Origin of the sequence: Micromonospora matsumotoense (genome assembly GCF_900091525.1) — a bacterium.
GTDB lineage: Bacteria > Actinomycetota > Actinomycetes > Mycobacteriales > Micromonosporaceae > Micromonospora > Micromonospora matsumotoensis.
In genome coordinates, this window is the sequence record NZ_FMCU01000022.1 from 57672 (window position 1) to 98215 (window position 40544).

At 72.1% G+C, this 40544-nt stretch carries 38 protein-coding genes, 1 tRNA gene and 1 pseudogene (1 of these 40 only partly in view); 8 read left to right on the top strand and 32 right to left on the bottom strand.

Annotation, left to right across the window (positions count from 1 at the left end; all coding sequences use genetic code 11):
- From GA0070216_RS29085 to GA0070216_RS29135, 11 genes are all read right to left on the bottom strand, one after another.
- Positions 1–78, bottom strand: the 5' end (the start) of a protein-coding gene (locus GA0070216_RS29085; RefSeq protein WP_091252774.1) for a thymidine phosphorylase. It extends 1203 nt beyond the left edge of the window; 78 of the gene's 1281 nt are visible here — the first part of the coding sequence; the start codon lies at positions 76–78; its stop codon lies beyond the left edge, outside the window.
- Between the two features lie 76 nt (positions 79–154).
- Complete coding sequence (locus tag GA0070216_RS29090; protein ID WP_091252776.1) at positions 155–865, bottom strand: cytidine deaminase; 711 nt, start codon at positions 863–865, stop codon at positions 155–157.
- Positions 866–1028: 163 nt separating this feature from the next.
- Positions 1029–2309 (bottom strand): ABC transporter permease, encoded by a 1281-nt coding sequence (locus GA0070216_RS29095; RefSeq protein WP_091252777.1) that lies wholly within the window; start codon positions 2307–2309, stop codon positions 1029–1031.
- Positions 2310–2312: 3 nt separating this feature from the next.
- Positions 2313–3638: an ABC transporter permease gene (locus GA0070216_RS29100; RefSeq protein ID WP_091252779.1), complete on the bottom strand. Its 1326-nt coding sequence runs from the start codon at positions 3636–3638 to the stop codon at positions 2313–2315.
- Positions 3639–3714: 76 nt separating this feature from the next.
- Positions 3715–5334 carry an ABC transporter ATP-binding protein gene (locus tag GA0070216_RS29105; RefSeq protein WP_091252781.1) on the bottom strand — a complete coding sequence of 540 codons (1620 nt, stop codon included), beginning with the start codon at positions 5332–5334 and terminating at the stop codon, positions 3715–3717.
- Between the two features lie 199 nt (positions 5335–5533).
- A complete protein-coding gene (locus tag GA0070216_RS29110) occupies positions 5534–6604 on the bottom strand; it encodes a BMP family lipoprotein (protein ID WP_176739192.1) in 1071 nt (356 codons plus the stop codon).
- A 262-nt stretch (positions 6605–6866) separates the two neighbouring features.
- Positions 6867–7208, bottom strand: coding sequence for a hypothetical protein (locus tag GA0070216_RS29115; RefSeq protein ID WP_091252785.1), 342 nt, complete (start codon positions 7206–7208; stop codon positions 6867–6869).
- A gap of 76 nt (positions 7209–7284) precedes the next feature.
- A complete protein-coding gene (locus GA0070216_RS29120) occupies positions 7285–9201 on the bottom strand; it encodes a glycoside hydrolase family 13 protein (protein WP_091252788.1) in 1917 nt (638 codons plus the stop codon).
- A 355-nt stretch (positions 9202–9556) separates the two neighbouring features.
- Positions 9557–10435, bottom strand: a complete 879-nt coding sequence (locus tag GA0070216_RS29125) for a sugar ABC transporter permease (RefSeq protein WP_218108306.1) — start codon at positions 10433–10435, stop codon at positions 9557–9559.
- On the bottom strand, positions 10432–12069 hold the full coding sequence (locus GA0070216_RS29130; protein WP_091252790.1) for an ABC transporter permease subunit: 1638 nt from the start codon (positions 12067–12069) through the stop codon (positions 10432–10434). Before GA0070216_RS29130 ends, GA0070216_RS29125 begins: the two co-directional genes overlap by 4 nt.
- Positions 12069–13322, bottom strand: a complete 1254-nt coding sequence (locus tag GA0070216_RS29135) for a sugar ABC transporter substrate-binding protein (RefSeq protein ID WP_091252791.1) — start codon at positions 13320–13322, stop codon at positions 12069–12071. The genes GA0070216_RS29130 and GA0070216_RS29135 overlap by 1 nt, the downstream gene beginning before the upstream one ends.
- Positions 13323–13525: 203 nt before the next feature.
- Between GA0070216_RS29135 and GA0070216_RS29140 the strand changes: the two genes are divergently transcribed.
- The 3 genes from GA0070216_RS29140 (at position 13526) to GA0070216_RS29145 (ending at position 16551) form a co-directional block, all read left to right on the top strand.
- Positions 13526–14365, top strand: coding sequence for a LacI family DNA-binding transcriptional regulator (locus GA0070216_RS29140; protein ID WP_245722807.1), 840 nt, complete (start codon positions 13526–13528; stop codon positions 14363–14365).
- Positions 14260–14673 carry a substrate-binding domain-containing protein gene (locus GA0070216_RS36715; RefSeq protein WP_245722809.1) on the top strand — a complete coding sequence of 138 codons (414 nt, stop codon included), beginning with the start codon at positions 14260–14262 and terminating at the stop codon, positions 14671–14673. The genes GA0070216_RS29140 and GA0070216_RS36715 overlap by 106 nt, the downstream gene beginning before the upstream one ends.
- Positions 14674–14916: 243 nt before the next feature.
- Positions 14917–16551, top strand: coding sequence for a glycoside hydrolase family 13 protein (locus tag GA0070216_RS29145; protein WP_091252793.1), 1635 nt, complete (start codon positions 14917–14919; stop codon positions 16549–16551).
- Between the two features lie 215 nt (positions 16552–16766).
- Here GA0070216_RS29145 and GA0070216_RS29150 read toward each other — a convergent pair whose 3' ends face one another.
- The 6 genes from GA0070216_RS29150 to GA0070216_RS29175 all read right to left on the bottom strand — a co-directional run bounded on the left by GA0070216_RS29150 (position 16767) and on the right by GA0070216_RS29175 (position 21402).
- Positions 16767–17204 carry a hypothetical protein gene (locus GA0070216_RS29150; protein WP_091252795.1) on the bottom strand — a complete coding sequence of 146 codons (438 nt, stop codon included), beginning with the start codon at positions 17202–17204 and terminating at the stop codon, positions 16767–16769.
- 95 nt (positions 17205–17299) lie between these two features.
- Complete coding sequence (locus GA0070216_RS29155; RefSeq protein WP_091252797.1) at positions 17300–17659, bottom strand: GntR family transcriptional regulator; 360 nt, start codon at positions 17657–17659, stop codon at positions 17300–17302.
- The gene (locus GA0070216_RS29160) at positions 17659–18570 is read right to left on the bottom strand and encodes a YhjD/YihY/BrkB family envelope integrity protein (RefSeq protein WP_091252867.1); all 912 of its coding nucleotides are present in this window, start codon (positions 18568–18570) and stop codon (positions 17659–17661) included. The genes GA0070216_RS29155 and GA0070216_RS29160 overlap by 1 nt, the downstream gene beginning before the upstream one ends.
- A gap of 157 nt (positions 18571–18727) precedes the next feature.
- Entirely contained in the window at positions 18728–19297 is a 570-nt protein-coding gene (locus GA0070216_RS29165; protein ID WP_091252865.1) for a 2'-5' RNA ligase family protein, read from the bottom strand.
- 32 nt (positions 19298–19329) lie between these two features.
- On the bottom strand, positions 19330–20355 hold the full coding sequence (trpS, locus tag GA0070216_RS29170) for a tryptophan--tRNA ligase (RefSeq protein ID WP_091252800.1): 1026 nt from the start codon (positions 20353–20355) through the stop codon (positions 19330–19332).
- 33 nt (positions 20356–20388) lie between these two features.
- A complete protein-coding gene (locus tag GA0070216_RS29175) occupies positions 20389–21402 on the bottom strand; it encodes a hemolysin family protein (RefSeq protein ID WP_091252802.1) in 1014 nt (337 codons plus the stop codon).
- Between the two features lie 228 nt (positions 21403–21630).
- Here GA0070216_RS29175 and galE point away from each other — a divergent pair, with 228 nt between their 5' ends.
- The gene (galE, locus tag GA0070216_RS29180) at positions 21631–22560 is read left to right on the top strand and encodes a UDP-glucose 4-epimerase GalE (protein WP_245722810.1); all 930 of its coding nucleotides are present in this window, start codon (positions 21631–21633) and stop codon (positions 22558–22560) included.
- A complete protein-coding gene (gene galK / locus GA0070216_RS29185; RefSeq protein ID WP_091252817.1) occupies positions 22557–23738 on the top strand; it encodes a galactokinase in 1182 nt (393 codons plus the stop codon). Before galE ends, galK begins: the two co-directional genes overlap by 4 nt.
- A 279-nt stretch (positions 23739–24017) precedes the next feature.
- On the opposite strand, the gene cysN is transcribed toward galK, so the two are convergent.
- The 8 genes from cysN to GA0070216_RS29225 form a co-directional block, all read right to left on the bottom strand.
- Entirely contained in the window at positions 24018–25313 is a 1296-nt protein-coding gene (cysN, locus tag GA0070216_RS29190; RefSeq protein ID WP_091252820.1) for a sulfate adenylyltransferase subunit CysN, read from the bottom strand.
- The gene (gene cysD / locus GA0070216_RS29195) at positions 25313–26227 is read right to left on the bottom strand and encodes a sulfate adenylyltransferase subunit CysD (protein WP_091252823.1); all 915 of its coding nucleotides are present in this window, start codon (positions 26225–26227) and stop codon (positions 25313–25315) included. The genes cysN and cysD overlap by 1 nt, the downstream gene beginning before the upstream one ends.
- 78 nt (positions 26228–26305) lie before the next feature.
- Positions 26306–27109, bottom strand: a complete 804-nt coding sequence (locus GA0070216_RS29200; RefSeq protein ID WP_091252825.1) for a 3'(2'),5'-bisphosphate nucleotidase CysQ — start codon at positions 27107–27109, stop codon at positions 26306–26308.
- A gap of 118 nt (positions 27110–27227) precedes the next feature.
- Positions 27228–27818 carry an aminoacyl-tRNA hydrolase gene (gene pth / locus GA0070216_RS29205; protein ID WP_091252827.1) on the bottom strand — a complete coding sequence of 197 codons (591 nt, stop codon included), beginning with the start codon at positions 27816–27818 and terminating at the stop codon, positions 27228–27230.
- Positions 27819–27917: 99 nt separating this feature from the next.
- Complete coding sequence (locus GA0070216_RS29210; protein ID WP_091252830.1) at positions 27918–28610, bottom strand: 50S ribosomal protein L25/general stress protein Ctc; 693 nt, start codon at positions 28608–28610, stop codon at positions 27918–27920.
- A gap of 434 nt (positions 28611–29044) precedes the next feature.
- Complete coding sequence (locus GA0070216_RS29215) at positions 29045–30025, bottom strand: ribose-phosphate diphosphokinase (protein WP_091252833.1); 981 nt, start codon at positions 30023–30025, stop codon at positions 29045–29047.
- 86 nt (positions 30026–30111) lie between these two features.
- Complete coding sequence (gene glmU / locus GA0070216_RS29220; RefSeq protein WP_091252835.1) at positions 30112–31611, bottom strand: bifunctional UDP-N-acetylglucosamine diphosphorylase/glucosamine-1-phosphate N-acetyltransferase GlmU; 1500 nt, start codon at positions 31609–31611, stop codon at positions 30112–30114.
- Positions 31612–31713: 102 nt separating this feature from the next.
- Positions 31714–31785, bottom strand: a tRNA-Gln gene (locus tag GA0070216_RS29225).
- 248 nt (positions 31786–32033) lie between these two features.
- On the opposite strand from GA0070216_RS29225, the gene GA0070216_RS29230 reads away from it, so the two are divergent.
- On the top strand, positions 32034–32723 hold the full coding sequence (locus tag GA0070216_RS29230; RefSeq protein ID WP_091252837.1) for a TetR/AcrR family transcriptional regulator: 690 nt from the start codon (positions 32034–32036) through the stop codon (positions 32721–32723).
- Between the two features lie 8 nt (positions 32724–32731).
- On the opposite strand, the gene GA0070216_RS29235 is transcribed toward GA0070216_RS29230, so the two are convergent.
- The 7 genes from GA0070216_RS29235 to GA0070216_RS29260 form a co-directional block, all read right to left on the bottom strand.
- Complete coding sequence (locus tag GA0070216_RS29235) at positions 32732–33193, bottom strand: DUF4383 domain-containing protein (RefSeq protein WP_091252840.1); 462 nt, start codon at positions 33191–33193, stop codon at positions 32732–32734.
- Positions 33194–33294: 101 nt separating this feature from the next.
- A complete protein-coding gene (locus tag GA0070216_RS29240) occupies positions 33295–33750 on the bottom strand; it encodes a DUF4383 domain-containing protein (RefSeq protein WP_091252842.1) in 456 nt (151 codons plus the stop codon).
- A gap of 89 nt (positions 33751–33839) precedes the next feature.
- The gene (locus tag GA0070216_RS29245; protein ID WP_091252869.1) at positions 33840–35642 is read right to left on the bottom strand and encodes an ABC-F family ATP-binding cassette domain-containing protein; all 1803 of its coding nucleotides are present in this window, start codon (positions 35640–35642) and stop codon (positions 33840–33842) included.
- A gap of 238 nt (positions 35643–35880) precedes the next feature.
- Positions 35881–36834 (bottom strand): 4-(cytidine 5'-diphospho)-2-C-methyl-D-erythritol kinase, encoded by a 954-nt coding sequence (locus GA0070216_RS29250; RefSeq protein ID WP_091252844.1) that lies wholly within the window; start codon positions 36832–36834, stop codon positions 35881–35883.
- Positions 36831–36971 (bottom strand): hypothetical protein, encoded by a 141-nt coding sequence (locus GA0070216_RS34820; RefSeq protein ID WP_176739191.1) that lies wholly within the window; start codon positions 36969–36971, stop codon positions 36831–36833. The genes GA0070216_RS29250 and GA0070216_RS34820 overlap by 4 nt, the downstream gene beginning before the upstream one ends.
- Before the next feature lie 9 nt (positions 36972–36980).
- Positions 36981–37850 carry a 16S rRNA (adenine(1518)-N(6)/adenine(1519)-N(6))-dimethyltransferase RsmA gene (rsmA, locus tag GA0070216_RS29255; RefSeq protein ID WP_091252846.1) on the bottom strand — a complete coding sequence of 290 codons (870 nt, stop codon included), beginning with the start codon at positions 37848–37850 and terminating at the stop codon, positions 36981–36983.
- Positions 37851–37882: 32 nt separating this feature from the next.
- Positions 37883–38782 (bottom strand): TatD family hydrolase, encoded by a 900-nt coding sequence (locus tag GA0070216_RS29260; RefSeq protein ID WP_091252848.1) that lies wholly within the window; start codon positions 38780–38782, stop codon positions 37883–37885.
- Between the two features lie 206 nt (positions 38783–38988).
- Here GA0070216_RS29260 and GA0070216_RS29265 point away from each other — a divergent pair, with 206 nt between their 5' ends.
- Positions 38989–40233: a hypothetical protein gene (locus GA0070216_RS29265; RefSeq protein WP_091252851.1), complete on the top strand. Its 1245-nt coding sequence runs from the start codon at positions 38989–38991 to the stop codon at positions 40231–40233.
- A gap of 221 nt (positions 40234–40454) precedes the next feature.
- Positions 40455–40544, top strand: a pseudogene (locus GA0070216_RS34095) (IS5 family transposase); the annotation flags it as partial.

The window sequence follows — 40544 nt, forward strand, 5'->3', positions numbered from 1 at the left end:
CCAGTCGATCTGGCCGTCGCTCAGCACACCCCCGTCACGCTTGGCCCGGATGACGTCGACCGCGGTAAAAGCACTCACCGTTGAGTTCCCTCTGAAGTCGTTGCAGAAATCGGCGCGACGGTCGGTGCAGAAGTCGGCACGACCACCGGCCGGGTCAGGAGGCGGCCCAGCGGACCGGGATCTCCAGCGGTGGCTCCCCCTCGCCGGCCCAGAAGATGGTGCCCTCCGCGTCCACCACCACGACCCTGGGCGTACGCGCCAACCCCCAGGTGATCGCCTCCGACGGGTGGCCCCAGCTCGGCCCCTCCTCCAGCACCCCGGGAGCGGTCTCGTCGGTATCCCCCGCCGACCGCTCCCAGTACGCCGTCCAGACCTGCCGACCGGCGGAGAGATCCGGGTGCACGAAGACGGTCCCCCGCCCTCGCCAGGCGGCCAGCCGCTCCGGCACCACCGGCACCGGGGCCCCGCCCACGACCGCCTCGATGTCGGCCACGTCGAAGGCGTACGGCAGCAGCTCCGCCATCCGCAGCGGGCCGGTCCTCGACTCGACCAGGCACTCCGGGCCACCGTTCTCCCAGAGCAGTTGCCGGCACCGGCCGCACGGCATCAGCGGCTCACCGGTCGCGTCGACGCAGGACATCGCGACCAGCCGCCCGCCGCCGGTGGCGTGCAGCGCGGAGACCACCCCGCACTCGGCGCAGAGGGTCACCCCGTACCCGGCGTTCTCCACGTTGCAGCCGACCACCACCCGGCCGTCGTCGACCAGGGCCGCCGCGCCGACCGGGAACTTCGAGTACGGCACGTAGGCGTGCCGCATCACCTCGGTGGCGGCGGCCCGCAGGCGCTCCCAGTCGATCTCGCTCATCCCCTCATTCTGCCCAGGTCACCCCGCCCCGGTGCGGGAAGGGTGCCGGCCAGCCGCCCGCCGGTCACCACCCGCCGGCACCGGGCCGTACCCGGTGGCGTCCGCCGGGAACGGTGCGGGCCCGGCAGGGAGGTCCCCGCCGGGCCCGCACCGGGCCGGTTTCTCAGCCCTTGATGTACGGCTTGCCGTCGGCGGCGGGTGCCCGGACCCGACCGACCAGCCCGGCCACCGCCAGGATGGTCGCCAGGTAGGGCAGCATCGCCAGGAACTGGCTGGGGATGCTGCTGCCGATCGCGCCGAGGTAGGTGGCGAGCTGGTCGGCGAAGCCGAAGAAGAGCGCGGCGAGCAGCGCGCCGGTCGGGCTCCACCGGCCGAAGATCAGCGCGGCCAGGGCGATGAAGCCCTTTCCGCCGATCATGTTCTTGGTGAAGCTGTAGAGCGCCAGGGTGTACGACGCGCCGCCGATGCCGGCGACCACCCCGGCCAGCAGCACGTTGCGGTAGCGCAGGCCCAGCACCTTGACCCCGAGGGTGTCGGCGGCGGTCGGGTGCTCACCCACCGACCGGGTCCGCAGACCCCACCGGGTCCGGAACAGCGCGAGGTGGATGATCAGCACCAGCAGCAGGCCGAGGTAGAGGAAGATGTTGCCCCGGAACAGCGCCGGCCCGAGCAGCGGGATGTCCTTCAGCAGCGGGATCTCCCAGTTGCCGAAGCGCGGCGCGCTGTTGTACTTCTCCGCGTTGGTCTGCATCAGCCGCTCGTAGAGGAAGCCGGTGACGCCGACCGCCAACAGGTTGAGCACCACCCCCATGACGACCTGGTCGACCAGGTAGCGGATGGCGAAGACGGCCAGCAGCAGCGAGACGAACGCGCCGCCGATCGCCGCCGCCACCAGCCCGACCCAGACGCTGCCGCTGAGGCTGCCGAAGAGCGCGCCGCTGAACGCGCCCATCAGCAACTGTCCCTCGATGGCGACGTTGACCACGCCGGACCGTTCGCAGAGCACCCCGGCCAGCGCGCCGAAGATCAGCGGCAGGGCCAGGACGAAGGTGCCCCGGACGATGTTGACCATCGGCATGAAGTTGCGGCCCTCGGGGGCGGCGGAGACCTGCCAGCACAGGAAGCTCAGCACGAAGGCGACCAGCCCGACGCCGAGGACCACGGTGAACCAGCGCTTCGGCACCCCGGCCAGCAGCGCCCCGCCGGCCGCGGCGGCGACGATCCCGAACAGGATCGCGCCGACCGTGCCGTGGATCTCCAACGCCGCGCCACCCTCGGTCTCGCTGAGGGTGAAGCGGGCCTGCTGGCCGGTGGCCAGCGCCCCGAACAGCACGGCGGCGAGCACGCCCAGCGCCAGCAGGACCAGGCCGACCTTGCGGGGGCGGCTCCAGAAACCCTCGTCGACCGCCGCCACGGCGACGTCGGGAACAGCGGTGGTGGACATGCCTCACCAGCCCTTCGCGAGGCTCGTCTGCAACCGGGCGGCGCGGGCGGCCCGGAGCTGGAAGATCGCCTTCACCAGGGCCGGCGCGGCGATGAAGATGACGATCAGCGCCTGGAGCACGGTGACCAGTTCCAGCGAGATCCCGGAGTACGACTGCATCCGGTTGCCACCGGCCTGGAGCGCGCCGAACAGCAGCGCGGCCAGCAGCACCCCCCACGGCTTCACCCGGCCGAGCAGCGCCACCAGGATGCCGTCGAAGCCGATCTGCGCGATCACCAGCGGGGTGAGCGCGTTCGCGGTCGAGCCGAGCACCATCTGGCTGCCGCCGAGCCCGGCGAGCATCCCGGCGATCACCATCACCAGCACGTACGTCTTGGTGACGCTGATGCCGGCGGTCCGCGCCGCGTCCGGGTTGGCACCGACGGCCCGCAGCTCGAAGCCGAGCGTCGACCGGTTGAGCAGCCAGGCGATGGCCCAGGTGGCCAGCACCGCGAGCAGGATGCCGGCGTGCACCCGCAGGTTGTCGCCGAGCAGCCGGGGCAGTGCGGCGGAGGAGTCGACCGGCCGGCTGATCGCGTCCGCCCGGCCCGGGTTCTGCACGCCGTTCTGCACGATGACCCAGGACAGGAAGTAGATCGCGACGTAGTTGAGCATGATCGTGTTGATCACCTCGTGCGCGCCGGTCCGGGCCTTGAGGATGCCGGGAATGAACCCCCAGATCGCACCGCCGATGGCACCCGCGATCAGCGCGACCACCAGGTGCACCACCGGGGGCAGCGGCAACGCGAAGCCGGCCACGGCGGCCAGGATCACGCCCATCGTCGCCTGGCCCTGCGCGCCGATGTTGAACAGGCCACCCCGGAAGGCGAGCGCCACCGACAGGCCGGTGAACACCAGCGGCGCGGTGTAGGTGAGGGTCTCCGAGATCGGGCTCAACGCGGCGGTGAAGCCGGACGCCTCCGGGTCGAAGACCGCCCCCTTGAACAGGTTGGCGTACGCCTCGCTGACCACCGTCCAGCTGGCGTTGAGCGCGTCGGCCGGGCGGGCGGTGATGTAGGCGTAGGTGGCCAGCACCTCCGGGTCCGACACGATGATCAGGACCGCGCCGACCAGCATCGCCAGGACCAGCGCGAGCACGGTGACGGTCACCGTGTTGGCGGCCCAGAGGTTGTCCAGGAAGAGCCGACCCAGCGAGGGCCGGGGTTCCGGCGTGGGCTGCTTCGGTGCGGTCATCGTGGCGCCCCGGTCGGCCTTGCCGGTCGCGGCCAGCTCCGCCTCGGTCGCCGGTTCCTTGTCCGGCGAGCCGGACACCGGGTTGGGGTCGCTCATGCCGTCACCTCGCTGCGCTCGGTGCCGGCCCGGGACACCAGCGCGCCGGATCGATGATTCACTCGCTGGCGCTCGCTCATGCCTCGTCCTCGTTACCAGGGCTCTCGGGGGCCGGTGCCACGCCGCCGGTCGTACCGCCGGTCGCCTCACCCGGGGTGGCCGCGCCGCCCGCCGGGGCCGACCTGCGGGCGTCGGGGGTGATGCCGGCCATCAGCAGGCCGATCTCCTCGCGCGGGGTGTCCGGGCCGACGATACCGATGATCCGGCCCCGGTACATGACCGCGATCCGGTCGGCGAGGCCGATCACCTCGTCCAACTCGCTGGAGACCACCATGACGGCGGTGCCGACGTCGCGCTCGCGGATGACCCGGCTGTGGATGAACTCGATCGAGCCCACGTCCACCCCCCGGGTGGGCTGGGCGGCGATGAAGAGCTTCAGCGGCCGGGACAGCTCCCGGGCCACGATGACCTTCTGCTGATTGCCGCCGGAGAGGGTGCCCACCGCCGCGTCCGCCGACGGGGTACGCACGTCGAACTGGGCGATCCGCTCCCGTGCGGAGGAGGCGATCGCGTCCGGCCGCAGCGCCAGGCCCTTGCCGAACGGCGGCCGGTCGTAGATGTCGAGGACCAGGTTCTCCGCGACGCTGAACTCCTTGACCAGGCCGTCGACGCTGCGGTCCTCGGGCACGTAGCCGACCCCGGCGCGGAGCACCTTCTTGGTGGACCAGCCGTGGATCGGCTCGCCGTCGAGGGTCACCGTGCCGGCGAGCGTCGGGCGCAGCCCCATGATCGCCTCGATCAGCTCGGTCTGCCCGTTGCCCTGCACGCCGGCCACGCCGAGCACCTCACCGGCGCGTACGGTCAGGTCGATGCCGTCCACCGCGCGGATCTGCCGGTCGTCGTCGACGACCAGGCCGGCGACCTCCAGGATCGGCCGGCCCGGGGTGGCGGGCTGCTTGTCCACGGTGAGCCGGACGTTGCGGCCGACCATCAGCGCGGCCAACTCGTCCCGGCTCGCCTCGGGGGAGGCGGTGCCGACGGTCCGGCCGCGCCGGATCACGGTGATCCGGTCGGCGATGGCCTTGACCTCGCCGAGCTTGTGGGTGATGAAGACGATCGACTTGCCGGCCGCCTTGAGCGACCGCATGACCGTGAGCAACTCCTCGGTCTCCTGCGGGGTGAGCACCGCGGTCGGCTCGTCCAGGATCAGCAGGTCGACGTCGCGGGTGAGCGCCTTGACGATCTCGACCCGCTGCTGGATGCCGACCGGCAGGTCCTCGATCACCGCGTCCGGGTCGACCCGCAGGTGGTACCGGGCGGAGACCTCGGCCACCTCGCGGCGGGCCCGCCGCCGGTCCAGGAAGCCGACGATGCCGCCCCGGACCTGCTCGGCACCGAGCATGATGTTCTCGGTCACGGTGAAGACCGGCACCAGCATGAAGTGCTGGTGCACCATGCCGATCCCGGCGGCGATCGCGTCGGAGGGGCCCTTCAGCTTCAGCGGCTGGCCGTCGACCAGGATCTCGCCCTCGTCGGGCTGGTAGAGCCCGTAGAGCACGTTCATCAGGGTCGACTTGCCGGCACCGTTCTCGCCGAGCAGGGCATGGATCTCTCCAGGCTCCACCGTCAGGTCGATGTGATCGTTGGCGACCAGATCACCGAACCGCTTGGTGATGCCGCGCAGTTCGAGTCTCAGCGCAACCTCCTGGAGTGCGAGCGATGGTGCAGCCTAGCTGCCGGTCGACCGGCCACCGGGGTGCCGGCCGACCGGTGCGCGGACCGGCCGCCCCGACGCCCGTGGGTTCCCCCACGTACGCCGGGACGGCCGGTCGTCATGCCTGGTGCCCCGCCGGCCGCCGCTGCCGATGATCCCATCGCGGCGGCCGACGCGGCGGTCACTTGGTCGGCTGGGCCTTCGAGGTGACCGTGATGGTGCCGGCGGCGATGTCCGCCTTGAGCTTGTCGACCTCGGCCTTGAGGTCCGCCGGGACCTTGCTGTCGAAGTCGTGGTACGGGGCGATCGAGACACCGTTGTTGGCCAGGTTGCCGACGAAGCCCGGGGTGGCGGCGAGCTTCTCGCCACCGGCGGCCTTGAGCACGGCGTCCTTGACGGCGTCCGGGATGTTCTTGACCACGGTGGTCAGCAGCGCCGCGCAGTCCGGGGTGCTCTCGCAACCGTCGACGTCGACCCAGACGACCGAGTACTTGCCGCCCGAGGCCTTCGCCGCGGAGGTGGTGCCGAGGCCCGCGCCACCGGCGACCGGCATGACGATGTCGGCGCCCTGGGCGACCAGCGCGTCGGAGACCTTCTTGCCCTCGTCCTGCTTGGCGAAGTCGTTGGTGAAGGAACCCTTCTGGGTCGCCTTGTCCCAGCCCAGCACCTGGACGTTCTTGCTCTTGGTCTTGTTGTAGTGCGCCACGCCGTCGGCGAAACCGTCCATGAAGATGGTCACCGGCGGGATCGGCAGGCCACCGTAGGTGCCGACCTTGCCGCTCTTGGTCATCCCGGCGGCCAGGTAGCCGGCCTGGAAGGCGGCCTGGGCCGTGTCGAACTGCATCGGGTAGACGTTGGCCGTGGCCGGGTTCGCGTCCACGATGCCGAACTGCTGGTTCGGGTTCGCGGCGGCGATCTTCTTGGTGGCGTCCTGCATCAGACCACCGACGGCCAGGATGAAGTCGCACTTCTGGTTGACGTACCCGGTCAGGTTGACCTCGTAGTCCGCCTCGGCCTTGGACGCGACGTACTTGATGTCGATCTTGTCGTTGGCCTTCTTGGCCTCCTCCAGGCCCTTCCAGGCGGAGGTGTTGAACGACTTGTCGTCGATGCCGCCGACGTCGGTCACCATGCAGGCGCTGTACTTCTTGTCGCCGCTGCCACCGGCGTTGTTGTCGTCGTCCGGCGCCTCGCCACACGCGGCAGCACCCAGCACGAGCCCACCCGCCGCGATGGCAGAGGCGATCCGCATCCCACGCACAGAGCGCAAGACGTCTCCTTCCATTGCACACCGCCTCGTGCGGTGGCAGCCCTTGAACCGACAAGCGTTGTGCCGCCGGCATCCCACGTTACGGACGGGAGCGTAGCCCCACGCCCACCCACCGGCCGCCAATCGTGCACGACTGTTGAACGCTCGTTATCCCGGCGTAACCCGGGGGTGGGGCACCTCACTCAGCGTGCCAGTGCTGACCGGCCCGGTGTCGCGAACGCCGGTTTCCCGGCGGCCCCGCCGGTTACCGCCAGAACACCGCCACGGCGGCCGTGACCAGGGTCAACCCGACGATCGCCAGGAAGTGACCACGGGCCACCTGCTCCCGCTTCCGGGAGAAGAAGACCATGACGAAGATGAGCAGGGCCAGCACCAACTTGGTAACAAGCTTGGCCGGGGCCGGCTCGTCGCCGTCACGCAGCGGCGCGGACAGGCCCACACCGGTCAGCAACTGGATCACCGAACCCCAGAGCATGGCCGCGTTGATCCGCAGCCGGCCGCTGACGTACTGGGCGACCGCGCCACCGAGCAGCAGCGCGAACCCGATCAGATGGACATAGAGAAGAATCAGTCGGAGAGCTTCCACGCCCGCCATCCTCCCCCATCAACGACACTTTGTAGTAGTTGGCCCGCGGGCTGAGTTCAATCCGTGATCTCCCCGGTCAGAGCTGCCAGACCTGGAAGGTCGGGCCGTCGCCGGGGAGGGTGATCCCACCGTCGGCGGCGCGACGCAGGGCCGGCGCGCCCCCGTGGACGTTCTCCCCGTCCGGACCGGACGCGGCACCCCCGGCGGACGGCAGGCCGGTCAGCCGGACCGGTGGGCCGGCGGCCCGGCGGGCCAGCACCAGCACCGTGCCGGTCGTCGCCTCGCGCAGGAAGACCAGGGTGTCGGCGTCCACGTGCACCCAGCGCAACCCGCCGTGCCGCAACGCCGGGATGTCCCGACGCAGCGCCAGCAGCGCCCGGTACGCGGCAAACGTCCCGACATCCCAGGTCTGCGGCCGGTGCCACGGCATCGGGGTACGCGAGTCCTCGCCGTTGCCGCCGGTCAGGCCCAGTTCGTCCCCGGCGAAGACGACCGGGGTGCCGGGCATGGTGGCGAGCAGCCCGGCCGCCACCTCCTGCCGGGCGGCGTCCCCCACCACGGTGCGGACCCGGGCCGAGTCGTGCGAGCCGAGCAACTGCCACGAGTGGGTGTACGACCGCCAGGAGATCAGCGACCGGAAGCTGTTCATGGTGGCGAGCACCGCGTGGGCGTCCCGCCGCCGCACCCCGCCCGGCGTCCCGAGGAAGTTCGGCACCGGCCCGTCCCCACCCCACGCCGGCCGGGGTGCGGAGGCGTCCCCGGGTACAGCGGCGTCCCCGGGTGCGGAGTTCTCGTGCCGCAGCCAGGACCACACCGGGTCGGTGAAACCGACATAGTTCATCGTGCCGTGCCAGCCGTCGGAGTCCAGGTCACCCGTGTGGTCGTGGCCGTGCTCGGCGAGCAGCAGCCCGTCGGCCCGGGTCTGCGCGACCACCTCCCGCAGCAGCCGCGCCACCTCGTGGGTGTACGCGTCCGCGCCCCGCCGGCCGGTCATGTTGGCCACGTCGACCCGCCAGCCGTCCAACCCGTACGGCGGGCGCAGCCAGCGGCGCAGCAGCGAGTCCGGGGCGGTGGCGAAGCGGCGACGCAGCTCGGCGCTGCCCCAGTTGAGCTTCGGTAGCGACCGCACCCCGTTCCACGACTCGTACGCCGGCTCCCCGTCGCCGCCGGTGGTCACGTCGAAGTAGTACAACTCCCGCTCGGGGGCGTCGACGTCGGCCAGGGCGCGGGTGAACCACTCGTGCGCGTCGCCGGTGTGGTTGCTGGTGATGTCACCGAGCAGCCGCCAGCCCCGGGCCCGGACGGCGTCGGCCAGCCGGACCAGCGCCGCGTCCCCGCCGAGCAGCGGGTCGACCGTGTCGAAGCCGGCCGCGTCGTAGCGGTGGTTGGAGCGGGCCGGAAAGATCGGCGTCAGGTAGACGGTGTTGACGCCGAGCCGGTCCAGGTGGTCCAGCCGTTCGGTGATGCCGTCCAGGTCGCCGCCGTAGAACTGGCGCGGGGTCTCCGGCCCCCGCCCGATGACCGGGGTGTCCCAGTCGCACGGGATCGCCCAGTCCGGCGGGGTGCGGCCATCGGCGTCGGCGGAGCGGGCGAACCGGTCGGGGAAGATCTGGTAGATCAGCGCGTCCCGGGCCCAGGCGGGCGGCGGGGCGTGGCTGACCAGCTTGAAGTCGCCGTGGTCGGGCACGTCGTGGTCGATCTGGCCGGCGGCGTTCAGCCAGCGGTAGCCGGTCGTCCCGGTGAGCATGAACCGGTAGTTGCTGACCGGGTTGCGGACCTCGACGTCGGCCCGCCACCACACGTCGTGGCCGTCCCGGCGGTCGACGGTGGCCTCGACGAAGCGCGGTTCGCCGTCCCCGGTGGTCCGGACGTGCACCTGCCGGACGTCGGTCCCCTCGGGCACCCGGACGAAGACCGGCACCCGCTGCCCGAGGGCGGGTTCCTGCTCGGGCACGTACAACGCCGAGCCGTCGTGGTGCGGCAACAGGGACATCGGATGACCTTTCGCGTCGATCGGACAGAGAGACCGGGGTCGTCCGCCCCGCCGGTCTCCCGGTCACGACGGACACCCGAAAACTGCTCCGGTGTACGTCGACCCGACGCCCTTGCCGCAGCGTGCCGTACCTGTAGAACGCCGGCCCAACGCCGGCCGCCCATGATCAACTCAAGGGGAGCGATACAGCGGTATCCACCCGACCACGACACCGCTATATCGCCCCACCACCCGCCCCCGCACGAACCCCGACCACCACCCGCCCACACGAACCCCGACCACTTAGCCCGCACACCGCGGTGCAGCGGCCACCCCTCCGCTCAACCGCACCGCGAAACAGCGGCCACCCCCCGATTCACCCCTTGACCGCCCCGACGGTGAGGCCGGAGACGATGTAGCGCTGGAGGAGTTGGAAGACCAGCACGGTGGGGATCGCGGTGAGCAGGGTGCCCGCCGCGAAGATCCCGAAGTTGTTGTTCCGCTCCCCCGCCACCAGGCCGAACATGCCGACCGCGAGGGTCTTGGACCCGGTGTCGGTGAGGAACACGTTGGCGATCATGAACTCGTTGATCGTGCCGATGAACGACAGCAGCGCGGTCACCGCCAGGATCGGCGCCACCAGCGGCAGCATGATCCGGAAGAAGACCTGGGCGTGGCTGGCGCCGTCCATGGTGGCCGACTCGTCCAGCTCGCGCGGCAGGGTGTCGAAGAACCCCTTCATCAGCCAGGTGTTCATGCCCAGCGCGCCGCCCATGTAGAGCAGGAGCAGGCCCCACGGGGTGTTGAAGCCGATCGACGGCCACAGGTCGGTGACCCGGGTGAAGATCAGGAAGATCGCCACGATCGCCAGGAACTGCGGGAACATCTGGATCAACAGCAGGGTCAGCAGCCCGAACCGCCGGCCGGTGAAGCGCATCCGGGAGAACGCGTACGCCGCCAGTGAGGACAGGAAGATCGACACGAAGCTCGCCCCGCCCGCGATGAGCAGCGAGTTGAGGAACCAGTTGCCGAACTCGGTCCGCGAGAACAGGTTGCCGAAGTTCTCCAGGGAGGCCCCGGTCGGCAGGAGTTGGGTCGAGGAGAGGGTGCCGAGCGGGTTGAGCGCGGCGGAGAGCACGAACAGGATCGGGAAGAGGCTGAACGCCACCGCCAGCACGCCGACGACGTGCCGCCAACCGACCTGGGTGAACCACCGGCTCCCGCGCCGGCCGGCGGCGTTCGGGTGGGTCGTCACGAGTAGACCTCCTCCTGCTGGCGGGTGCGCCGGAAGCTGATCGCCGAGACCGTGGCCACGATCGCGAAGATGAAGATCGACACTGCGGCGGCCAGCCCGAACTCGGCGCCCTGCGCGCCGAAGGCCAGCCGGTAGGTGTACGTGATCAGCAGGTCGGTGGCCCCGTTGGTCGGGTTGTCCGGCGCGAACGGGCCGCCCTCGGTGGTGAACCAGATCGCGTTGATGTTGTTGAAGTTGAACGCGAACGACGCGATCAGCAGCGGCGAGAGCGCCACCAGCAGCAGCGGCAGGGTGACCGCCCGGAACGACTGCCACGGTGACGCGCCGTCGACCGAGGTGGCCTCGGTCAACTCCCTCGGGATGGCCTGGAGCGCACCGGTGGCCACCAGGAACATGTACGGGTAGCCCAGCCAGAGCTGCACCAGCAGCACCGCCACCCGGGCCGACCAGGCCTCGCCGAACCAGTCGACGCCGAGGCCGAACAGGTTGTTGATCAGGCCGAAGTCGGTGTTGAACATGTCCCGCCAGACCAGCAGCATCGCGAACGACGGCATGGCGTACGGCAGGATCAGGAACACCCGGTAGAGGTTGGTGCCCCGCATCCGGGGCGAGTGCAGGGCCAACGCGATCGCCATGCCGAGTCCGAAGGTGAACCCGGTGGAGCCGATCGCGAAGGCGAAGTTCCACAGCAGGGTGCCGAAGAACGGGCCGGAGATGTTCGGGTCGGTGAGCACCCGGGCGAAGTTCTTCAGCCCGACGCCGACCTGCCAGCCCTGGGCGAGCCGCTCGCCGTCGGCCGCGACGAAGGCGCCGACCGTGCCGTCGGCCGTCCAGGTCCGCCCGGTCTCGCTGTCGGTGATGCAGTCACAGCTGCGGTCGTACGCCCGGATAGCCTTGCCCTCGTAGGCCCGGGACAGGCCGTTGGAGCGCAGCGCGCCCCCCGGGGTCGGCACGACCAGGTCGGTGATCTCCTGGCTGCGGACGCTGGCCTGGCCGAAGTTGAGCACGGTGTAGCCCTGGGCGGCGGTGACCTTGCCGGCGGGCGTGACGGTCACGTCGGCGGCGTCGAGCGGGCGCAGCCCGTCGCTGTCCCCGGCGGAGACCGTGCCGGTCGACGGGTCGGTGACCAGGAAGACCAGCGGCCCGGTGGCCGGGTCACCGGTGGTGGCGATGGCGAGGGTGTACTCGGCGGAGCCGGGGACCTGCTTGACCGAGGAGCTGCCGATGGCGACGATCGCGTCGTCCTTGGCGCCCCGGTGGCCGTCGCCGAAGTTGGTGAACGCGGTGCTCGCGGTGTAGAGCACCGGGAAGACCTGGAAGGCGATCAGGAAGATCGTGCCGGGCACCAGGTACTTGGCCGGGATGTGCCGGCGGGTGAGGTAGAGGTAGCCCAGGCCGACGGTGGTGACCACCAGGACGGCCAGTCCGACCCAGAGCTTGGCGGCGATGAGCGGGAAGGCCGCCCAGATCGCGATCCCGGCCACCAGGCCGAGCAGGATCACCTTGACGATGAGGCCGGTCGCGGTGATCGGCGCGTGCTGGCGCGCGGTACGGGTCGTTTCCGGGGGCCCGGAGCGGACGGGCCCCCGGCCCGGGGCCTGCTGGGCAGACCCCGGGCCGGACGGCGTGCGCATTACTTGATCTGACCGGAGATCGTCTTGCCGGCGGCGGTGACGGTCTTCGCCGGGTCGGCGCCACCGATGACGGCGGCCTCCGCCTTGCCGAACGGGTCCCAGATCGCGGCCATCGCCGGGATCGCCGGGAGCACCTGGCCGTTCCTGCCCGCCTCGGAGAACTTGGCCAGGTCCGGGTCGGTGCCCTTCACCTGGTCGAACGCGGCGGTCAGCGCCGGCGGACGCGGCTCGGCCTGGTAGAGCGCCACCGCCAACTCCGGGGTGGTAACGTAGTTGGTGACGAACTCCTGTGCCAGCGCCTTGTTCTTGCCCTTGGCGGCCACATAGAACGCCTGGACGCCGACGAACGGCTGGGCCTGCTTGCCGCCGGCGAAGCCGGGGACCGGGGAGATGTCGTAGGAGATGTCGGCCTTCTTGGCGTCGGCGATCGCCCACGGGCCGGAGACCAGGAAGGCGCACTTCTTGCCGGTGAAGGTGGCGATCGAGTTCTCGCCGGTGATGGAGCGCTTCAGCGCGCCGTCGCCCTTCTCGCCGAGCTTGCCGATCTTCTTGAACGCCTCGATCGACTCCGGCTTGCCCACGCCGAGGTCCTTCGGGTCGTAGTCGCCGTTGGCGGTGGTGCCGAAGAGGTAGCCGCCGGCCGAGGTGTAGAGCGGGTAGACGTGGTAGGCGTCGCCGTTCTGGCCGGACTGGAGGCAGAGGATCTCGCTCGCCTTCTTGTCGGCCTTGAGCTTCTTGCCGGTGGCGACCAGATCCTCGATCGTCTTCGGCGCCTCGGGGGCCAGCGCGGTGTTGCGGATCAGCGCGATGTTCTCGGTGGCGTAGGGGACGCCGTAGAGCTGACCGTTGAAGGTCACCGCCTTGATCGCGGTCTCGTTGAAGCTGGACCTCTGCGCGGCGGCGAGCTGCACCGGGTCGATGGCGCCGTTCTGGACCAGGTTGCCGATCCAGTCGTGCGCACCGACCACGACGTCCGGGCCGCTGCCCTGCTGGGAGGCGGTGACGAAGTTCGTCTGGAGGTCCTTGGAGACGGCCTGCACCTCGACGGTGACCCCGTTATCCTGGCCGAACTTCTCGGCGAACGGCTTGAGGGCCGCGGTGCGCTTGTCGTCCGCCCAGATGACGAGCTTGCCGCCCGCCGCCGGGGAGGTCGCCTTGGTGGCCGGTTCGTCGTTGCTGTTGTCGCCGCCGCAGCCCGACGCGGCGAGCGCCAGGCCGAGAACGGTGACCACACCCGCGGTACGGATGCGCATCGGTACTCCTGTCGTCATGGCGAAGCCGACCGCCGGGGGAAGGGCGGCCTCGCCGTAGGAACTCTGGAAGTTCTTGCCAACCGGCGCCGGGCAGGCCGCGCCGCTGCTGTCGCGTGTTGCCGGGACGTTAGCAAGAGGTTGCAGATTATGGAAGGGTTTGCAGAAGCACACGCAAGAACTTGCCCTTGGGTTAAAGTTCGGCCATGCGCGCTCGACTGTCCGACATCGCCCAACAGGCCGAAGTCAGCGAGGCCACGGTGTCGCGGGTGCTCAACGACCGCCCCGGCGTGGCCCCCGAGACCCGGCAGGCCGTCCTGACCGCCCTCGACGTGCTCGGCTACGAGCGCCCGGCCCGGCTGCGCAAACGCAGCGCCGGGCTGGTCGGGTTGGTGGTGCCGGAGCTGGAGAATCCGATCTTCCCGGCGTTCGCCCAGGTGATCGAGTCGACCCTGGCGCAGAGCGGCTTCACCCCGGTGCTGTGCACCCAGACCCCGGGTGGGGTCACCGAGGACGAGTACGTGGAGATGCTGCTCGACCGGCAGGTCTCCGGGATCGTCTTCGTCTCCGGCCTGCACGCCGACACGGCGGCCAACCACGACCGGTACCGCGCGCTGATCGCCCGGCCGCTCCCGGTCGTCATGATCAACGGGTACGCACCGGGCATCGCCGCGCCCTTCGTCTCCTGCGACGACCGGGAGGCCACCGAGCTGGCCGTGGCGCACCTGGTCGCGCTCGGGCACCGGCAGATCGGCCTGATCACCGGGCCGGACCGGTTCGTGCCGGTGCAGCGTCGGGTGGCCGGCTTCCGGGCCGCGATGACCCGGCTGGGCTCCACCGGCAGCGAGCTGGACGCGCTCGCCGAGCTGTCCCTGTTCGGCGTCGAGGGCGGCGAGGCCGCCGCCGGTCGACTGATCGAGCGCGGGGTCACCGGCATCGTCTGCGGCTCCGACCTGATGGCGTTGGGCGCGGTCCGGGCCGGCCGGCAGCGCGGGCTGTCCGTCCCCGGCGAGCTGTCGGTGGTCGGCTACGCGGCTCCGACCTGATGGCGTTGGGCGCGGTCCGGGCCGGCCGGCAGCGCGGGCTGTCCGTCCCCGGCGAGCTGTCGGTGGTCGGCTACGACGACTCGCCGCTGATGGCCTTCACCGATCCGCCGCTGACCACCATGCGGCAGCCGGTGGCCGCGGTGGCGGCGGTCCGGGCCCTGGTCGACGAGATCAACGGGCACGCCGCCCCGCACTCGGAATACCTGTTCCGCCCGGAGCTGGTGGTACGCGGGTCCACCGCGGTGGTACGCCAGGCCGGCCCCGGCCGGTCCCGCCCGGCACCCCCCGCCCTCGCCGTCCCCGCCTGACCTGCCGGCCTAACCTGCCCGCCGTCGGATCGGGCGGACGCGGTGCCCGTCGACGGGTCCACCTCCCGGCTGCTGGGACGAGTGTGCAGCAAGCCCACCCTGGCCGCAGGGTGACGGACGTCATTTCTTGCGCAATCCCTGCTTGACTCTTGCAGCATTCGGCCGGCATTCTCTCCACACCCGCGTCCCCACCCCATTGCCGCGCGGGTGCACCGTCCCGCCACAGAACGGGGATCTCCGCCGATGACCGCCGCCACCGACCGCACGCCGCTGACCTCCGACGACTGGTGGCGCTCCGCGGTCGTCTACCAGGTGTACGTCCGCAGCTTCGCCGACTCCGACGGCGACGGTGTCGGCGACCTCCAGGGCATCCGGCAGCGGCTGCCCTACCTGCGTGACCTCGGCGTGGACGCGCTCTGGCTGACCCCGTTCTACACCTCGCCGCAGATCGACGCCGGCTACGACGTGTCCGACTACCGGGACGTCGACCCGCTCTTCGGCGACCTCGCCGACTTCGACGCCATGATCACCGACGCGCACGCGCTGGGCCTGCGGATCATCGTGGACCTGGTGCCGAACCACACCTCCAGCGCGCACCCGTGGTTCACCGCCGCCCTCGCCGCCGGCCCCGGCTCCCCGGAGCGGGCGCGTTACCTCTTCGCCGACGGCCAGGGCGCGCACGGCGAGCTGCCGCCGAACGACTGGGAGAGCATCTTCGGCGGCCCCGCCTGGACCCGGCTACCGGACGGCCAGTGGTACCTGCACCTGTTCGACCCGGCCCAGCCGGACCTGAACTGGCGGCACCCGCAGGTGCGCGCCGAGTTCGAGGATGTCCTCCGCTTCTGGCTCGACCGGGGCGTCGACGGATTCCGGATCGACGTCGCCCACGGCATGATCAAGGCGGAGGGGCTGCCGGACGTCGGCTTCAGCTCGATGACCACCGGCCGGCGTCAGTCGGAGCTGCTCGGCAAGGGCCGGCTGCCCTACTTCGACCAGGACGAGGTGCACGAGATCTACCGGGCCTGGCGGCCGATCCTGGACAGCTACCCCGGTGGCCGGATGGCGGTCGCCGAGGCGTGGGCGGAGACCCCGCAACGGCTGGCCCGTTACATCGGCCCGGACGAGCTGCACCAGGCGTTCAGCTTCGACTTCCTCGACGCCACCTGGTCGGCCGACTCGTTCCGCAAGGTGATCGACACCGCGCTGGCCGAGTCGACGATCGTCGGCGCGCCGACCACCTGGGTGCTGTCCAACCACGACCGGCAGCGGCACGTCACCCGGTACGGCGACGGCGAGATCGGCCTGCGCCGGGCCCGCGCCGCCGCCCTGCTGATGCTGGCCCTGCCCGGCTCCACCTACCTCTACCAGGGCGAGGAGCTGGGCCTCCCCGAGGTGCTGGACCTGCCCGACGCGCTCCGCCAGGACCCGGCGTTCCTGCGTACCGGGGAGAGCCGCGACGGCTGCCGGGTGCCCATCCCGTGGAGCGGCGAGCTGGCCCCGTACGGCTTCGGTCCGGAGGGCGGCGCGCTGAGCTGGCTGCCGGCCCCGACGACCTGGCGGGCCCTCTCGGTGGCCGCCCAGACCGGGACGCCCGGCTCGACGCTGGAGCTGTACCGGGCGGCGCTGCGGGCCCGGCACGAGCACCCGGCGCTGGCCGCCACCGCCGGCCCGGTGGTCTGGCTGGAGACCGGGCCCGGCGTGCTGGCCTTCCATCGCTGCGCCGACGACGCCGTGCTGACCTGCGTGGTCAACCTCAGCGGTGCCCCGGTCCGGATCGACGGGTACGGCCGGCCCGTGGTGGCCAGCACAGACCTCACCGCGCAGGACACCGGACACGTCCTGCCGGTGGACGCCGCCGCGTGGTTCGAACGGCGTTGAGCCGGGTAACCCGCCATTGACCTGGTCGTCCGTTGTGCCCCGCGCCGACGGGCGACTGGGCTGCCGACCCCTTGTGGTGGGGGGTGAGGTGGCACCGGCGTCCCGGGGAGTCCGCTTCCCGGGACGCCGGCGCTCCATCGCGTACCGCGTCGGCACCGTCGGTGGCCGGCACCGGTCGACGACGGCCCCCGAGCGGTCACCGGCCGGTGGAGCCGTCACCGCCCGCGCAGCAGCGCGGCGATCCGCCCGAAGCCCGCCCGCACCTCCGCCTCGGCCGGTACGGGCGGTGGCTCCGGCCGGTCCGCCACGGCGGCCGCCGGCTCCTCCTGCTCGTCGAGGACCTCGTCGAAGTCGCCGTAGAGGTCGGCCGCCTCGATCCGGGCCTCCTCGTCCTCGGCGGCGAGCTGCGATGCGGCGATCTCGCCCCGGATCTCCTCGGCCGACAGCGCCGGCAACAGCGGCTCGACCACCGCCAGCAACTGCTCGTCGGCCACCACCGCCTCGGCCAGGGCCAACGCGTGCGGGCGCTCGTACGGGCCGCAGACCACCGGCTCCCACTCCGCCGGGTCGCCGAGCGGGCCGACCGTGATGATCCACGGCAGGCCGAGGATCGGCGAGTCGTCCGGCAGGTCCAGCGTCACAAGTGCGCCCACCGGCTCATCATGGCCGGTCCGACCGGCACTCGCTGCGGCATTTGCCCCATTCATCTTTTTCCACGACTGTCGGCCCCCGCTACCGGGAGCTGTCGTCAGGGGGCGTCCAGGGCGGCGCGGACCAGGGCCAGCGCCCGGTCGGGTGGCACCCCCAGCCGGGCCGCCTCCTCCGCGTACCGGGTGGCCGCCCGCTGCAACCGGTCCGCCGCGTCGTCCCGCCCCGGGGCGACGAAGCTGCCGTGCCGGCCCCGGGTCTCCAACAGCCCGGCCGACTCCAGCTCCCGGTAGGCGCGGGCCACCGTGTTCACCGCCAGCCCCAGCTCGGCGGCGAACTGCCGCACCGGAGCCAGCCGGGTGCCCACCGCCAGCCGGCCGTCCCCGATCATCTCGGCGAGCTGCGCACGCACCTGCGCGTACGGGGGCACCGCCGAACCCGGATCGATCTCGATCGGCATCAGCCCGCTCCTCCCGGCGTACCCGGATCGGTCTCCTCGTCGACGTCGGCCTCGACGTTGACCTGCCGCATCACCGCGCCCTCGGAGAGGTCGACGACCCGGCCGTGCCGGCTGGTGGCGGCGAGCGCGGCACCGAAGAGCACCAGCTGGTTGAGCAGGTAGAGGTAGAGCAGCACGGCCACCGCACCGGTCACCACGGCGTACGCCGGGTTCCGCTCGGTCCGCACGATGTAGAACCGGCCGACCGTGTTGAGCAGGGTGATCCCGACCGCGACCAGGATCACCACCGGCCGCAGTCGTCGCCGGCTCATCCGCAGCCGGGGCACCGCCACCAGCAGCGCCGTCGCCAGCACCGCGTTGACCAGCACGCTGAGCACGGCGCTGATGGTGGTCAGCCCCACCGACCCGGTGGCCCGCAGCAGGAAGCGCAGCACCGACTCCAGCGCGTCCACGGCCGCCACCGAGATGCCCAGCATGACGAAGACCAGCAGCAGCACCCCCAGATCCACCAACTGGCGCACCACCAGGTTGCCCGGCTGCTGGTTGAAGCCGTACATCAGCCGCTGCGACGACCGGATCGCCTCCACCCAGCCGATCCCGGTGAAGCCCAGGATGACCAGGCCCACCACCCCGACCGCGTTGCTGCTCTCGGCGATCTGCTGCGGGTCGAGGAAGGGCAGGTTGTCCCGCAGGAACTCCGCGGCCGCGTCGGAGACCTCGTCATTGTCCTCCAGGATGGCCCCGAAGGCCGAGTACGCGACCAGGGCGAGGGCGAAGACCGCAAAGAAGCCGTAGTAGGCGATGGCGGCGGCCAACCGACCGCCCAGCACCTCGCTGTAAAGGTCCACCGCCCGCCAAACATGGTCGAGCCGGGGCCACCGGCTCCGGGCCGCGGTGAACCGGCGGTCCATGCCGGCCGTCCACCGGCCCCACGCGTCCACCACGTCATCCTCGCCGATCTGTCGTCGCCGGGCCGGTCAACCGGCTGCCGGCGGGAGGGGGTGCCGGCCACCGGCGGGTGGGGGTGCCGCCCGCACGGGCGCTCCGACCGGCCACCGGCGGCGCGGGTCAGCCGCCGAGCCGGAAGTCCCGGCGCGGCTGCCACCGGGTCTGACCGCTGTGCGAGAACAGGGTGAACGCCTCCACCTCGAACATCGCCGAGAAGTCGGCGAGATCCTCGTACGCCCGGTCCAGCGCCTCGGGGGCGACGTCCTGGGCCACGGTGACGTGCGGGTGGTACGGGAAGCGCAGCTCCCGGTGCAGGTGGGGCGCGGCGTTGATGGCGGCGGCGAGCAGCTCGCACTCGCTGATCCCGGCCGCCACCGCGACGAAGACCACCTGGGTCACCGGCCGGAACGTGCCGGTCCCCCGTAGGTGCAGGGTGAACGGCAGGTGGGTGGCGGCCACCTCGGCCAGGTGCGCCTCGACCGCCCCCAGCGCGGCCACCGGGATCTCGGTCGGGCCGAGCAGGGTCACGTGCGCCGGGACGACCTGCGGGTCACCCGTCTGCGCCCGCCGTCGGGTGAGCAGCTCACCCCACGGCTCGGGGATGTCCACCGCGATCCCGATCTGGATGGTGTCGCCGGCCACCGGAACCTCGTCCCTGCGATCCACGCTCCGCGCCACCCCTCCGGCCATCGTCTCGACCCGCACCGCCGCCCCGCCCACGACTACTCGAAGCGGACCGGCGCAAGGAACCCGACCCGCTCGTACGCTGTGCGCAGCGTCGGCACGGTGACCTCCCGGGCCTTCTCCGCGCCGGCGGCGAGCAGCTTGTCGAGCTGCGCGGGGTCGTCGAGGTAGCTGCGGGTGCGCTCCTGGATCGGGGTGACGAACTCGCGGACCACCTCGCCCAACTCCTTCTTGAGATCGCCGTACCCCCGGCCCGCGTACGCGGCCACCAGGTCGTCGATGCTCCGGCCGGAGAGCGCGGAGTGGATGGTGAGCAGGTTGGACACCCCGGGCTTGGTCTCGGTGTCGAAGACGATCTCCCGGCCGGTGTCGGTCACCGCCGAGCGGATCTTCTTGGCCGAGCGGGCCGGCTCCTCCAACAGGTCGATGATGCCGGTCGGCGAGGACGACGACTTCGACATCTTCGCCGTCGGCTCCTGAAGATCCGTGATCTTGGCAGTGTCCTTGACGATGTGCGGGGCGGGCACCGTGAAGGTCGGCCCGAACAGCGAGTTGAACCGCTGGGCCAGGTCCCGGGAGAGCTCCAGGTGCTGCCGCTGGTCCTCGCCGACCGGCACCACGTCGGCCTGGTAGAGCAGGATGTCGGCGGCCTGGAGGATCGGGTACGTGAACAGGCCGACGCTGGACCGGTCGCTGCCCTGCTTCTGCGACTTGTCCTTGAACTGGGTCATCCGGCTCGCCTCACCGAACCCGGTGATGCAGCCCAACACCCAGGCCAACTGCGCGTGCTCGGGCACCTGCGACTGGACGAACAGGGCGCTGCGCTCCGGATCGATGCCGACCGCGAAGAGCTGCGCGGCGGCCACCCGGGTGCGCTGCCGCAGCACCGCCGGATCGTGCCCGGCGGTGATCGCGTGCAGGTCGACCACGCAGTAGAACGCCTCGTGGGTGTCCTGCAACGCCACCCAGTGCCGCACCGCGCCCAGGTAGTTGCCGAGGTGGAACGAGTCGGCCGTCGGCTGGATGCCGGAGAAGACGCGGGGGCGGGCGGGAGCGTCGGACATGCCGGCAATTCTGTCAGTAACCACCGGCGTACGTCATGACGGGCCGGCGGGTCGACTCGCCGCCGATCCCGCCGGGGCGGTGACCTCGCGTCGCGGCTCCGGCAGGCGGGCGGCGGAGACCGCGACCCGGGACACCCGACGCCCGTCGAGGGCGAGCACCCGCAACAGCCAACCGTCGGTCGACTCCGCCGTCGGCGGATCATCCGGCGGGACGACCGGGACCTCGTCCCCGGCCACCGGGAGCCGGCCGAGCGCCGCCATCACGTACCCGCCGACCGTCTCGTACGGGCCGGCGGGCAGTGGCACCCCGGTCCGCTCGGCGAAGTCGGCCAGGTTGAGCCGACCGTCCACCACGGCCGGCAGGCCGGCGGACGCCGGTTCGGGTGGGCCGGCGTGCTCGTCGTGGATCTCCCCGACGAGTTCCTCGATCAGGTCCTCGCAGGTGACGATGCCGGCGGTGCCGCCGTACTCGTCGACCACCACGGCGAGGTGGTGGCCCTCCCGGCGCATCTCGGTCAGCGCGGCGAGCACCCGCTTGCTGCCGGGCAACCGCTTCACCTCCCGGCTCAACCGGCCCACCGGGGTCGCCGGGTCCAGGTCGGGGCGGAGCAGCACGTCCCGCAGGTGGACGAAGCCGACCACGTCGTCGTGGGTGCCGTCGACCACCGGGTAGCGGGTGTGCGGGTCGACCCGGACCAGCCGTTCGGCCTCGGCCAGGGTCAGGTCGGCGGCGAGGAAGACCACCTCGGTCCGGGGCATCATCACCTCACGGACCAGACTGGCCCCGGCGACCAGCACCTCGTCGATGATCCGCCGTTCGTCGGGGTCGAGGACGGTGTTCGCGGCGACCAGGTCGCGCAGTTCGTGCTCGCTGATCCTCTCCCGACCGGCGGCGGGGCTGGCGCCGAGCAGGCCGGTGACGAGCCGGGTGGCGCCGTCGGCGGCCCGGACGACGAGCCGGGCGACGCTGCGGGCCATCGGTCCGGGTGCGCGTCGGGTCCGCCCCGGGGCGCGTCTCCGGGGCCCGGGACCGCCCGCTTCCCGCATGGAAGTGATGGTAGGGCCGCCAGCCACGGACGGTGGGCGATGTTCGGATCTGTTCAATCTTGGAGGTTCGTGATGGAATAGCGCCGACCCCGCGACGCACAGCGCGACGACAGCACCCGCCCGTAGGGTGATCACGAACGGCCGCAGCGGGCGCGGCCAGGCAGGAGGACCGACGTGAAACTGCTCGTCACCGGCGGTGCCGGGTTCATCGGCAGCGTGGTGACCCGGATGCTGCTCGACGCCGGCCACCGGGTGACCGTCCTGGACGACCTGCGCACCGGCCACCGGGCGGCGTTGGCCCCCGACGCCACCCACGTCGACCTGCCGGTGCACGAGGCCGCCCAGGTGCTCACCCCCGACGCCGGCTACGACGCGGTGCTGCACTTCGCCGCGCTGATCGCCGCCGGTGAGTCGATGGTCCACCCCGAGCGCTACTGGCACGCCAACACGGTCAGCTCCATCGCGCTGATCGACGCCGTCCGGGCCGCCCGGGTGCCACGCATGGTCTTCTCCTCCACCGCCGCCGTCTACGGCAACCCGGTCGAACTGCCCATCCCGGAGACCGCCGTCAAGGCCCCCGCCAACACGTACGGGGCCACCAAGCTCGCCGTCGACCTGGTGCTCACCTCCGAGGCGACCGCGCACGACCTGGCCGCCGTCTCGCTGCGCTACTTCAACGTCGCCGGGGCGTACCTGCGCGACGGCCTCGCCATCGGCGAACGGCACGACCCGGAGACGCACCTCATCCCCATCGCCCTGGACGTCGCCGCCGGCCGGCGGGAGAAACTCCAACTCTTCGGCGACGACTACCCCACCGTCGACGGCACCTGCGTGCGCGACTACATCCACGTCGAGGACCTGGCCCGCGCCCACCTGCTGGCGCTCACCGCCGCCGTGCCCGGACGGCACCGCATCTACAACCTCGGCAACGGCAGCGGCTTCACCAACCGGCAGGTCGTCGACGTGGTCCGCGAGGTCACCGGTCACCCGCTGCCCGTCGAGATCGCGCCCCGCCGCGACGGCGACCCGGCCGAACTCGTCGCCTCCTCGGCGCTGGCCCGACAGGAACTGGGCTGGGTGCCCGAGAAGCCCACCCTGGCCGACATGGTGGGCGACGCCTGGGCCTTCTACCGCACGCACGTCCTGGGCCAGTCGTGACGCCGGGACGACCCGCCGCCGCACCCGACGTCGCCGACCGCGCCACCGCCGGCTTCTCCCGGGGGTACGACGCGCAGCCGGCGGGCCGCTGGGCGGCACCCGGACGGGTCAACCTGATCGGCGAGCACACCGACTACAACGACGGCTTCGTGCTGCCCTTCGCCCTGCCGCTGCGTACCGTGGTCGCCGCCGGCCCGCAGCCCGGCGAACGCTGGACGGTCCGGTCGGAGATCGCCGACCGACCGGTCGACTTCGGCGCCGCCGAGGCCGACTCCCCCGGCCGGGTCACCGGCTGGGGTGGGTACGTCGCCGGCGTGGTGTGGGCCCTGCGTGAGGCCGGGTACGCCGTCCCCGGCGCCCGGCTGGCGATCGCCTCCGACGTGCCGCTCGGCTCCGGGCTCTCCTCCTCGGCGGCCCTGGAGGCGGCGGTGCTCACCGCCCTGGCCGACCTGGGCGGGCTGGACCTGCCCGCCGCGCACCGCCCCCGGCTGGCCCAACGCGCCGAGAACGGCTATGTCGGCGCACCGACCGGCATCATGGACCAGTCCGCGGTGCTCCGCTGCCGCGCCGGCCACGCCCTCTTCCTCGACTGCCGTGACGAGTCCGTCGAACACATCCCGTTCGACCTGGACGCCGCCGGCCTGGCCATCCTGGTGATCGACAGCCGCGCCCCACACCAGCACGCCGACGGCGAGTACGCCTCCCGTCGCGCCGCCTGCGAGCGGGCCGCCGACCTGCTCGGGGTGCCGGCCCTGCGGGACGTGCCGGTCGCCGACCTCGATGCCGCCCTGGACCGCCTACCCGACGACGAGACCCGACGACGGGTCCGACACGTGGTCACCGAGAACCAACGGGTGCGCGACACCGTCGAGTTGCTGCGCGCCGGCCGGGTGCCCGAGATCGGGCCGCTGCTGACCGCCTCGCACGCCTCGATGCGGGACGACTTCGAGATCACCGTCCCCGAGGTCGACACCGCCGTCGAGGCGGCGCTCGCGGCCGGTGCGCTCGGTGCCCGGATGACCGGCGGTGGCTTCGGCGGCTGCGTCCTCGCCCTGGTCGAGGCGGCCCACTCGGACGCGGTGGCGACCGCCGTCCGGGCCGCCTACGCCGCGCGCGGCTTCACCGCCCCCACCACCCTCACCGCCCTCCCCGCCCCCGGCACCACCCGCCTCCCCTAACCCCCGCTCCCGCCCCGCAGCCCCCTCCCCTGCCCCGTCCCGCCGCGCCGCTCCCCCGTTGATCAAGAGCTTTACGTCATCCCCACGCCAGATCCCGACCCAAACCTCTTGATCACCGAGCCGCCCAGCGGGGGCCGCCGGGCAAGGGGGCGGTGATCAAGAGGTTTGGGTCATTCCGGGGGCGGAAGTTGACGTAAAGCTCTTGATCAACGGGGGGTGGAGAAGCGATGGGTGGGGACGCCGAGGGTGGCGGAGGGAGGGGGAGGGGGTGGGGGTGGGTTAGGCGGTGTCGACGATCATGCCGGCGGCTACGGTGCGGTTGGTGGCCTCGTCGATGATGATGAAGCCGCCGGTGGTGCGGTTGCGGCGGTACTCGTCGGCCAGCAGCGGGATGGTGGTGCGCAGCCGGACCCGGCCGATCTCGTTGAGGCGCAACTCGCTGGCGGTCTCGTCGCGGTGCAGCGTGTTGATGTCGAGGCGGTAGTACAGGCCACGCACGATCGTCCGCGCCGTCCGGGTGGTGTGTTTGATCGTGTACTTGCCGCCGACCTGGAGTGGGCGGGTCTCGTCCATCCAGCAGACCATCGCCTCGATGTCCTGGGAGACGGTGGGCGCGTTGTTCGGGCGGCAGATCATGTCGCCGCGCGAGATGTCGATCTCGTCGTCGAGTCGGACGGTCACCGACATCGGCGGGAACGCCTCGTCCACCGGGCCGTCGGCGGTCTCGACCGAGGCGATCCGGCTGGTGAAGCCGGACGGGAGCACCATCACCTCGTCGCCGGGTTTGAGCACGCCGGAGGCGACCTGACCGGCGTAGCCCCGGTAGTCGGTGACGGTGGTCGACTGCGGGCGGATCACGTACTGCACCGGGAACCGCACGTCGACCAGGTTCCGGTCCGAGGCGATGTGCACGTGTTCCAGGTGGTGCAGCAGCGACGGGCCCTCGTACCACGGCATGTGCTCCGAGCGGGTGACGATGTTGTCCCCCCGCAGCGCCGACACCGGCACCACCGCCAGGTCCGGCACGTCGAGCTTCGCCGCGAAGGCGGTGAACTCGTCGGCGATCTGCTCGAAGACCTCCTGGGAGTAGTCGACGAGGTCCATCTTGTTGACGCACAACACCAGGTGCGGCACCCGCAGCAGCGAGCACAGGAACGCGTGCCGCCGCGACTGCTCCACCAGCCCCTTCCGCGCATCCACCAGCACCAGCGCCAGGTCGGCGGTGGACGCGCCGGTGACCATGTTGCGGGTGTACTGGGTGTGCCCCGGGGTGTCGGCGATGATGAACTTCCGCCTCGGGGTGGCGAAGTAGCGGTACGCCACGTCGATGGTGATGCCCTGCTCCCGCTCGGCCCGCAGACCGTCGGTGAGCAACGCCAGGTTGGTGTACTCGTCACCCCGGGCCGCGCTGACCGCCTCCACCGCCGCCAACTGGTCGGTGAACAACGACTTCGTGTCATAGAGCAGCCGACCGATCAGGGTCGACTTGCCGTCGTCCACACTCCCGGCGGTGGCGAACCGCAACAGGTCCATCGGTCGGGCCTCGATCTCGGGCGACACTGTCTCGGCGCTCATCAGAAGTAGCCCTCCCGCTTACGGTCCTCCATGGCGGCCTCGCTGACCCGGTCGTCGCCCCGGGTCGCGCCCCGCTCGGTGATCCGCGTCGCGGCCACCTCGTCGATCACCCGGTCCACGGTGTCCGCGTCCGAGCGCACCGCCGCCGTGCAGGAGGCGTCGCCGACCGTGCGGTACCGTACCCGGGCCTTGACCGGCTGCTCACCCGCCCGGGGGTGGAAGAACTCGTTCACGGCGTAGAACATGCCGTCGCGTTCGACCACCTCACGGTCGTGGGCGAAGTAGATCGACGGCAGCGGGATCGCCTCCCGGGCGATGTAGTGCCACACGTCCAGCTCGGTCCAGTTGGACAGCGGGAACACCCGGATCGACTCACCCGCATGATGCCGGCCGTTGTACAACGACCACAGCTCCGGCCGCTGGTTCTTCGGATCCCACTGCCCGAACTCGTCCCGGAACGAGAACACCCGCTCCTTGGCCCGCGCCTTCTCCTCGTCCCGCCGCGCCCCACCGAACAACGCGTCGAACCGGTGCTTCTCCACCGCGTCCAACAACACCGGCGTCTGGATCCGGTTACGCATCCCGTCGCCGGACTCCCGCACCGTCCCGGCGGCCAGGGCGTCGGGCACGCTCGCCACGATCAGGTGCAGACCCAACTCGGCCACCCGCCGGTCCCGGTAGTCGAGCACCTCGGGGAAGTTGTGCCCGGTGTCGACGTGCATCACCGGGAACGGCACGCCGGCCGGGGCGAACGCCTTCTGCGCCAACCGGAGCATCACGATGGAGTCCTTGCCACCGGAGAAGAGCAGCACCGGCCGCTCCATCTCGGCAACCACCTCACGCATCACGAAGATGCTCTCCGCCTCGAGCGCGTCGAGCTGGGAGACCTGGTAGAAGCGGCCGGGGGCGGTCATGCCACAGGCTCGATCGGCGCGGATCCGTTCATGGATTCCAGACCTTTCCGGTCGGACAAGTCAAAAACAGCGCTCAGGCTACCCGGAATGCCTCTGCAACGCTGCAAGCAACCGGCTGGCGAGATCCTTGCGGCAGACCAGCAGGTCCGGCAGGCGCGGGTCCGCCTCGTTGTATCTCAGCGCAGAACCGTCGATTCGGGAAGCGTGCAGCCCGGTGGCCGTCGCCACAGCGATCGGGGCCGCCGAGTCCCACTCGTACTGGCCGCCCGCGTGGATGTAGGCGTCCACGTCACCGGTCACCACCGCCGCGATCTTCGCCCCCGCCGAACCCATCGGCACCAGTTGGGCGCCCACGTCCCCGGCCAGGTCGGTGAGGAAGGCCGGCGGCCGGCTCCGGCTCGCCGCCAACCGCAGCGTACGGTCGCCCGAGGTCGCCGCCTCCACCGTCATCGGCGGGTACGCCGGCGGATAGTCCGTGCCCAGCACCCGGTGCTGCGCCGGCAGACCCACCGCGCCCGCCACCAACCCGTGCGGCGACGGCGCGTTACGCGCCCAGAGCGCCACGTGCACCGCCCAGTCGGCGCGTCCCTCCTCGGAGAACTCCCGGGTGCCGTCCAGCGGATCGATGATCCACACCCGGTCGGCGGTCAGCCGGGAGACGCCGTCCGTGGAGTCCACCAGCCGGGACCCCTCGTCCTCCTCGGAGAGGACGGCGTCACCGGGCCGCCACTTCGCCAGCTCGCTGCGGATCAGATCGTGCGAGACCTTGTCCCCGGCCGCCTTCAACGCCGCCGCGTCCGCGAACCCCATCTCGGCGCGCAACTCCAGCAGGGCCTGCCCGGCCCGGTCCGCCAGCCAGCGGGCGAACGCGCCGTCGATCATCGGAGGACTGCCCACGAACTCGCTCCCGTCGCCAACCACGGCCCGCGCGGGGCGTGCCACGTCAGAACGCGCAGACTACCGCCATCCCCGCCGCGCCACGAGAACGCCCCCCGCGACTTCAGGCCCCGTGGTAGGCGTTCTGGGTCGGCTCCACACCCTTCGTGATCACCGACTCCACCATGTCGGCGGCCCGATCCACCAGGAACTCCAACTCCTTGCGTTCCGCCGTGCCGAAGTCCGACAGCACGTAGTCCGCCGGGTCCTGCCGCCCCGGCGGCCGGCCGATGCCGAACCGCACCCGGGCGTACTCCTTCGTCCCCAACGACTTCGACATCGAACGCAGACCGTTGTGCCCGCCCTCGCCGCCGCCCAGCTTCACCCGCAGCTGCCCGTACGGGAGGTCCAGCTCGTCGTGCACGGCGATCACCCGATCGGCCGGGATCTTGTGGAACTGCGCCAGCGCGGCCACCGGCCCACCCGACAGGTTCATGTACGTCTGCGGCTTGAGCAGCACCAGCTTCGGCCCGCCGAAACCGATCCGCCCCTCGGCGACATCCGCCACCACCCGCTTGTACCGCCCGAACCGCCCACCCAGCCGTACGGCGAGCAACTCGGCGACCATGAAGCCGACGTTGTGCCGGTTCCCGGCGTACTCCCGACCCGGGTTGCCCAGGCCGGCCACCAGCCACGGCCCCGTCTCGTCCGTCACGTCCCGTACCTCCCGCTCGCCGTCTGCCCGCCGCCGGTACCCCGATACGCCGGCAGGCGCCCCCGCGACGGGAGCGCCTGCCGTGAACGATGCGACCGGTCAGGCCTCGGTCTTCGCCTCGGTGCTCTCCGCGCCCTCGGCGGCGGGAGTCTCGCCGGCCTCGGCGGTCTCCGCACCCTCGGCGGCCTCGTCGGCCTCCGTCGCCGGGGTCTCGATCTCGGGCAGGGTCGCCTCGAGCTGCTCGGCGGTCGGCGCGGCGGTCACCGAGGCGACCGTCTGGTCCGCGTCGGCGGCCAGCTCGACACCCGAGGGCAGCTCGACGTCGGCGGCGGTGACCTGGCTGCCGGCCTGCAGGCCCTCGATCGAGGCCTCCAGGTGATCCGGCACCTTGGTGGCGTCGGCGGTCACCGAGAGGGTGTCGTGGTCGTGCACGATCAGGGTGTCCCGCGCGGCCTCACCGGTCAGCTGGACCGGGACCTCGACGGTGACCTTCTCGCCCCGGCGGACCAGCAGCAGGTCCACGTGCTCGAAGCTGTCCCGGATCGGGTCACGCTGGATCGCCTTCGGCAGGGCCAGCACCTGGGTGCCGTCGCTGACCTCGATCGCGAAGAGCTGGTTGGCACCGCCCTTACGGATCGCGGCGGCGAACTCCCGCGCCGGAAGCGCGATGTGCTTGGGCTTCTCGCCGTGGCCGTACAGCACGGCGGGCACCTTGCCGGCTCGGCGGGTACGACGGGCACCACCCTTGCCGAACTCCGTACGGGGCTCGGCGCTGATCTTTACCTCGGACACGGGAAAACTCCTGATGCTAACGCTACGGCGGCTTGTCGTCTGGCGGTGCTGGGCGAGGGGCTCGCTTGGGGCTCATGCGTCATGAACGACTGCCCGGAGCACCGCGTCGATGACGGTGCCTCCGTGCGGCGCTCGATCAGCGACCCGCCGGGCACCCTCGCCGTGGCAACCGGACCAGTCTACCCGAGGTCTTTCCGTGCTCTCCGGCAGTCCCCATCTCCCGGCGCGGCCCCACCCCGACACCACTCCCGCGTCCCCGGCGCGGCCCCACCCCGACACCACTCCCGCGTCCCCGGCGCAGCCGCGTTCCGGCACCACTTCCACGTCCCCGGCGCGGCCACGTTCCGGCACCACCGGCCCCCGCCCGATCCGCCCCGCCCGGCCGCGACGCCGGCACGCACCGCCCCGGCCGGGTGGCCGGGGCGGTGCGACCGTCAGCTCAGGCCACCGAAGAGGGTGGTCACCGACCCGTCGTCGAAGACCTCCCGGATCGCCCGCGCCAGCAGCGGTGCGATCGACAGCACGGTGAGCTTGTCCAGCTGCTTGTCCGAGGGCAGCGGCAGCGTGTTGGTCACCACCACCTCGGTGATCGGGCTGTTCTTCAACCGCTCGGTCGCCGGGTCGGACAGCAGGGCGTGGGTGGAGGCCACCACGATCTCCGCCGCACCGGACTCCTTGAGGATCTCCGCGGCCTTGGTGATCGTCCCCCCGGTGTCGATCATGTCGTCGACGATCAGGCAGACCCGGCCCTCCACCTCGCCGACCACCCGGTTCGCCACCACCTGGTTGGGCTTCAACGGGTCCCGGGTCTTGTGGATGAACGCCAGCGGGCAGCCGCCGAGCCGGTCCGTCCACCGCTCCGCCACCCGTACCCGGCCCGAGTCCGGGGCGACCACGGTCATCGGCCGGCCGGCGAACTTGTGCTCCACGTACTCGGCGAGGATGTCCATCGCGAAGAGGTGGTCCACCGGGCCGTCGAAGAAGCCCTGGATCTGGGCGGTGTGCAGGTCGACGGTGAGGATCCGGTTCGCCCCGGCCGTCTTGAGCAGGTCGGCCACCAGCCGGGCCGAGATCGGCTCCCGGCCCCGGTGCTTCTTGTCCTGCCGGGAGTACGGGTAGAACGGCAGGACCACGGTGATCCGCTTCGCCGACCCCCGCTTCAGCGCGTCCACCATGATCAGGGTCTCCATGACCCAGGTGTTGACCCCGTGCGTGACGGACTGCACCACGAAGGCGTCCGAACCACGCACCGAGTCCCGGAACCGTACGAAAATCTCACCGTTGGCGAACTCGTACGCGTCGGAAGGGGTCGGCGCCACGCCGAGCACCTCACCGATCTCCTTGGCCAACTCCGGAAAGCCACGTCCGGAAAAGAGCATCAGGCTCTTGCGGTTTTCGGCGACGATGCTGCCCATGGGCCCGTCTGCTCCCGTTGGTCGGTGGTGCCCGGCGGTGGTGGGCCGGGGTATTCGGTTGCAGTATGCCCCGGCCCCGCCGACCCTCACACCGTCTCGGCACCCCCGTGGATTGCCTCACCTTCACTTGCCGCCGTCGACCCGCCCGACGCATCCTCGGCGGCCCCGCGAGCCTGCTCCGCGGCGCGCGCGGAGACCGTGCCCGGTCGGTTGCGCAGCACCCAGCCCTCGATGTTGCGCTGCGGCGCCCGGGTCACCCCCAACGCCCCCGGCGGCACGTCCTGACTGAGCGCGCTGCCCGCCGCCACGTACGCCCCCGCGCCCACCTCGACCGGCGCGATCAGGTTCGTGTCGCAGCCGACGAACGCGCCGTCACCGACCACCGTGCGGTGCTTGTTCACCCCGTCGTAGTTCACGAAGATCGTTGCCGCGCCGATGTTCGCCTTCGCCCCGATCGTCGCGTCCCCCACGTACGACAGGTGCGGCACTTTCGCGCCCGGCCCGACGTCGGAGTTCTTCACCTCGACGAAGGTGCCCACCTTCGCCCGCTCGGCCAGCCGCGCCGCCGGCCGCAGGTACGCGTACGGGCCGACGCTCGCCCCCGCGCCCACCTCCGCGCCCGTCGCGTGGCTGCGCAGCACGGTCGCCGCCGGGCCCACCACCGTGTCGATCAGCGTCACGTCCGGCCCGACCACCGCCTCCGCGCCCACCGTCGTGGCCCCCCGCAGCTGGGTGTTCTGGTCGAGCACCGCGTCCCGCCCGACGGTGACGGTCACGTCGATCCAGGTGGTCGCCGGGTCCAGGATCGTCACCCCGGTCCGCATCCACGCCTCGTTCACCCGGTCGCGCAGCAGCCGGCGCAGCCCGGCCAGCTCCACCCGGTCGTTGCAGCCCAACGTCTCGACGTGGTCGGCGGCCACGTGCACGCCGACCGGCTCACCGGCCGAGAAGAGCAGCCCGAAGACGTCGGTGAGGTACTCCTCGCCCTGGTCGTTGTCGGTGGAGAGCTTGCCCAGCGCGGCCCGCAGCCGGGCCAGGTCGAAGGCGTAGATGCCGGCGTTGATCTCCCGCAGCGCCCGCTGGGCCGGGGTCGCGTCGCGCTCCTCGACGATCTGCTCCAGCCAGCCGGCGGCGTCCCGGACGATCCGCCCCAGGCCGGTCGGGTCGGGCACCTCGGCAGCCAGGACGGTGGCCGCCGCCCCCTCGCCCTCGTGCGCCGTGACCAGCGCCTCCACCGTCTCGGTACGCAGCAGCGGCACGTCCCCGTTGATCACCACGACGGTGCCGGTGGACTCCGGCACCGCGTCCAGCGCGATCCGCACGGCGTGCCCGGTGCCCAACTGCTCGGCCTGCAGGACTCCGGTGGCGTCCGGGGCGACCTCGGCCAGGTGGGTGCGCACCTGCTCGGCGCCGTGCCCGACCACCACCACGGTGCGGTCCGCACGCAGCGGACCGGCGGCGGCCAGCACGTGGCCGAGCAGCGTCCGGCCGAGCAGTGGATGCAACACCTTGGGCAGCGCCGACTTCATCCGCTTGCCCTCCCCGGCGGCGAGCACGACGACGGTACGGCGGTGGGGCTGGGACACGGGTGGGCTCCCGTCGGGGAAGGCGACAGTCTCGCCGCCATGCTAACCAGACGACGGGGACACTTCGCCCCTTACCCCGATCGGGGAGGAAGTGACGGACGGCTCGGCCGCCAGGGTTCGAACCTGAAACACGGGTACCAAAGACCCGGGTGTTGCCAATTACACCACGGCCGAATGTGACGCAAGACAGCTTAGCGCCTCCGCCGGGCGGCCCCCACCCCTACGTGATCTCCTCGGTGAGCCCCGCCATGACGCCCTCGGCCGGAACGAATGGCGGCGGAGCCGGCGCGGAAGCCGGCCGGGCGCCGAACCCGGCGGTGCCGAGGTGGATCACCTGGCAGGATGGCCGGGTGACCGAGACAGACGGGCACGACCGGAGCATTCCACGACAGGGCGTCACCGCGCGCCGACGAGGTGACGAGATGGCGCAGGCCCCGGGCGGGGAGAACACCGGTGCCCGACGGGCGGGGCCGGCGGCGGACGCGAAACCGACGTCCCGGGTACGGATGTCGGCCGCCCAGCGGCGCGAACAGCTGATCGCGATCGGTCGGCAGGTCTTCGCCGAGAAGGGCTTCGACGCGACCTCGATCGAGGAGGTGGCGGCGCGGGCGCGGGTCTCCAAACCGATGATCTACGAGCACTTCGGCGGCAAGGAGGGCCTGTACGCGGTCGTCGTCGACCGTGAGGTGCGGGCGCTGCTGGACCGGCTCAGCACGGCGTTGACCGCCGGTCATCCCCGGGAGTTGCTGGAGCAGGCGGCGCTGGCGCTGCTGGGCTACATCGAGGAGGAGACCAGCGGGTTCCGGGTGCTGGTGCGGGAGTCGCCGCTGATGTCGGCGACCGGCAACTTCAGCAGTGTGATGAACGATGTGGGACACCAGGTGGAGCACATCCTGGCTGCCGAGTTCTCCGGCCGGGGCTACGACCCGAAGCTGGCCGAACTGTACTCGCAGGCGCTGGTGGGGATGGTGGCGTTGACCGGCCGTTGGTGGTTGGAGGTCCGCAGGCCGCGCAAGGAGACGGTGGCGGCGCACCTGGTGAACCTGGCCTGGAACGGGCTGTCCCACCTGGAGGCCGGGCCGGGCCTGATCACCGTCCGCAAGCCCGGCTGAGCAACGGGTCAGCGGGCGGGGTGGAGCCGGTCGGCCCGCTCCTGTTCGGCGTGCTCGTCGGTGCCGATCTTGTCGTACAGGCCGGTGGCGAGGAGCAGCAGGCCGAACAGCAGCGAGACGATCACCGTCGACATGGAGAAGTTGAGGACGTTGGCGCGGGTCTGGAGCACGCTCATCATCGCGATGCCGGTGACCATGAAGACCACCCCGGCGGTGAGGTTCATGACGTGCCCGAGATTGCCGCGCCGGGACGCCCCGATGATCAGGACCAGCCCGAAGAGCACCGAGACCAGCGAGAACGCCAGGTTGGTACGCAGGCCCAACGCCCAGTGGCTGCCCCGGGAGAAGAGCGGTTCACCCCAGGTCTGCACGACGCCGAACACGCCGAAGACCAGGATGTAGACGCCGACGAGCCCGGCGAAGACCCGGTACAGCGGGCGGGCCGGGTGGTTGACCGGAAAGTGCGCCATGGCCCCTCCTGCACGGACGACGTGTCAGGACGATTGTCTCCCGTCCCGCCGTCCGGCGTGGGCGAAATGCCAGGCAACCCGGCCCACCCCGCAGGTCCGGGTCAGAGCACCAGGCGGGCCTTCTGCCAGGCTTCCTTCTCGTCGTCGGTGCCGACCTTGCCGTACATGCCGACCATCAGCAGGACGAGGCTGAGCGTCATCAGCACGATCACCGTGACGATGCTGAAGTTGACCACGTTGGCGTCGGTCTGCAGGAAGGCCAGGCCGGCCAGGCTGATCACCATCAGGGTGTAGGACAGCCACTGGTTGATCGCCACGTCGAGGTTGCGGCCGATCACCGTGCCGACCAGGATGACCACCCCGAGCAGCACGGACAGCAGCGAGAACCCGAGGTTCGTGCCCTGGCCGAGGACCTTGGTGTCGTCCTGGGCGAAGAGGTCGTTGCCGGCGCTGGCGATGACGCCGAGCGCGCCGAAGACCACCAGGTAGAGACCGATGAGCCCGCCGATCGCCCGGTAGACCGGCCGCGCGGGATGGTTGACGGGGGTGTGGGCCATGACTGTGTCTCCAACGCCGTTCGGGTGAGGGTCGCCGACGATTGTCCCGCACGCCGGGGTGTGACGCCGCACACGGGGGCGTGCCGGCGTCAGAGCGGCGGGATCTCGTCGGCCAGGGTCAGCCAGGTCTCCTCGGTCCGCTCCCGTTCGGCGCGTACCTCCTTGAGCTGCGCGTCGAGTTCGGCGACCCGGGCGTAGTCGGTGGCGTGCGTGGCGAACTGGTCGAGGAGGGTGGTCTCCTTCTGGTCGAGCTTGCCGATCTGCCGTTCCAGCCGGGTCAGCTCCTTGCGGGCCTGCCGGGCGTCGGCGGCGGACATCCCGCCCCCGGCCAGGGCGTCGGGGGTGGCGGCGGGACCGGCCGCCGTCCGGGCCGGACCGGGTCCGGCGGCGCGGGCCAGGTACTCGTCGACCCCGCCGGGCAGGTGCACCAGCCGCCCGTCGCCGAACATCCCGTACGCGGTGTCGGTGACCCGTTCGATCAGGTACCGGTCGTGGCTGGCCACGATGATCGTGCCGGGCCAGGAGTCGAGCAGGTCCTCCAGCGCGGCGAGGGTGTCGGTGTCCAGGTCGTTGGTGGGCTCGTCGAACAGGAGCACGTTGGGTTCCCCGGCGAGCAGCCGGAGCATCTGGAGCCGGCGGCGCTCCCCACCGGAGAGGTCACCGACCGGGGTCCAGAGCCGCCGGTCGTCGAAGCCGAACACCTCGGCGAGCTGGGCGGCGGAGATCTCCCGGTCGCCGAGCTGCACCCGGCGGGCGACCTCCTCGACGGCTTCGAGGACGCGCAGGTGGCCGGGGAGTTCGGCGAGTTCCTGGGAGAGGAACGCCGGCTTGACCGTGGAGCCGGTGTGGAACCGGCCGCCGTCGGCGCGGGTGATGCCGGCCAGCAGCCGCAGCAGGGTGGTCTTGCCGGCGCCGTTACGCCCGAGGATGGCGATCCGGTCACCGGGGCCGACCTGCCAGGTGGTGTCGTGCAGGATCTCCTTCGGCCCGGCGTGCAACCGGACGTGCTCCAGGTCGTACACCTGCTTGCCGAGCCGGGCGGTCGCCATCCGCTGCAACGACATGGTGTCGCGCGGCGGCGGCACGTCGTCGATGAGCGCGTTGGCCGCGTCGATGCGGAACTTCGGCTTGGAGGTGCGGGCGGGCGGGCCGCGTCGCAGCCAGGCGATCTCCTTGCGGAGCAGGTTCTGCCGGCGGGCCTCGGTGGCGGCGGCGACCCGCTCCCGCTCGACCCGGGCCAGGGTCCAGGCGGCGAAGCCGCCCTCGTAGGCCCGGACGGTCTGGTCGGCGACCTCCCAGGTGGTGGTGCAGACCGCGTCGAGGAACCACCGGTCGTGGGTGACCACGACGAGCGCGCCCCGGCGGCCGACCAGGTGCCTCGCCAGCCAGTCGACACCGCCGACGTCGAGATGGTTGGTGGGCTCGTCGAGGATGAGCAGGTCGGATTCGCGGACCAGCAGCGCGGCCAGCGCCACCCGACGGCGCTCGCCACCGGACATCGGGCCGACCGGCTGGTCGAGGCCGAGGTGGGGCATGCCGAGGCCGTCGAGGATGGCCCGGACCCCGGCGTCGCCGGCCCACTCGTGTTCGGCACCCATGCCCTCGGCGAGCCAGGCGGTGCCGAGCACCACGTCCCGCACGGTGGCCTCGGGGGTGAGGGTGAGGGCCTGCGGCAGCCAGAGCACCCGCAGGTCGCGGCGGTGGGTGACCCGGCCGTCGTCGGGGTCCTCCTGCTTGGTGAGCATCCGCAGCAGGGTGGACTTGCCGGCGCCGTTGAGGCCGACCGCACCGATCCGGTCGGCGTCGTCGAGGCCGAGCGAGACGTCGGTGAGCAGCGGCCCGGCGGCGCCGTACCCCTTGGACACCCGGTCCAGGTTGACGATGTTGGCCACGACCTCACCTCCCATGATCAAGGCGTCCCGGTGCCGGCGGGCACCTCGGGACGCCTGGGGCAAGGGTACGCGGACGCCCGTGCCGGCCCGCACCGTCCCGCCCACCCGCGGTGATACCGGGGGCCGGGCCGCCCCCGAGACGCGTTGATCAACTCATCGGAGCCGATGTTGCGGTTTCCCGGTCGCGGGATACCGCAACATCGGCCCACCGGCGTTGATCTCCACCCGGGGTGCGGGGTCAGCCGATGCGGGCACCGACCACCGGGCCGTGGGCCACCCGGGCCTCCCGGCACACCCCGGCGGACTCCACCTCCGCAGCGATCCGCTGCGCGTCGGTGGCGTCCCGGGCCAGGAAGACGCAGGTCGGGCCGGAGCCGGAGACGATGCCGGCGAGCGCCCCGGCGGCCTCCCCCGCCTTCAGCGTGTCGGCCAGGGCCGGGCGCATCGACAGCGCGGCGTCCTGGAGGTCGTTGCCGAGCCAGCCGGCCAGCACCCGGGAGTCCCGTTGGCGCAGCGCGCCGAGCAGGCCGTCGGTGCTGCCCAGGGGTGCGCCGGCCGTGCCGGCGGCGCGCAGCCGGTCCAGCTCCCGGTAGGCGGCGGGGGTGGACAGGCCGCCGTCGGCGACGGCCACCACCCAGTGCCAGGAGGTGGGGCGGGCCAGCACCGGGCTGACCGCCTCGCCCCGGCCGGTGCCCAGCGCGGTGCCGCCGTGGATCAGGAACGGCACGTCGGAGCCGAGGTCGGCGGCGATCCCGGCCAGCTCGTCGCGGGACAGCCCGGTGCCCCACAGGGCGTCGCAGGCGACCAGCGCGGCGGCGGCGTCGGCGCTGCCACCGGCCAGCCCACCGGCGAGCGGGATCTGCTTGCGCAGGTGCAGCCGGGCGTGCGGCAGCACCCCGGCGTAGCCGGCGAGGGCGTGGGCGGCGCGGATGGCCAGGTTGGAGTCGTCCAGGGCCAGCTCGCCGGTGCCCTCACCCTCCATGGTCAGGGTGAGCGTGTCGCCGCGGCGGGCGGTCAGCTCGTCGTAGATCGAGATCGCGTGGTAGACGGTGTTCAACTCGTGGTAGCCGTCCCGGCGCAGCGCGCCCACCCCGAGGTGCAGGTTGACCTTCGCGGGCACCCGGACCCGGACCGGTCCGCTGCTGCCGCGCCGATGGTGGTCGTCGTCGTCCGGTCGCCAGGCCTCGGTCACCGGGTGACGTCCCGCCGGCACAGGCGGATGTCGAACGGCATCTCCACGATCAGCTCCTCGGCGGAGTCGGCGGCCGGCGGCGAACCGGCCGGCAACCAGGTCGTACGCGCAGGTGCGGCGTGTCCCTCGGCGGGCACGGCGTCAGCCTACTGTGCGACCGGCGCGGCGGTCGGAGCCGACGCGGCGATCGCCGCGAACTGCTCCACGGTGAGTGACTCCCCGCGTGCGCCGGGGTCCACCCCGGCGGCGGTGAGCGCTGCGGCGGCCCGGTCCGGGCCCCCCGCCCAGCCCGCCAGCGCGGCCCGCAACGTCTTTCTCCGCTGGGCGAACGCGGCGTCGACCACGGCGAAGACGGCCTTGCGGGGCACGTCGTCGCGGGGCGGCTCGCGGCGGGTGAAGGCGACCAGACCGGAGTCGACGTTCGGCACCGGCCAGAACACGTTCGGTGGCACCCGGCCGGCGGCCCGGGACCGGGCATACCAGGCGAGCTTGACCGACGGGATGCCGTACACCTTGGAGCCGGGGCCGGCGACCAGCCGGTCGGCGACCTCCTTCTGCACCATCACCAGACCGTGCCGCAGGGTGGGCAGCCCGGCGAGCAGGTGCAGCACCACCGGCACGGCGACGTTGTAGGGCAGGTTCGCCACCAGCGCGGTGGGTGGCGGGTCGGCCAGCTCGGCGGCGGTGATCCGCAGCGCGTCGGCCCGGTGCACGGTGAGCCGGGCGGCGGCCGGGCCGGCGTGCCCGGCGGCGGTCTGCGGCAGTGCCCCGGCCAGCACCGGGTCGATCTCCACCGCGTGCACGTGGGCGGCGACCGGCAACAGGGCCAGGGTGAGCGAGCCGAGGCCGGGGCCGACCTCCAGCACCACGTCGTCGGGGGTGAGACCGGCGGTGGTGATGATCCGGCGGACGGTGTTCGGGTCGTGCACGAAGTTCTGGCCGAGCTTCTTGGTCGGGTTGACGCCGAGTCGCGCGGCGAGTTCCCGGATCTCCGCCGGGCCGAGCAGGCCGGTCACGCCCCGAAGCGTAGCCGTGGGTTCCGGGGCGTTCACCACGGGCCGAAGACCCGGTCCCCGGTGGCGGAGATGGCCGCGCACAGCTCGTCGAGGTCGGCCCCGGTGGTCTCGGCCAGCGACCGCACCGTCAGCGGGATCAGGTACGACGCGTTGGGCCGGCCCCGGTGCGGCATCGGCGTCAGGTACGGCGCGTCGGTCTCCACCAGCAGTTGGTCGATCGGGGTGAGCGCGGCGGCCTCCCGCAGCCCGGTGGCGCTGCCGAAGGTGACCGTGCCGGCGAAGCTGAGCAGGTGGCCCCGGCGGACGCACTCGCGGGCGAAGTCGGCGTCGCCGGAGAAGCAGTGCAGCACCACCGTGTCCGGGGCCCCCTCGTCGTCGAGAATGCGCAGTACGTCGGCGTGGGCCTCCCGGTCGTGGATGACCAGGGCCTTGCCGTACCGCTTGGCGATGGCGATGTGGGCCCGGAAGCTCTCCTCCTGGGCGGCGCGGCCGTCGTCGCCGGTGCGGAAGAAGTCCATGCCGGTCTCACCGATGCCCCGGACCCGGTCCCGGGCGGCCAGCGTCTCGATCTCCCGCAGCGCGGCGTCGAGATCGGCCAGCCGGGGGGCCTCGTTGGGGTGCAGTGCCACGGTGGCGAGCACCGCCGGGTGCCGGTCGGCGACCTCGGCACCCCAGCGGGACGAGTCGACGTCCACACCGACCTGCACGAGGCGGTCCACGCCGACGGTGGCGGCCACCTCGATCGCGGCGGCCACCGGGTCGGCCGCGTCGCTGCCGCCGGGCGCCCCGGCCTCGGCGACGGTGATGTCGAGGTGGGTGTGACTGTCCAGCACGGGACGGGGCAGCGGCGGCGGGGCGGGCGGGAACTCACCGGCCCGGCGGGCGGCGCGCTGCTTGCGGGATTCGGTCGGTCCGGTCATCGCGGTCAGCATCACACACCCGGCGTCCCGGTCGGCACCGACCCGGACCGCTCGGTGCCGGCCCGAACCGCCGCCGACGGCGTCGGTGGATCGGTGGGTGGCGGCGGGCCGGCAGGCGGCGGGACGACGGGCGGGCGGCGGGGCCCGGGGCGGGAGCGTTCCCGGGACGCCACCGGACGTTCACCGGGCCGGCATCTGACCGGCTTAGCCTCGCCGGGATGAGCGTCACCGACCGGGCCAGCGGCCCCGCCTCCGCGCGGACCGGGTTACGCGTCACGTACGGCGGGGTGGTCCACCCGGCGGAGGAGCTGGCCCGGGGCGCGGCCTACGAGCTGTTCAGCGCCGAGGCGGCACCCGGGTTCGAGCGGGCCCCTCGGCCGGGCTCGACCTGGCCGTGGCGGCGGTTCGTGCACGTCACCGAGGTGACCGAGGTGCGGGGCGGCGGAACGCCGGTCGAGGAGCCGGAGGCGGCGCTGCTGATGCCGGTGCACCGCGACCGGGGCTGGTCGTACGTGCACCAGCTCAGTCAGCAGCCGACGGCGGCCGGTGACCCGACGGTGGCGGCGGTACGCGGCTCGGCGGTGCTGCGGCGGGGCACCCGGATGGTCAAGGTGCTCTCCGCCCGGCAGCTCGCCGGGTACGTGCGGGGTTGGCTGCCGCACGGCTTCTGCTACCGCGAGCACGACGTGGCGCACCTGCGGACGCCGGCCGCGCTGGCGGTGCTGCGCGGCGACGGCACCAGCGGCGACGGCACCGACATCGGCTACGCGCTGCGGTGGCGGGCCGCCGATCCGGGCGACTACGACGTGCCGGTCGGCGAGGCGCACCGGGGTCTGCTGGGCTTGCCGCCCCGGGAGCGGCTCGGCCCGCCGGTGCTGGGCACCGGGTTCGTGCCGAGTTCGGCGCAGCTGATCCCCGAGTTCGTCACCCGGGACTTCGCCGACCTGCCGATGCCCGCCAACGCCGCCCTGTTGGCGTACACCGCCGAGGGTGCCGAGGTGGTGCTCTACAGCTACCAGGCGGAGCAGCGGGGCTGGTTGCGGATGGTGGGGCCGCAGTGGCGGCACCTGCTGGCCGCGGTGCCGGGGCTGTCCCCCGACCAGGAGTACGTGCCGACCGGTGAGGTGCCCCGCTCCACCCAGCTCGTCGGCCGGTACGCGGGCGGTGAGTACGAGGCGGTGGCGGATCTGCCGGGCGGGTTCCGGGTGTTGGCGATGACCCGGGCGGCCCGTTACCCGGTGGACCAGGTGGCCCGGCGACTGCGGTATGTCCGATGGCGGGGGGTGCCGTGCCTGGTGCTCCGGGAGGAGGGGGGCTGGCTGCGGCTGCGGCTGCGGCGGCCCGATCCGGACGCGGTACGCGACACCGGGGCGCAGTGCCACGAACGGGGCGTGTACGAGACGTGGGCACCGGCCGCCGAGGTGACCGACGACCAGGTGGTGGACCTGCCGTACGCGCTCTGACTGGACGTTTCCTTCACCTTCGCGCCAGTGTGACCGATTGGCGCCCCGGCCTTGGCGGGGCAACATGTCCCACTCGGGCCAGAATAGCCCCATCCCACCCGGCTCCACCCTGACCGGAAACGCAGCATTTCACCCCGGGATCGTGTCTGGTTCACATTCGGCTATACATCGACGGACATGACGTCCGCCGACCCGGTGCCACGGCACCGTACGCCTGAATCATGACCGCGCGACGAGCCTATCCGTCCGACCTATCCGACGCCCGATGGGCCCTGATCGCACCCCGTCTGACCGCATGGCGGCAGGCCCGC

Bases quoted from the DNA above. Each gene is read 5' to 3' on its own strand.
- GA0070216_RS29165 (WP_091252865.1), bottom strand. From the start codon at position 19,297: ATGGCCGGAGGGGTGGCGCGGAGCGTGGATCGCAGGGACGAGGTTCCG.
- GA0070216_RS29095 (WP_091252777.1), bottom strand. From the start codon at position 2,309: ATGTCCACCACCGCTGTTCCCGACGTCGCCGTGGCGGCGGTCGACGAG.
- GA0070216_RS29200 (WP_091252825.1), bottom strand. From the start codon at position 27,109: ATGATCGACGGCGCGTTCGCCCGCTGGCTGGCGGACCGGGCCGGGCAG.
- GA0070216_RS29215 (WP_091252833.1), bottom strand. From the start codon at position 30,025: ATGGGCAGCATCGTCGCCGAAAACCGCAAGAGCCTGATGCTCTTTTCC.
- GA0070216_RS29100 (WP_091252779.1), bottom strand. From the start codon at position 3,638: ATGAGCGACCCCAACCCGGTGTCCGGCTCGCCGGACAAGGAACCGGCG.
- galE (WP_245722810.1), top strand. From the start codon at position 21,631: ATGCTGCTCGACGCCGGCCACCGGGTGACCGTCCTGGACGACCTGCGC.
- trpS (WP_091252800.1), bottom strand. From the start codon at position 20,355: ATGTCCGACGCTCCCGCCCGCCCCCGCGTCTTCTCCGGCATCCAGCCG.
- cysN (WP_091252820.1), bottom strand. From the start codon at position 25,313: ATGAGCGCCGAGACAGTGTCGCCCGAGATCGAGGCCCGACCGATGGAC.
- GA0070216_RS29110 (WP_176739192.1), bottom strand. From the start codon at position 6,604: ATGCGGATCGCCTCTGCCATCGCGGCGGGTGGGCTCGTGCTGGGTGCT.
- GA0070216_RS29175 (WP_091252802.1), bottom strand. From the start codon at position 21,402: ATGCGGGAAGCGGGCGGTCCCGGGCCCCGGAGACGCGCCCCGGGGCGG.
- GA0070216_RS29265 (WP_091252851.1), top strand. From the start codon at position 38,989: ATGAGCGTCACCGACCGGGCCAGCGGCCCCGCCTCCGCGCGGACCGGG.
- cysD (WP_091252823.1), bottom strand. From the start codon at position 26,227: ATGACCGCCCCCGGCCGCTTCTACCAGGTCTCCCAGCTCGACGCGCTC.
- GA0070216_RS29145 (WP_091252793.1), top strand. From the start codon at position 14,917: ATGACCGCCGCCACCGACCGCACGCCGCTGACCTCCGACGACTGGTGG.
- GA0070216_RS29230 (WP_091252837.1), top strand. From the start codon at position 32,034: ATGGCGCAGGCCCCGGGCGGGGAGAACACCGGTGCCCGACGGGCGGGG.
- GA0070216_RS29135 (WP_091252791.1), bottom strand. From the start codon at position 13,322: ATGCGCATCCGTACCGCGGGTGTGGTCACCGTTCTCGGCCTGGCGCTC.
- GA0070216_RS29260 (WP_091252848.1), bottom strand. From the start codon at position 38,782: ATGCTGACCGCGATGACCGGACCGACCGAATCCCGCAAGCAGCGCGCC.
- GA0070216_RS29155 (WP_091252797.1), bottom strand. From the start codon at position 17,659: ATGCCGATCGAGATCGATCCGGGTTCGGCGGTGCCCCCGTACGCGCAG.
- GA0070216_RS29160 (WP_091252867.1), bottom strand. From the start codon at position 18,570: ATGGACCGCCGGTTCACCGCGGCCCGGAGCCGGTGGCCCCGGCTCGAC.
- GA0070216_RS29235 (WP_091252840.1), bottom strand. From the start codon at position 33,193: ATGGCGCACTTTCCGGTCAACCACCCGGCCCGCCCGCTGTACCGGGTC.
- GA0070216_RS29140 (WP_245722807.1), top strand. From the start codon at position 13,526: ATGCGCGCTCGACTGTCCGACATCGCCCAACAGGCCGAAGTCAGCGAG.
- GA0070216_RS29090 (WP_091252776.1), bottom strand. From the start codon at position 865: ATGAGCGAGATCGACTGGGAGCGCCTGCGGGCCGCCGCCACCGAGGTG.
- GA0070216_RS29130 (WP_091252790.1), bottom strand. From the start codon at position 12,069: ATGCGCACGCCGTCCGGCCCGGGGTCTGCCCAGCAGGCCCCGGGCCGG.
- GA0070216_RS29120 (WP_091252788.1), bottom strand. From the start codon at position 9,201: ATGTCCCTGTTGCCGCACCACGACGGCTCGGCGTTGTACGTGCCCGAG.
- GA0070216_RS29240 (WP_091252842.1), bottom strand. From the start codon at position 33,750: ATGGCCCACACCCCCGTCAACCATCCCGCGCGGCCGGTCTACCGGGCG.